Below are 57,671 nucleotides of genomic sequence, written 5' to 3' on the forward strand. Positions count from 1 at the left end.
ATAAAACAATACGATCAATAAAATAACCAATGCTGCAACACCAGTAATAATATATAAATCCGTCCTGGAAACCGCACTAACACTTCCAAATAAGTAATTAAAAAGATCTGTATTAAACCCATCTGCTAAAGAGATAAATACAACGCTAAAACCGATCCCAGCCGACATGATTATCGGAATGGCCAATTCCGCATAAAATTTATAAAAAGCTCGCAGCTTTTCAATCACAAGTGAGCCTAAAACAGAAAAACCCATTCCGACATAAATTGGATTCAATGAAGAAAAGAAGGATATTTTTGAAGATAAAAAAAGACCGCCCGCAATTCCAGCCAAGGTCACATGACTCAGTGCATCTGCAATTAGTGATAATCGTCTGACCACCACAAAAACACCTAAAAGAGGTGCGATAAAACCGATTAAAATACCTGAAAGAAATGCATTTTGCAAAAACTCAAATTGTAAAATACTGCTAAACATCTTCATTTCCTCCATCTACTCATGATCATGCGTTATTAACTGAACTGGATGCCCGTACAATGAGGTCAATTCCGTTTCTTTCAGGCGTTCAAATTCGTCTTTATTTCCATGGAAATAAAGTTGTTTGTTCAAGCAAGCAACATGCGTAACTTTATCTGTAATAGCTCCAATATCATGGGTAACAAGTATTAATGTGATTTCCAATTCTTTATTCAAATGATGCAAAAGCTGATAAAAATGATTGACTGTCTGACTATCTACACCTACAGTTGGTTCATCTAAAATCAATAATTTAGGTTCACTGACAAGTGCGCGAGCAATAAATACCCTTTGCTGCTGTCCTCCTGAAAGCTCACCGATATTTTGGTGAACTGCCTTTTCCATTCCAACTGCCCGGATCGCTTCCATTACCTTTTCCCGATCAGCTTTTTTCATTTTTTTAAACAAACCGAGTTTGGGAGTCAAGCCGCTCGCTACTACTTCAAAAACAGTAGCTGGGAACGAAGAGTTAAAGCTGTTTGCCTTTTGAGAAACGTAGCCAATTTTATGCCAATCGTTAAATTGATGAATATCTTCACCAAATAAATGAATCGTCCCTTTCTGAGGCTTTAAAAGCCCAAGCAGACATTTCAATAATGTCGATTTTCCGGAGCCGTTCGGCCCAACTAAACCTAAAAATGCTCCTTTTTCAATGGAAATATTGATATTTTCGAGCACATATTTTCTCTCATATTGAAAAAAAAGGTTCTTTACTTCTACTATTTTTTCCCCCATGCTTCTCACCTATTTAATTAGGAATCATTACGATTTATTTTTATCATTAAAGTATACAGGAGAAGAGCACATTTGTAAAGAAAAATGTGTTCTCCCTCTACTTCAATGTGTTGATTAATGGATGGCAGATTTAAATTTTCCGCCTTTCGTTTCTTGTGTATTCATAATGGTAATAAACGCGTTCGGGTCAATCTCATGTACAATCGATTTTAATTTTGCCACTTCAAGCCTTGTAACAACTGCATAAATGACGTCTTTTTCCGTATCCGTGTATCCGCCTTTTCCCTTTAATTTTGTCGTTCCGCGTCCTAAGCGTGACAATATAGCATCAGACACTTCATCGTAATGATCAGATATAATGATGGCGGCCTTTGTTTCATCAAGACCTTGAACAACCGCATCAATTGTTTTAAAGGCAATATAATATGTAAAGATGGAATACATGGCTTGTTCTATCCCGAAGACAAACGCTGCGCTTCCAAAAATGAAAATATTCAAAAACATCACGATTTCGCCAACGGAAAAGGGAATTTTTTTCGTTAAAAGAATTCCTAAAATTTCTGTCCCGTCCAGAGATCCTCCGTGTCGGATGACAAGTCCCACTCCTGCACCGAGCAAAAAACCACCAAATACAGTGGCTAGCAAAGGCTCTGTAGTAAAGGCTTCAAAATCATGGGCCAGCCTTTCCGCAATGGCCAAACAAATGATGCCAAATATGGACGAAAACATAAATGTCTTCCCAATCTGCTTATAACCGGAATACATAAAAGGAAGGTTTAACACAATAACTAATGTAGCGAAATTGATGATTTTAATATGATTCGAAAATATGTGGTCTAAAATAAGCGAAATGCCGATGATACCGCCATCAATCATATGATTTGGGACTAAAAACAGCTCGATGCTTACGGCTGCCAGAACAGCTCCGATCACAATCATTAACAATCGATAAATGATGTGTCTTAAGCTTTCTTTTTTATGATGTTTTTTACTCATCTCGTCCTCCTAGTTTTTTTTTTAATCATATTGTATTATAAAAATTTTGCTGAGACGATATTTATGTCATTTTCTCCACCCATTTTTTTTAAAAAAAGGCAACTATCTCCCCCTCTGTTCATACGAATAAGAGGGGAGGCGAGATCTTTGATTTTATTTGAAAAAATTATTCAACAAAAAATTAACAGTTTAAAACCTGAAGAACTTGTGTCATATGCAAAGCAATATGATATATCCATTTCGATTAACGAAGCAAAACAGCTGCTTCAACTCGTACAGGGAAAAAAAATCAACGTGTTTCATGAAGAAGAAAGAATTGCTTTGTTAAAACAAATTGCCAAAATCACTTCGCCGGAAACAGCCAAAAAAGCAAATCAATTATTTTTGCAATTCTTCAATGGCAATTGGAAATAAAAAAGGCAAGTTCCCTAAAAAAGGGAGCTTGTTCTTTTTTATTGATTCGCTATTTTTTCCAAAACATTTTCATCAAACGTCTTATTCTTCAGCATGTCAATTTCAAATTTATAAGGCGGCTTTTTATTTTTTTTGTCGTCACCGACATACGGAGTTTCTAAAATTTTTGGCAAGTCTTTTAATTGCGGATGGTGGACGATATAATTGATTGCTTTAAATCCTATGTGGCCGAATCCGATATTTTCATGACGGTCTTTTTGGGCCCCGCGCGGATTTTTGCTGTCGTTTATATGAACAACTTTTAAACGGTCGATGCCGATGATTTTATCAAATTGATTTAAAACCCCATCAAAATCATTGACAATATCATAACCGGCATCATGAGTATGGCAAGTGTCGAAACAAACGGACAAATGTTCATTGTAGGTAACACCATCAATGATCATCGCAAGCTCCTCAAACGTTCTTCCGCATTCTGAACCTTTGCCGGCCATCGTTTCAAGGGCGATTTGCACTTTTTGCCCCCTCTCCAGCACTTCATTTAAACCTTCAATAATTTTTTTGATTCCGGCTTCTGCACCGGCTCCAACGTGAGCTCCCGGATGGAGCACGATTTGTTTTGCACCGATTGCTTCCGTGCGTTCAATTTCCGATTTTAAAAAATCAACGCCAAGCTGGAAGGTCGCTAAATTTGTTGTATTGCCAATGTTAATAATATATGGTGCGTGAACGACAATTTCTTCGATGCCATGCTCTTTCATATGCGCCAAACCTGCTTCGATATTTAAATCTTCAATTTTTTTTCTTCTCGTGTTTTGCGGGGCTCCTGTATAAATCATAAACGTATTAGCGCCGTATGAAACTGCCTCTTCACTTGCCGCAAGCAACATTTTCTTGCCGCTCATCGATACATGCGAGCCAATTTTTAACATGTTTTTCCTCTCCTTACAACCTTTTATTTATTTTTTCTTGCTTGCTTTTTCTTTAGCTTTTCAATTTGTTCTTTCATCTTTTTTTTGTATCCTGGTTTTACCGATTTTGGCTTTTTGATGATTCCGATAATCGCGTTTGTTTCCATTGGTTGTTTTTTTCTTTTTTGTCTGCGATTTCGGTCATCGAGCGCTTTCCATATTCCGTTTTCAATATCTCGATTTTCAAAGATTATCCCCATTTTTTCAAGCTTTTGCAGCATTTGTTCGTTATCGTCTTCATAGATTGTATAGGCAAATCCTGAAAAGCCAGCCCGAGCCGTTCTTCCGGTTCGGTGAATATAAAAATCTAAATCAGTCGGCAGCTCGGCATTGATTACATGGGAAACACCTTCAATATCAATTCCTCTTGCAGCTAAATCAGTTGCTACTACAACTTGATAGGCAAGATCCTTTATTTGACGCATTTCTTTTTTCCGTTCACGCGGGGTAAGACCGCCGTGGATTTGCCCAACCTTTAATCCCTTTTCGGCAAGACCGTATGCCACATCTTGGGCATTCGCTTTTGTATTCACAAAAATTAACGCTAAATAAGGGTTTAAGGAAACTACCATATTGTATAAAAGATCTATTTTGTTTCGATGCCTCAGCGGAACAAGGACATGCGTGATGTTTTTGGCATGTACTTGTTTTGGAGATACATGAACATACTCAGGATTTTCCATATATTTTTTTAAAAAAGGCTTTAATTTTTCAGGAATGGTGGCAGAAAACACAAGCATTTGCAGTTCTTTTTTCATTCGACTAGCTATTTGGTCGACCTCATAAATAAAGCCTAAATCTAGCATTAAATCGGCTTCATCCACAACTATGCTTTTGGTCGAATATAAATCTAGCGCCCCTTCCTTGACAAGATCAAGAATTCTGCCAGGTGTTCCGATCACAAGATGGGGCTGAGTTTTTAGCTTTTCGATCGCCCGCATTTTATCTGTACCGCCAATAAAAAGTTTTGCATGTAATTCTTTTTCCGGCGGGGCGAATTTTATGATTTTTAACGCTTCCTCGTAAATTTGGGTCGCGAGCTCTCTCGTCGGTGCTAAAACAACAACTTGGACACGCTTTTCCTCTCCACAAATACTGTTGATTAACGGTAGCAAATAAGCATGTGTTTTGCCTGTACCTGTTTGTGATTGGCCGATGGCACTTGCTCCTCTTAATATGATTGGGATCATTTGTGCTTGAATTTCAGTCGGTTCTTTAAAACCTAACGACTGAACGGCATCTATAATAAAATCTTGAAATGGAAAATCTTTAAAATCAGCTGCCATTGCAAAACAACTCCTTCATAATCAATCAACCCATTTTTTGATTATAAACAATATAATGGAAAAACTCCAATTTTAATAAAACATTTTCCTAAAACGCCGCATAGTTTAATGTAGGTAAAACAGGAAAAGAAAGGGGAAAAGTTTATGCATCCTTATCGAGCTTTTCCTCCCTTCCGGCAGCAGCCATTGATCCGCCCTTTTTTTGGCGGAGGCTACCATCCTTTTTGGGGGCAGCCACCTGTTCAGCAATGGCCGATTCCGCCTAGGGGAGGATTACAATCGCTTTTTTCGCGTTTTCTTCCATCGAGCACAATGCATGCAGGAAGTATACCGTCAAGCGGTGCTGTTCAAAGTTTAACAAACCCTGCCAATCTTTCAAACATGTTGACGAATGTCCAAAAAGTTCTCGGTGTCGCTCAGCAAGTCACACCGATGGTTCAGCAATACGGTCCTCTGATCCGTAATCTCCCGGCAATGTTCAAAATTTATAGAGAATTAAAAAATGCTGATACAGACAGTAGCGAAGAAGATGATATAAAAGAAAATTCATCTTCTAAAAGATTGAAGGAACAGACAGCCGATGACAGCCCTTCAGATGAAAATACGTCGGGCGAATCAAAACCTAAGCTTTATATTTAATTGTGTTTTGTTTTCTTCCTCCATGTTAGGTATAATGATGTTAGATAGTCAAGCCGCTTGACGGCTTTTTTATTTTCCTTTACTAAATATCAGGAGGAAAAAACATGGAGGTTATTAAAATTTCCCCTCGAGGATACTGCTATGGTGTTGTTGATGCAATGGTGATAGCCAAAAATGCAGCAATGGATAAATCACTGCCTAGACCGATCTATATTTTAGGAATGATCGTTCATAATAAACATGTAACAGATGCCTTTGAAAAAGAAGGGATTATTACGTTAGACGGAAAAAATCGACTTGAGATTTTGAAAAAAGTCGATAAAGGAACCGTTATTTTCACTGCTCACGGCGTTTCGCCAGAAGTGCGCAAAATAGCGAAGGAAAAAGGGCTTGTCACGATCGATGCTACATGCCCTGACGTCACAAAAACTCATGAACTTATTAAACAAAAAAAAGAAGAAGGGTATGACGTCATTTATATTGGAAAAAAAGGGCATCCGGAACCGGAAGGAGCAGTTGGTGTAGCGCCGGATATCGTTCATTTAGTCGAGACTGTCAACGATGTTGAAGAGCTCGATATTTCCAACGACAAAATCATTGTTACGAACCAAACAACAATGAGCCAATGGGACGTAGCTGATATAATGGAAAAAGTGAAGGAAAAATATCCGCATGTCGAGTTTCATAAAGAAATTTGCCTCGCAACACAAGTTCGCCAGGAAGCTGTGGCCGAACAAGCAAAAGAAGCTGATTTAACCATTGTCGTCGGCGATCCGCGCAGCAACAATTCAAACCGGCTTGCGCAAGTATCTGAAGAGATTGCGGGCACGAAAGCTTATCGTGTGGCGAATGTAAGTGAAATCAAACTGGAATGGCTTAAAGGCGTTAAAAAAGTTGCCGTTACAGCCGGTGCATCAACCCCAACGCCGATTGTCAAAGAGGTCATTCGATTTTTGGAGAATTATGATCCAGAAAATCCAGAAACATGGGATTTAACTTCAAATGTCCCTCTTGAAAAAATATTGCCAAAGGTAAAAGTCAAAAAATCATCGACAAAACCTTTTTAATGATTAAAGGGGATCGGTCCGCTAAAAAGGACTGATCCCCCATTTAATTATAGAAACTTGAACGGATCTGTATGGACGCGGGAAGGAATAATTTCTACTTCCAGATTTTCTTCCGCACACAGCTTTGTTAGTTTTTCCGCCACTCCCTCTTTCATCACCTTTTCAATGTTGTGACCTGGATCAACTACATGTAAGCCGAGCATCATAGCATCGTGAGCTGTGTGGTAATATACATCACCAGTTACATAAACATCTGCGCCTCTCATTTTTGCCTGATAAATGTATTTATTCCCGTCTCCGCCTAAAACGGCTACTTTTTTTATAGTTGCCTGTAAATCCCCTACTACTCTTACTTTTTCCACTTCAAAAGCTTTCTTAACATGCTCTGCAAATTCCTTCAATGTCATTTCTTTTTCAAGCTCTCCAATTTTCCCTAATCCAAGCTGTTTCCCTTCGTTTTCTAATGGATAGATGTCATAAGCAACTTCTTCATAAGGATGCGCCTTCAACATCGCTTGAATGACTTTCTTTTGGATTGACTGCGGGAAGATCGTTTCAATTTTGACTTCTTCAACCATTTCAAGCTTTCCAGTATCTCCGATAAAGGGATTTGCATTTTCCAAAGGTAAAAATGTTCCTGTTCCTGCCGAGGAAAAAGTGCAATAACTGTAGTTGCCGATAAATCCAGCACCCGCTTTGCCAAGCGCCTCCCGAACGTCCTTCTCATAGTCTTTTGGTACAAATACAGCAAGCTTTTTTAATGGGTCTTGATAAGTTGGGACAAGTATTTTTTGATTCACCAATTGTAAGCGGTCGGCCAAAAGATCATTCACTCCGCCTGGAGCCACATCCAAATTTGTATGGGCCGCATAAACGGCAATTTCATGCTTGATGCATTTTTCTATAATACGCCCTGCCGGATCATCTGTTCTAATATGCTTTAAAGGATGAAAAATGGGAGGATGATGAGCGATAATTAAATCAACCTTTTGATTGATTGCTTCATCAACGACTTCCTCCAAAACATCCAGAGCGACCATAATTTTTCGGACAGGCTTGTTTAATGTGCCGATTTGCAGCCCGATCTTGTCTCCTTCCAATGCATAATGCTTTGGAGAAAACCGTTCAAATAATTGAATAATATGTTGGCCGTTAGCGATTTTCTTCATTTATTTTATGACCTCCTCAATGATCTCGATCACCTTTTTTATTTCTTCTTTTTTTTGCATAAGCTGTTCATTTCCGTTGGATTGCTCCAGCTGCCGTAGAATGTCCTTCCGATGAGAAAGCTCGTGTTTCCATTTTTTAAAAAAAACGTTGTTCTTTTCTTTTAACAAAAATGGACCCATTAACAAAGCTGCTTCAAATGGCAAATCTTCGTACGGTTTCATTGCATTTCCACGCTTAGCGGACAGCACCTCATATATTTTTCCGCTCTCTTCTAGAATTGTTTCTCCTTCGAGCTCCCAACCATTGTCAATCAGCCATTTTCGAACTTCAATTGCATGAATATTCGGCTGAAGTACAAGCCGTTCAACCTTCCCGAGCTTCTCTTTTCCTTCCTCCAAAATCGTTTTAATAAGCGAGCCGCCCATGCCAGCGATCGTGATGCATGTTGCCTCATCCTTTTGTAATACGGACAATCCGTCCCCTTTCCGAACGGAAATTACATGCTGGAGCCCGTTTTTTTCCACTTGTTTTTTTGCCGCTTGAAAAGGGCCTTCATTGATTTCACCGGCAATCGCTTTCACTGTTTTTTTGGCAAGCACTAAATAACATGGCAAATATGCATGATCTGATCCAATATCTGCTGTCACCTGATTATTCGGAACAAATTCTGCCACAGCCGACAGTCTTTTTGAAAGTTGGACACTGTTCAATTTATTTCACCCTTTATTCCAATTTGGTAAACATGAAAATACGAAAAAAGTCCCCCAAAAGGAAGACTTTTCAACCAATATGTTTTTTATTATTTAATTTTAGAAACCCATTCGGCCATTTCATCAAGCTTTTCTTCAGGTACTAGCCCGCCAGGCATCGCACCGCGGCCGTTTTTAATTGTTTCTTTAATTTCATCAACAGACAATTTGTCGCCAACACCTTTTAATGAAGGACCTGCTCCGCCTTCAAAGTTTTGACCGTGGCAGCTTGCACAGCTTTGCTTGAATATATCCTCCGGCTTTGCATTAGCGACGTCTTCCGTTTTTTGTCCGCCCCCCTCTTTTTCTTCAGCCATCTCTTTCATATTATCCAGTCCGATGAAAGAAAATGCAACCATTAGTCCAATTCCAAACACAATGATTAATGCAAATGGAATAAGCGGATTACGATTCATTTTGTAACCTCCCTTATGTATAACCGTACATTTGCTTTTTTCGCTCAACATGGACGAGCTGAAACTAACCTAAACAATCTCTATTGTACTTGAATTTTCTTTGAAGGAAAAGTCTTTCTATATAAGTTCCTTGTGATGTTCACGAATTAGACAAAAAAACAATTTAAAAAGATCTTATGTTTTTTCAACAAATGTCATTTGCAAAATGAAAGAAGATTCAGTAAAATATAGTACAAATAGTTATTGTTGTTAGCGTTTACATATATTGAAGGGAAGGCAGACGAATAAGTCTGCCCAAGGAAAGAAAAAGACATTTTTATTTTTATTCCAAAAAGTCTTTCAGCCGCTTGCTTCGGCTTGGATGGCGCAATTTTCGCAGAGCCTTCGCTTCAATTTGCCGAATGCGTTCTCGAGTGACACCGAAAACTTTTCCTACTTCTTCCAGAGTCCGAGTTCTTCCATCGTCCAGTCCAAAACGAAGGCGCAGAACGTTTTCTTCCCTGTCTGTAAGGGTATCGAGAACATCTTCAAGCTGCTCCTTTAATAATTCATATGCAGCATGCTCTGATGGAGAAGTAGCCTCTTGGTCTTCAATAAAATCACCTAAGTGCGAATCGTCTTCTTCGCCAATCGGCGTTTCTAATGATACAGGTTCTTGGGCAATTTTTAAGATTTCTCTAACTTTTTCAGGAGTCAAATCCATATCTTCAGCGATCTCTTCTGGTGTCGGTTCACGACCCAAATCTTGAAGCAATTGACGTTGGACTCGAATTAACTTATTGATTGTCTCAACCATATGGACAGGGATGCGGATCGTTCTCGCCTGATCTGCAATTGCCCGTGTAATTGCCTGGCGAATCCACCATGTTGCATATGTGCTGAATTTGTATCCTTTTCGATAATCAAATTTTTCAACAGCTTTCATCAGCCCCATGTTGCCTTCCTGTATGAGATCGAGGAAGAGCATTCCGCGGCCGACGTAGCGTTTTGCAATGCTGACGACTAGGCGCAGGTTGGCTTCTGCAAGCCTTCTTTTCGCTTCTTCGTCCCCTTGTTCAATACGCTTGGCAAGTTCGATTTCTTCATCAGCCGATAAGAGATCAACCCGGCCGATTTCTTTTAAATACATTCGAACCGGATCATTTATTTTCACACCCGGCGGTACACTAAGATCATTTAGATCAAATTCTTCTTCATCTTCTTTGTCTAAATCCGGCAAATTGGAATCAACATCTTCGTTTTCGCTAATTAATTCGATTCCTTGCTCATTAACGTATTCATAAAACTCATCCATTTGATCTGAATCAATATCGAAATTTGCCATTTTCTCAGCAATTTCTTCATATGTTAATACTCCGCGTTTCTTTCCTAATTGAATAAGCTGATTTTTCACTTCCTCAACAGTTCCATCAGCTTCTAAATCTTTTGAATGGGCTTGTTTTTCAGCCATTGGATCCCCTCCTTCCAGAGTTATACAAGCTTTCACATTAATCCTTTTTTCAGCTGAATTACTTCCATTGCAATTTCGGCAGCTTTTACATAATCTTTTCGTTTTTCAGCCTCTTTCTTCTCAGCTTCCTTTTCCTTTAGGATGAGCATTTTTTGATGGTTCAAGATATGTTTTACATAGTCTTGAAGCTCTTGCTCAGTCAATTGTTCGCCAATTGTCATCATGGCAATTTCCGATACAATTCGGCTTAATGAAGGATCTTTGAGCTTTGTCAAAAAGTGGCTTATGTCTGGATCGTTCCCTTCCTCATAATAAGCGTATAAATAGGATGAAATAGCCCGATGCTCCTCCACGTTAAAATTTCCACCAATCGCATGAAGAACCTTTTCTGCCACTTCCCTGCTTTTCAACATATGAGCAATTAGAAGGCGTTCTGCCTTTTGATAAGCAGGCATCAGTGCATTCCGTTGTAATGCATCAGTCTTGAGGCTCGTCTTTTCAGGTCTTCTTCTTTTCCGCTTATTTATATTCCGAAGCTCTGCCATTAACGTTTCTTTTGATACGGAAAATTCTTCAGAAAGCTGCGTGATATACAGCTCTTGTTCGATCCCGCTCGGAAGGCCGCTTAATTCGTTAAGCACTTCTTGAATGTATCTCGCTCGATCCCCTTCATCCTGGAGATTTTTCCCCTTTCGAAAATATTCCATCTTAAATGCCATTAATGAGAGACTTGCCCCTATTACATCGTTTTTGAATTTTTCCTTTCCGTATGTCCGAATGTAGTCATCAGGGTCTAACCCTTCAGGCATTTTAGCAATCCTTACATTACATCCTGCTTCAACAAGCAATTTAGAAGCTCTGAAGGCAGCTTCAATTCCAGCGGAATCGGAATCGTAGCAAATGACAACTGTTCCTCCGCTTCTGGCTAAGAGCTTGACCTGTTCTTCCGTCAGCGCTGTTCCCATTGTTGCTACACTATGCTCGATTCCTGCGTGAACGGACGATATAACATCCGCAAACCCTTCAAACAACACCGCTTCCTGTTTTCGTCTAATGAAAGGTCTTGCTTGGTGGAAATTATAAAGAATCCGTCCTTTGTTAAATATTTTTGTCTCAGGGCTGTTTAAATATTTTGGCTGTTTGTTTCCTAGCGACCTTCCGGAAAAAGCGACTGTACGGCCTTGTGCATCTTTAACCGGAAACATGATCCGATTGCGAAACCGATCAAAAAAAGAACCGTTAGATTCGCTTCGGATAATTAACCCTGTTTTTTCCAACAACGGAAGTTCAAAACCTTTTTTCAGCAAATATTTTAAAGAAAAGTCCCAAGAATCTAAAGCGTAGCCAATCTCAAATTGATCGATTAATTCTTTCGTAAAACCCCGATGAAGCAAATAATTTAACGCGTTTTGCCCTTCTTTTGTATTTAGTAATAAATGATGATACATTTTTTTCAGCAGTTCATGCACTTTTATCATTTTCTCTGCTTCGCTGTTGTTTGGGTATGTCGACTCTTGAGAAAGTGCCGAGCCCCCTGGAATGTCCAAACCAGCTTTTTTTGCTGTCATTTGTACAGCTTCTGTAAAGCTGCATCCTTCAATTTGCATGAGAAAGGTAAAAACATTTCCACCAGAACCGCAGCCAAAGCAGTGGAAAATTTGTTTTTCAGGTGAAACAGAAAATGAAGGTGTATTTTCGCCGTGAAAAGGACATAGTCCAAAAAAGTTTCGACCCTGCTTCTTTAATTGAACATATTCACTCACAACATCTACTATATCAACAGCATGTTGCACTTTTTCTATAAATTCCTCGGGAAGCATTTTCCCCATATGAACAACTCCGTGCCTTAAAATTTATTCAATATGAATTTTAAAATTTCCTGCATAATTCGACAATATTTTTTCAAGTGCTGTGATAAAATGATGACGATCTTTATCTTGGAATTTTTTTGGCCCTTTGATATAATTGCCGTTTCTTCTTTCCCTTGCCGAAATATACCGGAGATGGAGAACAGAGTCGATTGTATCTTCTGTAAACAGCATTCCTCTTGGAGAGAGAACATGTGTGCATTTCTTAAGCAGCATACCGGCTAGTCCGATATCTTGTGTAATGATGATGTCATGTTTTTTTGAGTTGTTAAAAATGTATAAGTCGACAGATTCCTTTTCTTGATCGACAAATACCCAGCTATTCCCGTCATCCTTTTTACCTACATGAGCATATGATGCAATGAAACAAACCGGGACTTTATATTTTTTTGCGACTGATGCAATTTCTTCTTTGACGGGGCATGCATCAGCATCGACAAAAATAGTGATATTTTTTCCATCATATTTCTCTATTCTTCATCACCTCAAAGAATCCTGCCAGCAATTTAAACTTTTTACAAAAAGTGATTTGTCGAATTTTCTTTCTCCAACCCCCTTGACATCTTCCTGTAAATAGTTTATTCGTATTTTTTTTAGTCTAAACCTAAAAAGCGTAATTTTATCACAATTTTTTATTATAATACAATACACTGCATTATTCCATCATTTTATCTTTCACCATGAAAAAAACCTACTATATTCTTAAGATCGGAATAAGCAGGTTTTATCACATGTTATTTTTTTAAGAATAAATTTTGGATATGATTGGCTGTTTCTTCAACTGCTTTGTTCGATACATCTATAACTGGACAGCCGATTTTTTGAACAATTTTTTCAAAATAAGCTAATTCTTCTTTAATTCTGTCTATATTGGCATATATAGCCTGATCATTAAGCCCGAGCTGCTTTAATCTTTCCTTTCGGATATAATTCAGCTTTTCCGGACTGATTTTTAGACCGACGCATTTCTCTTTGGAAACTTTAAAAAGTTCTTCAGGGGGTTCTACTTCTGGAACAATAGGAACATTAGCTACTTTTAATCGTTTTAGCGCCAAATATTGCGACAAAGGCGTTTTGGAAGTCCGCGATACACCGATCAAAACAATATCGGCTTTCAAAATTCCTCTCGGATCGCGGCCGTCATCATATTTAACAGCAAACTCAATTGCTTCTACTTTTTTGAAATAGTCTTCATCAAGCTTCCGAACTCTTCCGGGCTCATACTTCGCTTTTATTCCATATGACGTTTCCATTTTATCAATTAAAGGACCAATGATATCGTGGTAGATCACACCTTCTTTTTCCGCTTCTTGAATAAGAAGATTCCTAAGTTCGGGGACAACGATTGTGAAGCAAATGATCGCATTATCCATTTTCGCCAATGCGACAACTTCTTTGATTGTATTTGCATCCTCCACATAAGGCACCCTTTTCACATTCGTTTCATATTGAGAGCCGTTAAATTGACTGATAGCTGCTTTTACAACGAGATCTGCCGTTTCCCCGACTGAGTCTGAAACAATATAGATCGTACGATTATTCATTCGGATCCCCCATTCTTACATAATATCGTCATCAACTAATCTTACCAATATTTTTGTAATGTTTGTTTTCGTAATTCTTCCTATCACTTCAAAACCGCCGTCCACTTCTTTTACAACGGGCAGTGCATCGATTTGCTTTTCAATTAAAATCCTTGCTACATCAATAATAAGATCTTCCTTTTTGCATACGGTTATATTTGGCATTCTAGTCATAATAATATTGACGGGGATTTGGGTTAATTCCTGTTTGCCGATGCTTGCCCGGAGGAGATCTTTTCTCGACAGCACTCCCACTAGCAACGATTGATTATCTACCACAAATAATGTCCCGACATCTTCCAAAAACATTGTACAAATTGCATCATAAACAGAAACATTATCGTTGACAACGACTGGGATCGACTGAAAATCTTTTACTTGGAGCTTTTTTAATTTCTCTGCAAGCAAATTGGCGCCTGATTTCCCTGTATAAAAATAGCCGACTCGCGGCCTTGCGTCAAGGTATCCAGCCATTGTTAAAATTGCTAAATCAGGTCTTAGCGTAGCTCTTGTCAAGTTTAAACGATCTGCAATATGCTCACCTGTAATTGGCCCATGCTCCTTAACGATTTGCAATATTTGTTCTTGCCGTTTATTAAGCTCTATTGTCCTCACCACCTTGAAAAAGAGGCTGCATTATAAAAATATTATATATGATTTCAATATTTTGAAAAGGTTTTCTATTGTACATTACGGCGAATCGAGTAGGAGGGAGCGATTAACTCCCGTCCTCTCACACCACCGTACGTACGGTTCCGTATACGGCGGTTCAATTAAGATAATTGACGCAAGTCTTTATAACTTCCGTGAATAGCTGTTCTCTTTATGCCAGTGGTCACTCCACCCTCCAAGAGATCTCCCACGGGATTCACCGCTTCCTCCCTCAAGTGAGGTACTACGTTTTCTGTGTTCATCATGACTCACTGAATGCCAAGGGCTATTCTCTCTTAATTGTTCGGTCCTTCTTAGTTGTTCTAGACCAACTAATACTATGACCTCTGCTGACTTCTGACTGTTCAGCTATCTATCACTAGATAGGTTACCAAGGTTACTTGGCGTGCCAGCCAGACCTCCCCGGGTAAGAGTGTAATCTTTCCTTCCATCCATCTGCTTCATTTACTCTGTATCACCTTCGGCAGAAAGGGCTTTGTTTTGTCTTGCAAACTCACCCAGTGATACCTAGCCTCATATGAAGTTCGTGTTCCTCAGACCGGAAGTTTGCCGCTCGCTTCCTTCAGATTCCGCGTCACCACGGACACCCTTGCGTTAAGCTAACTGCTACTTCTGCCTTCGCAGCTCGGGACTTTCACCCTATAGATTACACCCATGCCGGGCGCACAAGGAAAGACGATTATCCTCGGGATAATCGTCCATTTGCATTTATTTTACGATAATTTCATTCACTTTGGCAAAAGATGTGATTATTTTTGTTAATTGTACCATTTGGGACAGCCTGTTTTGTTTAACCGACTCATCCTCTGCCATTACCATAATATTATCAAAATAACGATCAATCACCGGCTTTAAAGCTTTCATTTCCAAAAATGCTTCTTTAAAATTACCCTCTTTTTGCAATTTTACAAAATTTTCTTCAAGCCGTAAATACGCTTGATACAATGTTTTTTCTTCTTCCTTCTCGAACAGCTCTTCTTTAATATTGCCCTCTTGGCCCTTAGACGAGATGTTGACAACACGAGACAGCGATTCAATTACTTCTTTAAAGTCACCCTTTTGGCTTTCTTCTGACAGAACGGCAGCCCGCTCAAAATATGCATTAACTTCATGGTAATTGGATTGTAATACCGATTCAATTATATCATGGCGGACATTTTCTTCATGAAGCGCAAATTTGACTCTCATTTGGAAGAACGACAGCAATTCTTTTCTCAAATTGTCTTTATTTTCTAAACCATATACATTTATAGCAAGGTCGAACAATTCCTCCAATTCAAGACGCCATTGTTTGGCTCGAAGAATTTGAACAATGCCGCTTGCCTGTCTTCTTAATGCATACGGATCTTGTGAGCCAGTTGGAATCAAACCGATCGAAAAAAATCCTGCAATTGTATCCAGCTTGTCCGCAAGCCCTACAATGGCTCCGCTCAACGTTTCAGGCGTCTTGTCGGAAGCATGCCGCGGCATATAATGCTCATTTATTCCTTTTGCAACCTCTTCCTGTTCACCCTTTAAAAGAGCGTATTTTTCTCCCATAATTCCTTGAAGCTCAGGAAATTCATAAACCATTTGCGTAACAATGTCAAATTTGCAAATGGAAGCAGTCCGTTTAATATAAGCTTTCTCCTCATTGGAGCATTCAAGCTTTTCGCTAAGCTTTTCTGATAATTTTACAATTCGGCGAACCTTGTCACCGATGGAGCCCAGTTCTTCATGAAAAACAATTTTTTCAAGCTTCTCCAGTGCGGTATCGATGGCAAGCTTTTTGTCTTCTTCGTAGAAGAAATTTGCATCGGAAAGTCTTGCCCGAAGGACCTTTTCATTCCCCTTGGCAATCGTTTCAATGTTTTGATCATTCCCGTTTTTTACGGTAACAAAAAACGGAAGCAGCTTTCCATCTTTATTTTTGACAGGAAAATATCGCTGATGCTCCTTCATCGTCGTCACTAACACTTCTTCAGGCAATGTTAAAAACTGGTCTTCGAATGAACCGTACAGGGCGGTCGGATATTCCACCAAGTTTGTAACTTCCTCGAGCAAATCTTCATCAACAGGGATGATCCAGTTTTCCTTTCTTTCCAGTTCCTCCAGCTGTTGAATGATCATTTGTTTTCGTTTTTCATAATCGGCGACAACAAACTGGTTCAACAAAGTATTTTCATAATCGCGTGGAGTGGAAATTTCCGCTTTCGTCCCTAAAAAGCGATGGCCATACGTAACATTTCCTGTCGGAACATCGGTAATGGAAAACGGAATGATGTCTTGTCCAAATAAGACAACTAACCATTGGATCGGACGGATATAGCGAAGATTCCAATTTCCCCAACGCATATTTTTCGGAAAATGGATGGTTTGAATAATCTCTTCTAACCCTGGGAGCAGTTCTTTCGTTTCTTTCCCTTTTTGAAATGTTTGAACAAAAGCGTACTCAACACCGTTTACTTCTTTAAAGGATATGTCGTTTGTGGAAGCTCCTTGGCTCCGTGCAAAGCCTAACGCTGCTTTTGTCCAATTTCCATTCTCATCAACCGCAATCTTTTTTGCCGGTCCTTTTGCTTCGCCAAGCAAATCTTCCTGTTTTTCATTTACATCCTCTACAAGGACGGCAAGACGTCTAGGAGTTGAATATTTTTTTATTTTGGCGTAAGAAATGCGATGTTCATCCAGCCAAGCTCCTACTTTGTCAGCCAGCTGATCAATCGAAGACAGGATGACGCCGGCAGGCATTTCTTCAAGCCCGATTTCGATAAGTAAATCCCGTTTATTCATGATTTTCGGCCCCCTTGTTTTTCAGCATTGGAAAACCGAGTTTTTCCCGTTCTTCATAAAACGTTTTGGCAACTTTTCTTGCCAGCTTTCTCACTCTGCCAATATATCCGGTTCGTTCTGTAACAGAAATAGCTCCTTTTGCGTCAAGCAAATTAAATGTGTGCGAGCATTTTAAAACGTAGTCGTACGCTGGATGAACGAGACCTAATTCCATCTGTCTGTGCGCTTCTTTTTCATACGTATTAAACAGTTCAAATAGCATGTTTGTATCGGATGTTTCGAACGTATACTTGGAATGCTCATATTCAGGCTGATAAAAAATGTCCCGATATGTAAATCCGTTTGTCCATTCAAGGTCAAATACATTTTCTTTTTCTTGAATATAAGACGCCAAACGCTCAATTCCATAAGTTATTTCAACAGAAATCGGTTTGCATTCCAGTCCTCCGACCTGCTGAAAATACGTGAATTGAGTAATTTCCATTCCGTCAAGCCAAACTTCCCAGCCAAGCCCTGCGCAGCCGAGAGAAGGATTTTCCCAGTTATCTTCCACAAAGCGGATGTCATGTTCAAGCGGATCAATTCCAAGAGCCTTTAATGAATCTAAATAAATTTCTTGTATGTTTTTCGGAGACGGCTTCATAATGACTTGGAATTGATGGTGTTGATAAAGGCGGTTCGGATTTTCCCCATACCTTCCGTCAGCAGGTCTTCTTGACGGCTCCACGTAAGCAACATTCCACGGTTCTGGCCCGATGGAGCGAAGAAATGTGTATGGGCTCATGGTTCCGGCACCTTTTTCTACATCATATGCCTGCATCAAAATACATCCATGATCGGCCCAATGCTTTTGCAGCGTCAAAATCATTTCTTGAATGTTCATTCATCATGCACCTCCACAATTAAGTTATGTTCGAACAAAATAAAAACCGTCCCTAATGCAACAAAGTTGCATAGGGACGGGATGACCCGCGGTTCCACCCTATTTGCTGAAAAACGTTTCAGCCTCTCGTAAACCGTTATTGCTCTGGAACGCCGTTCCCTGCATCCTCATACCTTAGCTCGCACCATCCTAAGGTCGCTTTCTATGAAGATTGCAGGTACTCTTTTCCTTCATCGCATTTTATTATTCAATTTGACACGTATCATTTCCGCTCATTACATGACATTAAATCGCTTTTTCTAACAGCATGAGGGGGATAAATCCTTCATTTGAAAGGTTTCACATCCATGTATATGGTTTACAACATTTCTTTTAAACTGTCAAGCTGATTTAAAAATTTTTTCGATTTCAGCGATAAACCTGCATATTCCTGATAATATTGATCAAGAACAAATCTCAGTTCTTTTTTTGTCTCAGCGGAGACGGATATTTGACCAATGCGGTTTAAGTCAATAGAATAAAACAGCCGCAACAGCTTCACTGTCTTCTGAGAAATATTGAGCCTGTAAGGATCTTTTTCAAAACAGCGGCTGCAAATCAATCCGTTTTCTTTTAATGAAAAATGAAACGGTCCGTTTGTTTCGCCGCTTACTGCACATTTGTTTAATTCGGGATATAAACCGAGAACGTTGAGCATCTTTATTTCAAATATATTGGTCAAAATTTCCGCATCCTTTTCTTCATTCAGCAGATGAAGTGTTTGAAATAAGAGCTCAAACAAAAAAGGGTTTCTGTCTTTTTCATCTGTTCCTTTATCAAGGAGCTCTACAATATATGAAGCATATGCAGTCAAAAAAATATTTTCCTTAATCTCTCTAAAAGCGGAAATGATTTCTCCTTGGCTTAAATTGCCCAATCCAGAAGATTGATGATACAAAAAATTTCCATACGTAAAAAGTTGGGTAACAGCTGCGAGGCGGCTGTTCGGTTTATTTGCGCCCCGTGCCATTACACCAACTTTCCCAAACTCCCTTGTATATATTGTAACAACTTTATTGGTCTCACCATATTCCGTTGTACGAATGACAATTCCTTCCGTCTTTACAAGCATTTCTCCACCATCCTATTGGATACAGCACTACTAAACAGGGAGATCAACCTCAGTCCGCTCTTCTTCCTTCATTTGACAATCTTTCGTGCGCTCCTTTTCAAGCTCTTTAAAAAGGAGATATGTGTCAATATTACCTGTAAACGTGAATACTTTCCAGGTAAAATCTAACATATTGTCCCCACCTTTCTGTCGTTGTTCCTAAGCTATATCCAATTCATTGTTATCATAGCCTTTTTGACTCATTTTCATGTTTTGAAAATATTTCTAACTTCCTTCAAGTCAATTAATATTCGTCTTCCCTAAATCCAAAATCTCGCAATTGCGACAGGCGATTTCTCCAATCTTTTTGCACTTTGACCCACAGCTCTAAAAAGACTTTTGATCCGAGCAAGTTTTCAATGTCAACCCTTGCCCTTTTCCCAATTTCTTTCAACATTCTTCCTTGCTTCCCAATGATAATACCTTTTTGAGAGTTGCGTTCCACAACAATTGTTGCAGCTATATATACTGCATGGTTTTCTCTTTTTTCAATAGAATCAACAACAACTGCGACAGAATGCGGGATCTCTTCTCTTGTCAAATGCAATACTTTTTCGCGAACTAGTTCAGAAATGATAAAACGTTCCGGGTGATCTGTCACCTGATCACTAGGATAATATTGCGGACCTTCCGGCAAATACGCTTCAATTTGCCCTAGCAACGTTTCAATGTTGTTTCCTTGCAGGGCAGAAATTGGAACAATTTCCTGAAACTCGAACTTTTCCCTGTATTGGTCAATAAGCGGCAATAAATCATCAGGATGAACCCGATCGATTTTATTGACAACTAAAAATACAGGAGTATCGGTTTCCTTCAATCGTTCCATGATATATTCATCACCGCGGCCTAATCCTTCTTCAGCATTAATCATAAACAGAATTAGATCCACTTCTTTGAGCGTATTTTGAGCGACTTTCATCATAAAATCGCCCAATTTATGCTTTGGTTTATGAATACCGGGAGTGTCGATAAAAATAATTTGTGAGTTTTCCGTCGTATAAACCCCTTGTATTTTGTTTCTCGTTGTTTGAGGTTTATCGCTCATAATCGCAATTTTTTGACCGATTACACGGTTAATAAAAGTCGATTTGCCGACATTCGGACGGCCGATGATTGATACAAATCCTGATTTAAATTTTGTCTTATTCATGTAAATCCTCCGATGTAAATGCTTCTGGTAATAGTTGTTCAACTGTTAGCTCGTTATAGTCTCCGTTAAGATTCGCCAAAATCACCTTCATATTTTTAGGACAGAGCTCTGCTATGACTTGCCTGCAAGCGCCGCATGGCGATACAGGGCGCTTTGTATCCGCAACTATGGCAATAGCTGCGAATTCATTTTCACCTTCTGAAACCGCTTTATATATAGCAGTGCGCTCGGCACAATTGCACATGGAATAAGCTGCGTTTTCAATATTGCATCCTTTGTATACTTTTCCATCCTTTGTCAGAAGTGCTGCACCTACTTTAAATCGAGAGTAAGGTGCATAAGCAAATTCTCTTGCTCTTTTTGCTTCTTCAATCAGTTGATGGGAGTCCATAGCTTCCTTCCTTTCGTTTACGTTGCAGCTTATACTCATTATTTTACATCATTTTTCATTTAATTTCACGTTTATTTTTTCAGAAAATTCTACATTTTTCACGAAAAAACTTCAATTATTTTGGGGGCAAAAATGATGAATCCGATGACAACCGAAACGGCTGCATAAACCAATACTGCTCCTGCAGCTGCATCTTTTGCAGTTTTAAGCAGAGGATGAAATTCTTTCGACACAGCATCAGCGATTCGTTCAATGGCAGTATTGACCAGCTCTAAAGCTAACATTCCGCCAATTAATAGGAGAATGACAATCCATTCAATTAAGCTAATGTTGAAAAATAATCCGGCTGCGATCACGATGATCGCAGCTGTCACATGAATTCTAAAGTTCCGCTCGGATTGGAAGGCTGCAGCTATTCCTTGTACGGCAAAACAAAAGCTTTTCAACAAAGTCTTCATGTTTATCCTGTTCTTTTCAATCCAAATTTCTCTAAAATTTCCTTTTGCCTTGAAAACATTTTTTCTTCTTCTTCTTTTGTCATATGATCATAACCTAATAAATGCAAAAAGCCGTGAACAGATAAAAATCCGAGCTCTCTCATAAATGAGTGGCCGTATTCTTCTGCTTGCTCTTTCGCTTTTTCTATTGAGATAATGATATCCCCTAAATGAGGGGGGAGATCAGCACCTTGGATCTCCACTTCATCTTCTCCTGTTTCTTCAAGCGCAAATGAAATCACATCAGTCGGCTGATCTTTTCCCCGGTAATCCCGATTGATCTCTTGAATGTCTTTATTAGTAACAAAGGTTACAGATACTTCCGAATCTTTGGGAACACGTTCTTCTAAAGCAGCAAATTGCAGCAAATTTTCGATCGTTTCTATTTCCTCAGAAGAGAGTGTTTCCGTCTGGTCGAAAATGTCAATGGATAATGTCATGTTTTCTTCACCTTCTTTTCATGAAATTCCGGATATTCAATTCTTGAATGAAAAATCCCCTTCAATGTTTCACACAATATTTTTGCCACCGTTTCAAGCTCTTTAAACGTTATATCACATTCATCGAATTGCCCGTCTTGAAGTTTATCTTTTATGATGGAACGAACAAGCTTTTCAATTTTTTCGGGCATCGGATTTTTCATTGAACGAACAGCTGCTTCTACACTGTCAGCGATACAAATAACGGCAATCTCCCGCGTTTGCGGCTTCGGACCCGGATATCTAAACTCACTTTCCAAAATAGGCTGATCACTATTTTCTTGGGCTTTATGGTAGAAAAATTTTAAAAGCGATGTTCCATGATGCTGCAGAGCAATATCGATAAATTCTTTCGGCATTTTATGCTTCCTTAACATTTCTGCTCCCTCTTCAGCATGAGCAATAATAATGTTTTTGCTTAGCTGAGGGGACAATTTATCATGCGGATTTTCCATGTTCATTTGGTTTTCAATAAAATAGCGCGGCCGTTTCGTCTTGCCGATATCGTGATAGTAGCTTCCAACCCTTGCCAACAATCCATTCGCACCGATCGCTTCGCAAGCAGCCTCGGCTAGATTGGCCACCATTACACTGTGATGATAAGTACCAGGCGCCTCCGTTAATATTTTCCTTAATAAAGGATGATTCGGATTCGACAGTTCAATCAGCTTCATCGTCGATAAAATGCCAAAACCTGATTCAAAAAAAGGCATTAAACCGATTGTCAAGACGGAAGAGATAACACCTGATACAATCGCCATAAGAAAATAAGAACCGATCTCTAGATTCGAATAAATTCCATTTTGAATGAATAAAATAGCGGTGATCACAACAATATTAACAGCCGAAACGAAAAGACCAGCTTGTAAAATTTTCGAACGGACGTTATGTTCCCCTAGAAACAGAATGGCTGAGATGCACCCGCATAAGTAGTAAAGACCAATTGTAAAATTAAATGTGCCAGTGACTCCATCATTAAAAATCAAGCTTCCGCAAAAAGCATATATAATGCTTGTCACGAACGCAAGGCGGTCATTAATCAAAAGCTTTGTCAACATGACTCCCATCAGCACCGGGACAATAAAGCCGATATGAGAATAGTCCATTTTTTGAAATAAGCTGATAATCTTCATGACCGTTAACGTTATCGCTAGGATGATGGTAAAGAGAAGCAATGACTGGTTTTTACTCGTAAAGAACGAGTTCTTTTCTTTTTCAAAAAAATATGCAAGATAGATCATCACTAATAAGACTAAAATGAAAAGACCAATGATCGGCTGAAATGTGTACTTATTATCTAAAAGGCCCAACAATTCCAGCTTTCTATATACTTCCCTGTCAATTAATTGGCCCTCTTCGACTATAATTTGACCTTGCTTAATTTGAACCTCCTGCACTTTTTCTTTTGCTTCTTCCCGCTTTTCATCTGTTGATTTTGGGTCAAATACATAATTGGAAATAATTGCGCTGCGTCCAATCTCTTCAGCTGCTGAGCGTATCTTATCCGGCAAATTCACGTTTTGAAGCCGTTCTTTCACTTTGTTTCTCGCTTCTTCTAATTTTTCAGCCGGAATCGGCTCGCTCATCGTTTCATTGACAGCCGTAACAACCGCATCTTTCGCCAGCGTAAGCTGTCCTTCATTTGCACTTAACAACGATGTATATACGCTTTCAGGATATTTATCATACATATCTCCTAAACTGCTTTTAAGCCTGTCAAGCTTCTCTTTGCTGCTCATTTCGGCATTAGATGAAGCCTCCATGATGGCATCAAATAAAGATTCGACCAAATCCACACTGTTGTCCGCATATTCTTTTTTTAGCACATATTGATCTTCCACGCTTTCAGCAGCTTCTTCTCTTCTCTTTTCCGTCATTTCCTTATCGACAACGGTAACAGGTGCGTAAATCGTTTGGTCGGATACTGAAAATAATTTGGCATCAAACGTGTCCGGTTCTACATTGCTGTATAAAACGGTAAACAAAATTACTCCAATAACGGGATATAAGAAAAGATGAAGGGATTGCATTTTTTTCAAAAAATGGAATATCGGCTGTTTCCTGTCTTTGCGATCCATTTTTCTTTTCATTTGTCACAGCACCTCCGATCAATTCTATGCAAAAATGACCCGGTCATGATGAGCGGGTCTTACTGATCATCTTTTTCATAAGCCTCAATAATTTTTGAAACGAGCGGGTGCCGCACGACATCAGTTTCCTTTAAATATACGAATGAAATGCCCCGAATGCCTGATAATTTTTCATTCGCTTCAAGCAGTCCTGATTTTACTCCTTTTGGCAAATCCACTTGTGTCAGGTCGCCTGTAATGACCATTTTGGATCCAAAGCCTAAACGGGTTAGAAACATTTTCATTTGCTGAGTTGTTGTATTTTGCGCTTCATCTAAAATAACGAACGCATCCTCAAGTGTTCTTCCGCGCATATACGCCAATGGAGCAATTTCAATAACTCCTCTTTCTAACAAGCGCTCCGTATGGTCCACGCCTAAAATATCGTGTAGAGCATCATACAAAGGTCTTAAATAAGGATCTACCTTTTCTTTTAAATCGCCGGGCAAAAAACCTAAATTTTCACCAGCTTCAACGGCCGGCCGCGTTAATATGATTTTATTTACAAGCCCATTTTTCAAGCAATGGACGGCCATGACAACAGCGAGAAACGTTTTTCCTGTTCCTGCTGGACCGATTCCAAATACTAAATCATGCGTTTTAATTGCTTGAAAATACTTTCGTTGACCTAGCGTTTTTACACGAATGATTTTTCCTTTTGCATTTTTCGCAACTTCTTCATCGTATAGGGATTCAAATTCATCGATCTTCCCACTTTTCGCCATTTTTGTTGCATAAAGCACGTCTTGTTCGTTAATCGAAATTCCTTTTCGAATAACCGAAAGAAGGGATTTCAAGATGTCTTCAACCAGTTCAGCTTTTTCTTTATCTCCTGAAACATATACCGCTTCACCGCGCGAAATGATCGATACGTTTAACTCTTCTTCAATTCTTTTTAAATGAACATCATGAATCCCAAATAAATTAATGGCTTCATTCGGATTTTCTAAACTCTGGCTGATTGTGACTAAATCTTCTGTCATTCTCTAATCTCCCTGAACCCGTTTTATTTTTACAATGTTTTCAATAACTTGGAAGTGTATTTTCAATCTTACTTTACCATTCTCGACGTCTTCGTGCAAAACTTTTTCGCCAACAATTTTGACATCTTTTCCAAGTTTTCGAAATAAGTCATTTTTCCCGGCAGCAATCGCTTGCCGTTTCGCTTCATCCACAGAATATTTTCTGTGAAAGGTTTCCGTCTCACGAATCGTTTCTTTCTTATAGTTAACTGGAAGATCCCATTTTAAAAATTTTAATGGACGCTCGTCTCGCTCCACCGCATATTGCGGATATTCCGATTCATCATTGCGAAACATCCCCCAAATAGGAAGGGAAAAAGAACGAAAGGAGAGAAAATGCTTCGTGACTGACTTTCCTGAAAATAACTGGAAAGTTGTTTGAAGCGGCACCTCCACTGTTGAAATATACCAAGTTTCGCCTAATATTTCTCCGTCTGCTGCCACTTTTCGTATTTTATCACCTTCTCCAACTACACCGGAAACTAATATTTGTCCTTTTCTAACAAAATCATGAACGTCTACTAAAGGTTGTCCTTTTTCAACATACATTTTTGCTATAACAGCTTCCTTCGCGGCCACTAAATGCCTCGGCCCCTCCACTTTGCTTTTTTGCTCTTTTTTCTTTTCGGCTACTTCCAGAGAATATGTCGTTCCTTTTAATTTGACACCGATCCATGTTATATCATCTATTTGGCTCATCAAACGATTTTGAACTGTTTGATTGCTCGATGTCAAAAACTGAAACGTCCCTCTTTTAATTCCTATTTTGTCCAATTCTTTTTGTATTAAATGCTCTGTTTTCGGACTAGCCCCTTTTATTTCAATATGCCAAATCATGTTGGATAAAAGAAATGTAATGGCAATGAACAGAACAATTCCAATAACAAACCCAAAATTTCTCCATGATTTTTTTAATAAAAATGGAAATCCTATCCTTTGGTGAAAGGTGCACTTACATTCATGTTTACGAACTACTTTTCGTAAAGCCTGTACATCTTTAAGGCGTATAAAAAAAGAAATTGCACCGTTTTCCAGCCGCTTTACATTTATTGTGACAATGCCAAGCCGCGTGCAATCGTTCAACATTCTTTCTGAGCCGGTTCCTTCCGCTATTACCTGAACGAAGCCTGTAAAATATAACAACCAATTGTTCCGCATCCCGATCCCCCTACTGATCAATATATAATACTTGTTCAATTTTCCCTTCTACAAGGAGCTCTTCTGGCAATATCGCTTTCATCACAAAATCGCTTCCTTTAATGAGCATCTGGCCTTGCTGCAGCAGAACTCGAATCTCTTTATCTGTAAAAGAAAGCAGTCCTTTATGATTTTCTATATATATATGCAATGTACCGATCATCGTAACACGGGGAAGATCCATCATGACGTCAGCTGGTATTTGCAATCCTTCTGTCAATATGCTTTTTATTCGCTGATGCCATTTTTTGCCCATAAAAGAACCCCCTTCATCCTCATATTTATGAGAGACAAAAGGGGATTAACACCATTAATTCATTTATTTTATGAAATTCGACCGATGGGGCTTTTTGGATCGGGGTTCATCTAAAATGACGCTCCAAATGACTCCTTTTGCAGCTGAATGCATGTGTAAAGCTGATGGTTTCTGTTTTTTATTTTTATTATGAAAAGATTTCATATTCGATTTGTCTTTTTCAGCTTTTTTTAGTTGGCTGGATAGGCCTGTGTGTACATTTTGAATTTGATTCCATTCATTTGGAGGGCTTGTCGAAACATTTTTTATCCTTTGTTTCGTTTGTTTTGCAACTTGTTTCCTTTTTTTCTGCTGCTCTTGATCTTTTTTATTTCTGCCAAACAAAGAAGAAATAATCCCGATTAAAATAAAAATGAACAGTGGATTTTCAAATATTTCCATATGACACCTCCTTTGATGGGCAGAAAGATCATTCTTCTTCATCACCAGCAGAGTTTTTTGTCATTTTTCCGATAGAATCACGCATATTTGTATCAGCGGTAATGTTTTTGATGTTCATATAATCCATAACTCCAATATTTCCTGATTTTAAAGCTTCCGCCATTGCAAGCGGAACTTGCGCTTCCGCCTCAACAACTTTTGCCCGCATTTCTTCAACTTTAGCGCGCATTTCCTGCTCTCTTGCCACCGCCATCGCCCTGCGTTCCTCCGCTTTAGCTTGCGCGATGTTTTTGTCCGCTTCCGCTTGATCTGTCTGCAGGATCGCACCGATGTTTTTGCCGATATCAACGTCCGCGATGTCGATGGATAAAATTTCAAAGGCTGTTCCTGAATCGAGTCCTTTGTTTAAAACTGTTTGCGAAATCATATCAGGGTTTTCCAGCACTTTTTTATGATCATCAGAAGAACCAATGGTGCTGACAATTCCTTCACCTACACGTGCGATAATCGTTTCTTCCCCGGCACCACCAACAAGCCGGTCAATATTGGCTCGCACCGTGATGCGGGCTTTTGCTTTCACTTCAATTCCGTCCATGGCAACCCCTGCAATAAACGGGGTTTCGATTACTTTCGGATTTACGCTCATTTGAACGGCTTCAAGCACGTCTCTTCCCGCTAAATCAATCGCAGCACAACGTTCAAAGCTCAATTCAATATTAGCTCTTTCAGCTGCAATTAATGCGTTGACAACTCGATCGACATTTCCTCCTGCCAAATAATGGCTTTCCAATTGATTCGTTGTGACATCAAGGCCGGCTTTATGCGCTTTAATTAACGGATTGATCACTCGACTTGGAATGACTCTGCGCAGCCTCATTCCAATAAGAGTCAAAATACTGATGCGAACGCCAGCTGCCAGAGCTGAAATCCAGAGCATAATCGGCACAAAAGAGAACAAGATGCCAAGCAAAATAAGACCTAATACGATAAGACCTAGTAAAAGAAAAAATGTTACGTCCATGTGATATACCTACCTCCTATTCATTTTCATTAATAGCTCTTACAACAATTCGTGAGCCTTCTACTTTAACAATTTTCACTTTTTTTCCTTTCTCAATATACGTTCCTTCTGTCACAACATCCAATCTTTCCTCTCCATCGGTCATTACTGTTCCTGCCGGTCGTAAAGCAGTCACAGTTACACCCGTTTTCCCAATTAAATCTGTACGATTTTGATTGGATACATAACCTTTCTCCGTGCTGATTGAATCATTTAAAATAATTTTTTTAAACCATTTCATACGCTTACCAATCACCTTTGACATGATGAATATTGTGAATATCGAAATGGAACCGGCAATAAAAAGAGAAACCGCCATATGTCCTATATGATCAGCTGCTAAAAATAAACTTAAAAGGACTGAAAGAAAACCGATTGCTCCAATAATTCCTCCTGGAACAAACAACTCTGCAATTATAAGCAGTACCCCAAGCACGAACAAAACAACCGTTTCCAATCCCGCAAGCCCTGCAATAAAATGACCGAAGAAAAACAAAAACAGTGCCAATAGTCCAATAAAACCAGGAATGCCAAACCCAGGAGTGTACAATTCTAACACAAACCCTAAACCGCTAATCGTTAATAATATCGGAATGGTATACATGTTTGTTACAAAACGGGCTATTTTTTCAGCAAACGTCTCCTCAGTCTCCTGGACTTTTGCACCTTCCATTCCGATCGATTTCAAAAGCTTTGCCCGGCTTTTGGCGATGCCTTCACCATACCCGACTTCCATCGCTTGTTTTGCTGTTAATGTTAGTAATTCTCCTTTTTCTGCACCATATTCGGGCATATCCAAGCTGCTGTCTACCATCGCCTCAGCGAACATAGGGTCTCTGCCATGAACCTCAGCAGCATTTCTCATCTCTGCTTTCCAAAACGATTGCACTTTTACTTCTGCAGCATTGCCATTGGAGTCAATGACAGCCGCTGACCCAATGGTACCGCCAGGATGGTAATATATTTGATCAGCCCTTAATGCTATATAAGCCCCTGCGGAAATCGCATGTTTATTTACATAAGCGATTGTTTTGATATCTGTATCCATAATCATTTTGCCTATTTCTATCGCTGCCTCTAAAGCACCGCCAGGAGTGTTCAATTCAAAAACAATGACATCCGCCTTTTCTTTTTCCGCCTCCTGAATGGATCGTTTAATAAAATGCACCAATCCTTTTTCAATTGTATTTTCAATCGGAATAAAATAAACTGTTTTCCCTTCAGCTGATTTGGCATCAAAAGACGCACAAATAATCGACAAGATGAGCAGCAGAGCGCAAATAGCGAAAAACTTATTGTTTGATTTCAGGCCTCTCCCCCCTTATTTTTTGCCTAATATTATTACGGACAATTGTGCAGAAAGTTTCAAAAATCAACAATTCTGCAAACAAACATGAAACGAAAAAATATTTTCATTATTTTTCATATTATGTTACTATTAAAAAAAATATATAACCATCTACTAGGGGTGTCCAATTAGCTGGACTGAGAGAAGAACGCGCCTGAAGTTCTTCAACCCTTTGAACCTGATCTGGATGATGCCAGCGTAGGGAAGTAGGTAGCGGGAGTATTTTATTGCCTTCTTTTTCTATATTGAATTGATCGGGTTCGTGCTAAAGCGAACCCGTTTTTATTTTTCACGTCCCATCTCCCCTCCTATTTTTCTATGCACATCTTCAGATAAAAAAATGGAGGAGGAGAAAAATGAAACATTATTTCGAAAACATGCAGTTTCCAGCAAGCAAAAAAATTTATGTGACTGGGTCGAGACCCGATATTCGGGTTCCGATGAGGGAAATTCAATTAACTCCCACGAAAACGGAAGCGGGAACGTTTGAAAATGAACCTGTAAAGGTTTATGACACGAGCGGTCCCTATACAGATCCTGATTTTCAGGCAGATATTCATAAAGGTTTGCCGGCTGTGCGCAAACAGTGGATTTTAGACCGTCATGATGTTGTAGAATATGACGGGCGCCAGGTAAAGCCTGAAGATAATGGATTTCGCAATTGGGAAGATCACAATATTGCCACACCTTTTCATCGAAAGCCTTTCAAAGCAAAAAAAGGTGCTGTCGTTACACAAATGCACTATGCAAAAAAGGGGATCATCACCCCAGAGATGGAGTTTGTGGCGATTCGTGAAAACATGGATCCTGAATTCGTTCGTCAAGAAGTCGCTGCCGGCAGGGCCATTATTCCGTCCAACATTAATCACCCGGAAAGTGAACCGATGATCATCGGCCGGAACTTTCATGTAAAAATTAATGCCAACATTGGCAATTCAGCTGTAACATCGTCAATCGAAGAAGAAGTTGAGAAGATGCTTTGGGCCATCCGCTGGGGCGCTGACACAATTATGGACCTGTCAACAGGAAAAAATATTCATGCAACAAGAGAATTTATCATCCGCAACTCGCCCGTGCCGGTTGGAACCGTCCCGATTTACCAAGCGCTCGAAAAAGTAAATGGCGTTGCTGAAGAGTTAACATGGGAAATTTACCGTGATACATTAATTGAGCAAGCAGAACAAGGGGTCGATTATTTTACTATACATGCCGGCGTGCTGCTTCGCTATATCCCTTTGACCGTCAAACGGACGACCGGAATCGTATCCCGCGGCGGTTCGATCATGGCGCAGTGGTGTATGGCGCATCATCAAGAAAACTTTTTATACACTCATTTTGAAGAGATTTGCGAAATTTTAAAAACATATGATATTGCCGTTTCATTAGGTGACGGCTTGCGTCCCGGATCTATTCGAGATGCCAATGATGAAGCGCAATTTGCCGAATTGAAAACGCTCGGTGAATTGACGGAAATCGCCTGGAAACATGATGTCCAAGTCATGATCGAAGGCCCTGGGCACATTCCGATGCATAAAATTAAAGAAAATGTTGATTTAGAAAATGAAATTTGCAAAGGGGCTCCTTTTTATACCCTCGGTCCATTAACGACCGATATTGCTCCCGGCTATGATCATATTACGTCAGCCATTGGAGCAGCCATGATCGGCTGGTACGGAACGGCCATGCTATGTTATGTAACTCCGAAAGAGCATTTAGGCCTTCCCAATAAAGAGGATGTGCGCCAAGGTGTTGTTGCTTATAAAATTGCAGCCCATGCCGCAGATTTGGCAAAAGGGCATCCAGGCGCCCAAATAAGGGATGATGCTTTATCAAAAGCCCGTTTTGAATTTCGCTGGAACGACCAATTTAATCTTTCTCTCGATCCTGAACGGGCACGCGAATATCATGACGAAACTTTGCCGGCAGAAGGAGCGAAAATTGCCCATTTTTGTTCTATGTGCGGTCCAAAATTTTGCTCGATGAAAATTTCCCACAATTTAAGAAAAATGGCCGGTTCAAGTGATTCTGATTTCGTTCAGGAAGGTTTGAGGCAAAAAGCAAAAGAATTTATAGAGGGCGGGTCATCCCTTTATCGATAAATAATTTTCAAACTAATGCTCCTAGAAGCTTTAATGGCTTCCAGGAGCTATTCATTCATTAAACGTTTGATCAATCCCGCTGGTTCAATCGGAGCTAAACTTTTATGATATTCATCCACTTTCGATAAAAATTTTGATAGCTGCTTAGATTGCAGCGCTCGAATAATGGAGGCCGAAATATTTGTTTCCTCTTGCCAATTTCGAAAATCAAACACCATCCCGAATTTCGTTAATTTCTCCAAATTTATTTCTTCCTGTCCTGGAAGAGTGTGGTATACAAATATAGGAATTTTTTTGTATAAACATTCGCTGATTGTCACACCCCCGGGCTTTGTCATGATAAAATCGACGCGATTGTACAGATCGTTCATTTGTTCTCTTGAAGAGATGTAAGGTAAAGGAGTAATTCGTGGATGGTTTTGTTTTATTAATCGATCATAAAGCTTTCTGTTTTTTCCGCATAACACCATATAATGGATATCATCATCGCGGCTGATTTTTTCCGTTATCTTCTCTATTGAACCGACGCCTGAACTTCCTCCCGAAATTAATCCTCGATAAAAGCGCATGCTATGTACATGTTCATCTTTCCTTTTTGTAAAAGTTGGGTGAATAGGAATCCCTGTAACAAAAATCTGTTCTTTTTTTATACCTTTTTCGAGCAAATAATCTTTCATATATGAGTGACCGACAAAATGATAGTCAATTTCTCTTTTTCCCCAAAGGTGATGAATAAAAAAATCTGTGTATACATTGATAACAGGGATGTTGATTTGAGAAGAGGCTTTCAGCCTGGCAAGCAAGTAGGAAGGAAGAGCATGGGTACAAACAATCATTTTCGGATTCAATTCATCAATGATCTTTTTTAAATGCCGGAGAAAAAGTGCCTCATAATGGAAAAACCTTTTGGCGCTCTTTTGTTCCGCGAGCACTGACCTGTGGTACATATGGCTGTATGATTTAGGAAAACGGCCAATCCATTGCAAATAAAAGGAAGATATCAGCCTTTCTATTTTTCCAAATTTCGATGACAAAAGGTCCATTTTTTCGCAATGAATGTCAGGATCAAGCCGTAACAACCCTTCCATTAGGGCATCAGCTGTTTGATGATGGCCTGAAGGTATGGTCAAAAAAGGAAGATATAAAATTTTTTTCATATCGCTCACCATTGTTATTGATGGAGTTCTTTAAAAGTTTTTTCTTAATTTCTCATGGCTATTCGAAAAAAATTTTTTATAAATAAAAACAATTCGTATGCTAAAAAATAAACTGTAAGAAAAAAAGTGAAAGGTGTTGCAAATGGGAAGGTTGAGATATTGTTTTTTTAAGTTTTGGTGCCTATTGGATCCCATTTATTACCTTTGTTCGCGGCTTGAGTATGTGAGGGACAAGGAGAATAATCGTGACATTTTCCGGGTTCGATTGACAAAATATAAAGGAAGGGAAATAATTCTTTCAGACGGTACAAAAATTAAAAAAAATGATCTTCTGTTAAAAATACATCTTCATAACGTCTATTTAATGAAGGAACTGAATCATTTTAAGAGCGAAATTCAAAAAGGAAGATACATTTACTCTAAAACAGAAAAAGGGCTGCCAAATATCGTTCAATACTTGCGGAATCATTCACAATTTCACAATGTGAAAGGGATTATTGGAATAACTATTTTAAATAAAGGCTCTGAACGGCTGGGCTTTGAAACGTTTGCCATTCAAAATCCATTTTATAAATGGTATAAGCTTTTGACATTTACCCCTATGTATTTCATCATTCAATATCGTTTCGATAGCTTGAAGCGGCCGCCGAAATATTTAATGATGTCAAAAGAAAAACTGCTCAAACTATATGGATAGAACGGTTTTCCCTTCATCAAAAAAGAGCGTATGAACAGCTCATGCGCCGCTTATACGCTCCGTCATGTTGATCCCATTGAGGTTTCAATGAAAATATTTGGGTTAACTCCGAAATAAATCCTTTCCCTTTCAGAGCAAATAGTGCTGTCGTTTTTCCCTGTTCTCACAGCTAGATAGACGTGTGCTCTTTTCGATAGGTTTTCCTTTATTGCCGCCGTATTTTCCCGATAATCTTCATTGAGATCAGCGATCTTTCCGAATGTTTTCCTTCATTGTTGCCCTCTGCTCAATTTTTTGCGGACATTTGCATAGCAGCTATATTCTTTCGCCGACAAGCTTGCTATCAACAACTGAACCACTATTGATGAATTGCAAGGCAGCTACATTCATTAATCGACTGCCGCAGTCCATAGGATGAATCCGCTGCAAAAACTTAAAAGCTTGCCGCACATAGAAAGCGGCAAGCTTTTTACTCGAATTATGAAAGCAAACCCTGAACCAATTTATTGACAAGCGAGCCATCTGCTTTTCCTTTTACTTTTGGCATAACGGCTCCCATTACTTTTCCCATATCGGATTTGGACGTTGCGTTCACTTCCGAAATTGTTGTTTTAATAATTTGTATTAATTCCTCTTCAGATAATTGCTCAGGCATATATTCAGTTATTACTGCAATTTCAGCTTTCACTTTTTCAACTAAATCTGAACGACCTGCATTTTCAAATTCTTGGAGGGAGTCTTTACGTTGCTTTAATTCTCGAGAAAGTACCGTTAATTCCTCTTCTTCAGTCAACTCACTTTTTCCGAGTTTAATCGCTTCATTTTGCAAGGATGCTTTTACCATGCGAATGACTGAAAGGCGATCTTTCTCTTTATTTTTCATCGCTTGCTTCATATCTTGATTTAAACGCTCAAGAAGACCCATAATTAATATACACCCTCTTTTAATATTTACGCTTTCTTGCAGCTTCAGATTTTTTCTTGCGTCTTACGCTAGGCTTCTCATAAAATTCGCGCTTTCTATATTCCTGCAAAGTACCAGTTTTTGATACTTGGCGTCTGAAGCGGCGAAGAGCATCCTCAAGCGATTCGTTTTTACGTACGATCGTTTTAGACATCCTTTTTCCCTCCCTCCGAACAAAGCCAGTTCATGTTCCTTATCAAAAAGAACATTTACTAAGTTAGTATAATATAATCGATTTATTTGGTCAATGTTCAAAACATCTTTCCTATTCCTTATGACTTTTTTTTATCGGACAGGTTTACAAGACTGTTTTATATCAGCTTTTGTATGGAAGAATTTCCAAATTCATCATGTATATAAGGAAATGATTCAAGATCGTTTGAAAGCCGCTAAACAGCTGTCTGAAAAAATATAACTAGTTCGATTGAAAAAAATTACTCGTTCATAAGGTCTTATTGTGACACCTTGTCCATAGACTGTTGATGAGGTGGTTTTCATGGGAATGCAATTGCTGTTATTATGTTTTTCTTGTTTCCTTTTATTTTTTTGCGGAATGGCAATGATGAAATACGGATTTCAGCAAATGTCCCATAGGCAGCTGGAGAAATGGCTGTACAACTGCACGAATGCCCCAATCAAATCCTTTCTAACCGGCATGATTGCAACAGCTCTTGTTCATAGCAGTTCTCTAGTGATGGTGATTACAGTTAGTTTTGTTTCCGCTGGTTTGTTAAAGTTTAAAGATGCAATTGGAATTATTTTAGGTTCCAATGTCGGGACGACCTTTACGACCGAATTTCTAGCCGTTGAAATAGATGACTATTTAGGGATGATGTTTGCAATTTCTCTTCTTCTCATGCTTTTTAAAAACAGAATTTTATTTTCATTAGGCTGTTCATGCTTCGGCATATCGTGTATTTTTTTAGCTTTGAACGGGTTTGAAAAAGCTGCTTTTCTTTTGTCTGACCTGCAGGTTATGTCTGATCTACTTGCCAAATCGAGTGACCATTTGCTTTTTTCTGTCGGAATAAGCGCGGTCTTCACCGGAATTATTCAATCATCAACTGCATTAATCGGAATTGTCATGAGCTTTATGAACGAACAGCTGCTGCCATTAGAAACAGGATTAGCTTTTGTTCTCGGCGCAAATATCGGCACCTGCATTACAGCTTTATTGGCCTCGATCGGCTCTAAACAAGAAGCGAAATATACTGCTTTTGCCCATCTTTGGCTGAATGTGTTTGGAGTGATCCTGTTCGTTCCGCTTATTCCTTTTTTCGCAAATAATTTAAAATTGTTAACAAATGAACCAGATTTCCAAATCGCTCACTTTAGTCTGATTTTTAACTTGATAACTTCTTTAATCATTCTCCCGTTTGCGAATCAATATGCAAATTTTGTATTATGGTGGACAAAAACTATTTCAGCATGGATAAAAAAATAATCCCGCAACAAACTGCGGGAAAACTTTTTTAAACTAAATGTAAAAAATCCAGCAATTCTGTGATTATAATAGATTAACGTTCACTTCCTTTTATAATCGCCACTCCAGAACTAGTACCAATTCTTGTCGCACCGGCTTCTATCATCATGATCGCAGTTTTATAATCGCGGATTCCGCCAGATGCTTTCACGCCGAATTTCGGACCTACTACTGCACGCATAAGCTTCACATCGTCAACTGTTGCACCACCGGTAGAAAATCCTGTCGATGTTTTGACAAAATCTGCTCCGGCTTTTACAGCTAGCTCACACGCTTTTCTTTTCTCATCAACATTTAATAGACATGTTTCAATAATCACCTTTATCAAAGCTTTTCCGTTTGCCGCTTCAACGACAGCACGAATATCTTCTTCAACTGCATGATAACGCTGATCCTTTAATGCGCTGATGTTTATCACCATATCTAATTCCGCTGCACCTTTTTGAACCAACTCTGTCGTTTCATATGCCTTTACTTCAGTAGTTGTTGCTCCAAGCGGAAAACCAATCACTGAGCAAACTTTCACATCTGATTTTTGCAGCAAATTAGCTGCTGTTTCCACCCATACGGGGTTAACACAGACAGATGCAAATCCGTACTCCTTCGCCTCAAAACAAAGCTTTTCAATATCTGCCTGCGTGACATCCGGCTTTAAAACAGTATGGTCAATATACTTCGCAATATCCCTTTTCATGAGAAGGCTCCCTTCATAAAAAGTGGTACAGCTTACATCAAAGTCTGTTTTACGCAAGAAAAAGCTAGATTAAGAAGACTTCTGTAAATAGTCTTCATCGACTATACGGACTACTTGCCCTTCATTATATGGATAGCCAGCCTTAGTTAATTTCACCTTCACAATTTTCCCAACCATCTCTTTCGTCGCCGGAAAAACAACTTTTAAATAATTGTCCGTATATCCTTCATATTTGCCGCTGTCTGGAGCTTCTTTATAAGGTTCTTCTGGAATAACCTCCAGTACTTGTCCCTCAAATTTTGAGGCATATTCTTTTGCTAGTTGATCGCTTAATGCGATCAGCCGGTGTACGCGTTCGTTTTTTATGTCTTCGTCAACTTGATTTTCCATTCGGGCAGCTGGTGTTCCTGTCCGCTTCGAATAAGGGAAAACATGAAGCTCAGAATAACGGTGTTCTTTAACAAAGTTGTATGTTTCCATAAATTCTTCTTCCGTTTCACCCGGGAAACCTACAATCACATCAGAAGTTACCGCAAGCCCAGGCAAAGCTTCCCGCAGCCGTTTCAGACGCTCAGCATAAAATTCCGTCGTATATTTACGGCGCATCCGCTTTAAGACGCTGTTTGATCCTGATTGAAGCGGTATATGCAAATGGCGGACAATTTTATCGGACGTTTTCAGCACTTCAATTACTTCATCAGTTATTTGGCTCGCTTCAATTGAAGAAATTCTAAGCCGCTTTAATCCTTTCACTTCAGCATCAATATCGCGAAGAAGCTGCGCAAAATTATAATCTTTTAAATCTTCCCCATATCCTCCTGTATGGATGCCGGTTAAAACAATTTCTTTATATCCAGCATCCACCAGCTTTTGAGCCTGTTTAATCACTTCTTTTGGATCCCGGCTCCGCATGAGACCGCGTGCCCAAGGAATAATACAAAACGTGCAAAAATTATTGCAGCCTTCTTGTATTTTTAAAGACGCCCGCGTCCGGTCTGTAAAGGAAGGTACGTCCATCTCCTCGAATACCCGAGCTTTCATAATGTTTGTCACACCGTTGATCGGCTGGCGCTCCTTCTTAAACTGCTCAATATAATCGAGCATTTTTTTTCGATCTTGTGTACCGACAACGATATCAACCCCAGGAATGGCCATGACTTCTGCGGGTGCCGTTTGCGCATAACAACCTGTAACGCAAATAACACTGTCAGGGTTTTTGCGGATCGCTCTCCGTATTACTTGGCGGCTTTTTTTATCACCTGTATTCGTCACCGTACAAGTGTTAATGACATATACATCCGCAATCGCTTCAAAATCCCGGCGCTCATATCCCGCTTCTTTAAATAGCTGCCAAATAGCTTCTGTTTCATAATGATTTACCTTACATCCTAATGTATGAAAAGCAACAGTCGGCATGTTTTTCACCTCGACAGTTCAAAATGATAGGATACTGCAGATAATAAATAAAGAGGAGCCGTTTCCGCCCGCAATATTCTCGGACCTAGCCCGCATAAAAGAAAGCCGTTATCGGATAACTGCTTAATCTCCTCGGCTGTAAAACCTCCTTCTGGTCCAAAAACAGCGAATAATGATCCTCCCCGCTGCAAAGAATTTAAAGCACGAAATAAATTGCTCGTTTCACCTTTTTTTGCATGCTCTTCATAAGCGACAATTTTTACATCGGCTGATGCAGCATAAGAAATGACATCCTTTAATGAAGCTGGCTTCGTCACCTCAGGAATTATGGTCCGATGTGACTGTTCCGCAGCTTCTTTCGCAATTTTATTCCACCGCTCTAATTTTTTATTTATTTTACCTTCATTTAATTTTACAATTGAACGAGCAGCATTAAAAGGGATAAACTTGGAAGCACCAAGCTCCGTCCCTTTTTGAATGACGAGCTCCAATTTATCCCCTTTAGGCAGCCCATTCGCTAATATCACTTTTACCGGAAGCTCTGAATTGTTCTCGATCCACTCTAAAATGGAACAGCATACTTTATCGGCAGATATTTGAACAATTTGGCAAAGGGCTGAATATCCATCCTTTGTTACACATATAATTTGATCATTCTGTTTCATCCGCATCACCCGGGAAATGTGGTGGACATCTTCCCCGGTGATGTCAATAATATCAGTTAATTCATTTTTTGCATAATGAATAAAATAACGCTGCATCTTCAATCCCTCTATTTTTTTGCGATAAAGGCGACCCAATCTTCCATCGTCATCGTCTCTTCAATCGTAAAACCAGCTTCGATTAAAGCTTGCTCCACTTCGTGTTTTTTGTTTTGAATAATTCCGGAAGTAATAAAATAACCGCCGTTTTCTAAACGCTCATGCGCATCACGAACAAATCGCAATATGACTTCAGCTAATATGTTTGCAACAATTACGTTCGCTTTAACATCGATATCGTCCAACAAATTGTTTTGCTTGACTTGAACAAGATGCTGCACTTTATTCAATTTAACATTTAATCGCGCGCTGTCCACTGCAACTGGATCCAAATCAAGTGCGATGACTTTATCGGCCCCCAGCAAAGCACTCGCGATGCTCAATACGCCTGACCCTGTACCGACATCAATTACAATATTTCCCTTTTGCACCTTTTTTTCAAGTGCTTGTATGCAGAGAACTGTTGTTGGATGGGTTCCAGTTCCAAACGCCATACCAGGATCCAATTCAATGATCAGTTCATCGGTGTGAGCAGGTTCATACAGCTCCCATGTGGGGACAATCGTAAATTTTTTTGAAACCTTCACAGGACGGTAATATTTCTTCCAAGCGGTAGCCCATTCTTCCTCATTAACTTCACTAATTGTAATATGGTTCCGCCCCAAATCAATATCATACAACAGCAGGTTATTTATCCGTTCTTTTATCCCTTCCACCGTCTCGCCTAAAAAGCTATTCACAGGAAGGTACGCTTTAATGATGACACCTTCATCAGGATAGTCTTCAGGATCAAGCTGATATATTTCTCCATATTGATCTTCTCTTTCTTTTATAAGATCATACGGATCTTCAATTACTACTCCACCAGCACCCGCTTCATGTAAAATATTAGAGATAGGTTCAACCGCTTCTTCCGTTGTATGGATGCTAATCTCTGACCACTTCATTTTAGTAACCCCAATCCTTTAATCTCCTTTAAACGCCCGCTTCACTTTATCAAAAAAACTTTCTTCCTGTACATCAGGTTGATTCCCGCTGATAGCCGCAAATTCCCGCAGCAATTCTTTTTGTTTTTCCGTAAGGTTAGTTGGTGTAACGACGCGAACAGTTACATATTGATCTCCTATGCCATGGCCGTGAACATTTTTGATCCCTTTTCCAGACAGTCTGAATTTTCGGCCTGTCTGCGTGCCTGCAGGTATTTTTAATTTCACTTTACCGTATAAAGTAGGAACTTCAATCTCATCTCCAAGCGCAGCTTGTGCGAATGTCAGTGGCATTTCACAATAGATGTCATCACCATCGCGGACGAAAAATTCGTGTTCCTGTACGTGGAAAACAATATATAAATCACCTGATGGACCGCCGTTAATTCCCGGCTCTCCTTTCCCTTGTATGCGGAGCTGCTGACCGTCATCTACACCAGCTGGAATTTTTACTTGGATTTTTCTGCGTTTCTTCACTTTTCCGCTGCCGCCACAAGTTGTACAGCGATGTCTGATAAATTTACCTGTTCCGTTACATTGATAACAAACGCGCCGATTCACAAAAACACCAAAAGCTGTTCGCTGCTCTGAGCTGATTTGACCCGAGCCTCCGCAATGCGGACAAGTTTCCGGAGTAGTACCAGGTTTCGCTCCTGAACCGTGGCAAGTATCACATGTTTCTTCGCTAGGAATTTCAATTGTCGTTTCCTTTCCGAACGCAGCTTCTTCAAATGAAATCGTCATCGTATATTGAATATCTGCACCTGCTCGAGGAGCATTCGGATCTCTTCTTCTTCCTCCGCCAAAGATCGAACTGAATAAGTCATCAAATCCAAATCCCCCGAAATCCGCTTCAAATTCTTCACCGTTAAAGCCGCCGAAGCCTTGAGTAGCACCTGCATGACCGTAGCGGTCATATTGGGCTCTTTTTGTGTCGTCGCTTAACACTTCATACGCTTCTTTTACTTCTTTGAATTTTTCGGGCGCGTCTGGGTCTTTGTTAATATCCGGATGATATTTTTTGGACAGCTTGCGATAGGCTTTTTTAATCTCCTCTTTTGTTGCGTTCTTACTAACTCCAAGCACCTCATAGTAATCACGCTTCGCCATATATTCACACTCCCGATTTCTCACATAGAGTAAATTTTAACATTGACAAACGGAAGAAAGCAACTGTTAACCGCCTTTACTGAAAAAAGTCAAAGTCAAGACATGCCTGACTTTGACTTATCCATTTTCAGATTAAAACATTTTATTTGTCATCTACTTCTTTATATTCAGCGTCAATCACATCATCGTCATTTTTATTTTTGTTTTCAGAATTATTTTGTTGATTATTTGTCTGTGCTTGTTTAGCCGCTTCCTCATAAAGTTTTACAGAAAGGTTTTGAACGATTTCTTGAAGTTCTTCTTTTTTCGCTTTTATTTGATCGAAATCATTTTTATCAATCGCTTCTTTTAATGCGTCTTTTATTTCGTTTGCTTTTTTCACTTCTGCTTCATCAACTTTTCCTTGCAGCTCTTTTAATGTTTTCTCTGTCGTAAAGACAAGCTGGTCAGCTTCATTTCTCAATTCTGCCTGTTCTTTTCGTTTTTTGTCAGCTTCAGCGTTTTCTTCCGCTTCCTTAATCATGCGCTCAATTTCTTCTTCGGATAATCCCGTGGATGATTTAATTGTAATTTTTTGTTCTTTTCCAGTTCCTAAATCCTTAGCACTTACGTTTACAATTCCGTTTTTGTCGATATCAAACGTTACCTCGATTTGCGGCACTCCTCGCGGCGCAGGCGGGATATCTGTTAATTGGAAGCGTCCTAATGTTTTATTGTCAGCAGCCATCGGACGTTCCCCTTGCAGAACGTGAATATCGACCGCAGTTTGGTTGTCAGCAGCAGTTGAAAAGATTTGCGACTTGCTCGTTGGGATCGTAGTGTTCCGTTCAATCAGTTTTGTAAACACTCCGCCCATCGTTTCAATTCCAAGCGATAATGGAGTAACGTCTAGGAGCACAACGTCCTTCACATCACCTGTGATGACACCGCCTTGAATTGCAGCACCTAACGCAACGACTTCGTCCGGGTTAACGCCTTTATGAGGCTCTTTGCCAATTTCCTTTTTAATCGCTTCTTGAACAGCAGGAATCCGAGTGGAGCCTCCGACTAAAATTACTTTATCGATATCGTTTTTCGTTAAACCAGCGTCGCTCAATGCTTGGCGAACAGGACCCATAGTTTTTTCTACAAGATGCGCAGACAATTCTTCAAATTTTGCCCGCGTTAATGTCACTTCCAGATGAAGCGGTCCTTGTTCACCTGCAGTAATAAACGGCAAAGAAATTTGTGTTGATGTTACGCCTGATAAGTCTTTTTTCGCCTTTTCCGCAGCATCCTTCAATCTTTGCAGAGCCATTTTGTCTTTGGAAAGATCAATGCCATTTTCTTTTTTAAATTGATCTACTAAATAGTCAATAATGACTTGGTCAAAGTCATCACCGCCGAGATGGTTGTCGCCCGCTGTTGCTCTTACTTCAAAAACACCGTCCCCAAGTTCAAGAATGGACACATCAAATGTACCGCCGCCCAAGTCATAAACTAAAATGGTTTGATCTTCATCCATTTTGTCAAGACCGTAAGCTAAAGCAGCTGCAGTCGGCTCATTGATAATCCGTTCAACTTCAAGACCGGCTATTCTTCCTGCATCTTTTGTTGCTTGGCGCTGAGCATCGTTAAAATAGGCAGGAACAGTAATGACAGCTTTTTCTACTTTTTCCCCTAAATAATCTTCTGCATACGATTTTAAATGCTGCAAAATAATGGCAGAAATTTCCTGTGGTGTATATTTTTTTCCGTCAATCTCCACTTTGTAGTCAGTTCCCATGTGGCGTTTAATAGAAATAATTGTATTTGGATTCGTGATCGCTTGGCGTTTTGCAATTTCACCTACTTGACGCTCGCCGTTTTTAAATGCAACAACCGACGGTGTCGTCCGGTTTCCTTCTGGGTTTGGAATCACTTTCGGTTCGCCGCCCTCTAGAACCGCTACACAAGAGTTCGTTGTTCCTAAGTCAATACCGATGATTTTACCCATATATCACAACCTCCTGCTAATTATCATATGTAATTACTCATTAACCTTTACCATAGATGGTCGAATAACCCGGTCTTTCAGTTTGTAGCCTTTTTGCAGCTCTTCCACAACAACATTGGATTCGAAATTTTCGTCTTTCACTTGCATTACCGCTTGATGAAGGTGCGGATCAAACGGTTTCCCAACCGCTTCGATCACTTCAACTCCTTCATTTTCAAGTGCTTGAAGGATCTGACGGTAAACCATTTCCATGCCCTGCAAAACGGATTTTGTTTTTTCATCCTCTGCCTCAATTTTCAACGCCCGTTCAAAATTATCAATAGCAGGCAAAAGATCTGATATTAAACTTTGCGCACGATATTTTTGCTGTGCTTCCATATCAAGCCTGCTGCGCCGGCGAAAATTTTCAAAATCGGCCTGAGCTCTAAGCATGCGATTTTCCATTTCCTCCAGCTTTGCCTCAAGCTCAGCGATCTTTTCATTCGCTTTCACCAATTCCTCTTCAGCATTTGAAGAAGATTGTTCCTCACCTTTTTCCTCTTGGCTGCCCTCTTGGCGCAATTCTTCTTGATCAGGCATTTCTTCTTTCTCGTTTTCGGCTTTCTCGTTATTGTATTCAACTTCTTCTTGGATTGTTTGTTCTTTTTCAGTCTGATCGTTTGCCATCATTTCACCTCCCTTAAAGTGCAAAGGAAAAGGGATGGAGAATTCCCCCATCCTATCCTTGATATAGCTTTGTTAAAACTTGTGATAAATCTTTCGAGAAAAATTTTAAAAGGCTGATGACCCTTGAATAATCCATTCGTTTCGGGCCAAGCACCGCGACTGTGCCGATTTGCTTCTCGCCAATTGAATAGGTGGCAGTAATTAAGCTGCAGTTTTCCATAGCAGATATTTTATTTTCCGTGCCAATTTTCACCGTAATGCCTGACGGGTTTGTCTTTAGCAAATCATACAGTTCATCTTCTTGTTCTATGAAATCTAAAAATGTTTGAATTTGAGAGACATCGCGGAACTCCGGCTGGCTCAAAATATTCGTTTTTCCTCCGAAATATATTTTTTCGTGACCTACATTCAGCGTGCCAGTAATCAATTTTAATAAAATATCATAATTTCTAATATGCTTCCGTAAAATGTTTGCAATTTCCTTGTATATTTTATCCTTTAATTCGCTTAGAGGCACGCCGGCAAGCTTTTCATTTAAAATATTTACGATTTTTTCCAGTTCACTCATGTCTATTTTTTCTGGAAAAGTAATCATTTTATTCTCAACATGGCCTGTGTTCGTTACAAATATGGCAACCGCCTTATCTTCGTTAATTGGAACGATTTGCAAACGTTTGAGTCGGTTCTCCGAAACTTTCGGACCTAAAACAATCGCTGTATAGCTTGTAAGCTCAGATAAAATTTGAGCTGATTTTTGAACAAGCGTTTCTAATTCATATATTTTCTCGGCGAAAATGGATCTTATCGCCATAATTTCTTTTTTCGTTAATTTTTTTGGTGACAATAAATGATCGACATAGTATCTATACCCTTTTTCGGACGGCACTCTGCCTGATGACGTATGGGTCTTTTCAATCAATCCTAATTCTTCCAAGTCCGCCATTTCATTTCGGATTGTAGCCGAGCTGAACGTAATCGATTCCTTTTTCGATAAAGAACGGGAGCCAACCGGCTGAGCATATTGAATAAAATCATCAATTATAATTTGCAAAATTAATAATTGACGATCTGTCAGCAAGGAACATCACCTCTGTTAGCACTCATATTACTCGAGTGCTAATTCTATGATAAAGTTATCAAATGAAAGAAGAATTGTCAATTAACTAACTGCGAGAAATGCTTGAAATACTTCATTGCCTAAAAGCATTCCTTTTCTTGTTAAAAAAAGATGTGATGCACTTTCAGATAAAAGACCTTTTCTTAATTGTTCTTCAATTTGCGGGCCAAATACTTCCCCAACATCTAATCCGTATTTATCTCGGAACCGTTTTTTGGAAACCCCTCTGATCGTCCGCAATCCAAGAAACATTTCTTCCTCCATCATTTCTTCTTTTGTTAGCATATTCTCCGAAACAAAAGCCGTTCCATTATTTTTATAAATCATTTCAATATATTTCTTCAGCGGTCGAGCGTTTTCCCGCCGGATCCCGTCCAAATAGCTGTGTGCTCCAGCTCCAAATCCATAGTAATGGTTATTATGCCAATACGTTAAATTATGTTTGCTTTCAAAGCCTTTGCGTGCGAAATTGCTTAATTCATACTGATGGTATCCGTGCCGTTCCATTTCATTCATAACGGTCTCATACATAAACGCCTCTTCCTCTTGAGAAGGAAGCAAAAGCTTTCCTTTTCGCATTAAATTATAAAACACCGTTTTCGGTTCTACGATTAGCGAATAAGCAGACATATGCTGGACCTCTAATGAAAATGCAACGGAAAGAGTTTCTTTCCATTCTTCTATCATTTGGCCGGGAAGACCGTACATAAGATCTATGCTAATATTTTCAAAGCCTAGCGATCTTGCCCGTTCAACTGCTTGAAATACTGTTTCTTTATTATGAGTCCTTCCAATTTTTTTCAGCAATGAATCTTGAAAGGCTTGCACTCCGATGGATAGGCGATTGACTCCGGCGTTTTTCAATACAGACAGCTTCTCCATCGTTAATTGATCTGGATTGCATTCAACTGTAAATTCAACTACGGATTGCATCGGCAAAGTTTGATGTATGCTCTCCATTAAATAATCGAGCTGTTTGGCTGACAGGGAAGTAGGCGTACCGCCGCCGATAAATATCGTTTTTAATTCTTCATTTAATACTTGATCCTCCATTGCCTTTTTCATTTCCAAACACAGTGCTTGCAAATAGTCATCAACAGGCTGGTTTTGTAAAAAAAATTTATTGAAATCACAGTAGTGGCATATTTGTTCGCAAAACGGGATATGAATATACGCGGCTTCAGCCATTTTTCATTCTCCTGCCTTTCCAAAGCGCTAATGCCGCAGCAATGGCTGCGGCACTCGTCAACATCATTTTTGGTTTTCATCCATTTTCAGCACAGCCATGAAGGCTTCTTGCGGCACTTCGACAGAGCCGACTTGTTTCATTCGTTTTTTTCCTTCTTTTTGTTTTTCAAGAAGCTTCCGTTTACGCGACACATCTCCACCGTAACATTTTGACAACACATTTTTACGTAAAGCTTTAATCGTTGAACGTGCGATGACCTTGTTTCCAATTGCAGCCTGAACAGGAACTTCAAATTGCTGCCTTGGAATAAGCTCTTTTAATTTTTCAACGATAGCTTTGCCGCGTTCATAGGCGCTGTCACGATGAACAATGAAGGATAAAGCATCGATTTTCTCCCCGTTTAAAAGAATATCCATTTTCACAAGTTTTGAAGGTTTGTAGCCAATGAGTTCGTAGTCAAACGATGCATACCCTTTTGTGCTTGATTTCAACTGATCAAAAAAATCATAAACGATTTCCGAAAGGGGGATTTCATAAACAATATTGACTCTCGTTTCATCCAAATATTGCATATCTATGAATTGGCCGCGTTTTCCTTGGCAAAGCTCCATCACCGCACCAACATAGTCGTTTGGAGCCATAATCCCGGCTTTCACATAAGGCTCTTCTATTCGGTCAATTTTTTGCGGATCCGGCATGTTCGAAGGGTTATCAACTTGAACCATGCTGCCGTCTGTTAAATAAACATGATAAATAACGCTAGGCGCCGTCGTAATTAAATCAATATGAAATTCCCTTTCAATTCTCTCTTGGATGATTTCCATATGCAGCAGACCTAAAAAGCCGCAGCGAAATCCAAAGCCCAGCGCTTGCGATGTTTCAGGTTCAAATTGCAATGCGGAGTCATTCAGCTGCAATTTTTCAAGAGCATCACGTAAATCGTTGTATTTTGCCGTATCTATTGGATACATCCCGCAAAAGACCATCGGATTTAATTTTCGGTACCCCGGCAGAGGCTCGGCAGCCGGATTGACAGCGCTAGTGATCGTATCACCAACTCGTGTGTCACTGACATTTTTAATGGAAGCCGTTAAATAACCGACGTCGCCAACCGTGAGCTCCTGTACAGGATGCGCTTTTGGCTTGAAAACACCGACTTCCGTTACTTCAAATTCTTTCCCCGTCGCCATCATTTTTATACGGTCTCCGACTTTTACCGTACCATCAAAAATGCGTATATAAGCAACAACTCCACGGTATGCATCATACAGAGAATCAAATATAAGCGCTTTGAGCGGTGCGTCTGGGTCACCTTGCGGAGCTGGGACTTTTTGAACAATTTGTTCTAAAATTTCTTCGATGCCGATTCCTGCTTTTGCTGATGCCAACACAGCCTCAGAAGAATCAAGCCCAATCACGTCTTCAATTTCTTGTCGCACTCGTTCAGGCTCAGCGCTCGGCAAGTCAATCTTATTAATAACAGGCAAAATTTCTAAGTCGTTGTCAATCGCTAAATAGACGTTCGCCAGCGTTTGCGCTTCGATCCCTTGCGCCGCATCCACAACTAAAATGGCGCCTTCACAGGCAGCCAAGCTTCTCGAAACCTCATACGTAAAATCAACATGTCCAGGGGTATCAATTAAATGAAAAATATATTCATTCCCGTCTTTCGCTTTATATGATAACTGAACCGCATTCAGTTTAATTGTTATACCTCTTTCGCGTTCAAGATCCATCGAATCGAGCAGCTGCTCTTTCATTTCCCTTTGGGTAACAGCAGCTGTTTTTTCCAGAATCCGGTCAGCTAGTGTTGATTTCCCGTGATCTATATGAGCAATGATGGAAAAATTGCGAATTCTCTTCTGGCGTTCTAATTTTTCTTCCCTTTTCATATTTTTGTCACCACTCCTACTAGCCAACTACACTAGCTTTGATTATATCAGTAGAAAATTGGAGATTCAATGAAAATTTATTCTGTGATTGAATACGCAAAACAGGGATCAGAATGACTGTCTGAACCCTGTTTTGAAATAGACTAGACCTGCGGATTGCTTCAAGTCTTTCTTTTAAATTTGTTTAGGTGTATGCTTCAATCAGCTCCAATATTCCTTCAATGATCGCTGACGTTCCTTTTTGCACTAGATTCGCAAGCGATTTTCCAATTTGAGAGAAGAAATTGAATGCCTCTATTTTTTCAAGTTGCTCCTGCTTTTTTTGTAAATCGTGGCTTGTCACTTGATTTCCCAAAATCGTGGCTTCCAGTTTTCCGTCGTCCTTTTGCTTTAGTTGAACGGCTTCGACTGTCTCTTCCGTCTCATAGCCTCTCATTTGTTGAATGCCATGGCTCGCTTGCTGTATGCCAATTATTACTCCTAAAAACATAATGAAGGTTAGAAGCAGACTTTTGGCCATAAACTTCGCCATCAAACATTCCTCCTTTCAAGCCGTCACTCGTTTTGAACGCTCCCGCTCACCTTTTCTGCCTGCCAATAATATTCGCTAAATATGTTTGCAACAGCTTCGACAGTTCTGCTGAGTTCTTCCATGTTATTATCAACTCCCCCGAACTCAATCAGCAGCGAATTCTCTGATAAGTCTTGATTGTAAACGCCGTTAACTCCTTCGCCTTTTTTGGAAAACACACCACGGCTTAAGCCCGGATATTTCTTTTCAAACAATTTGTGCAAATTTTGTGCAATTTTTTTATTTTTATCAGCATTTGGATTATTCCCGCCAATCACAAATGCAATTTTGGCATAACTCTTTCCATTAATCGTAATGGTTGTTTTATCCCTTTTTTGTGAATCACGGTGGATGTCGAAAATGTATTGAAGATCTCGATTCGTTGCCAATGCTTCTTGAACAACAGGTCTTGATGCATCATATGATTTGTAATATTTCCATTTTTTCTCATTTAATACAGTTTGAAAATTCGTTTTGTCCACAACCGCTCCTATTCCTCTTTCTTCAAGCTCCTGTCCAAACTTTTCTCCGACTAATGTGACATTCGCCTTTGAATGAAAAGGAGATTTTGCCCCATTTAATAAAGGATAATAAGATTCGGTCGTGTGAGTATGATAAATAAATACGACTTTTTTTCCATTTGTTGTTAAGTTAGGAGACTGTTTTGGCTTTTCCTCGCCTTCCACATCTTCAAGCTTGTCAATCGAAGCTTCCCTTTCCTCTAAAAGCACTTCTGTCGGGGGAGCGGATTCAATCGGCATGTTCGTATAATTCGTCCCTTCTCCAGCCACAATGATGTCGCCATCGAACAAAGTAAACCCTGGAAGCTCCCTTCCGAGCAAGCTGCGCGGATCATCAGGATTTATGCTTGTCGTTAATTGAAAAAGGACGGAAGAAACTGAAAAATCCGGTTTACTTTCTTCTAATCCTTGAGAAAAATAATGGTTTTCAAAGTTTAATAAATGAAGAAACATTCTGCCGTTTATATTTCCCGTGATTTCATGAATAGAACTAGAGGCGGGACGATATTCAATCTTAATCGACGTCAAAAGCCCTGTAATGAAAAACATAAAAATGATTAAAAAAAATCCCGCTAAGATGATTTTTTTTAAGCTTGTCCTATCAACTGTTACGACCATTCTGCGATGCTTCATGAAAATCCTCCTCCAAGGCTTGTCTACAAAATATGTATGACAGCACTTGGAGGAATAGAACTTTTACTTTGTTTTTAATGTGTGTAAGCCCCGGTATTTTCTTCATTCACCGCGGAATGGAGCGCCATGTTTAAACCGCTCGCAAGCACATTCGCCATATCTTCAATAAACATATCTACTTCTTTCGGTGTTACCATTAAATTATGTCCAAGTGGACTCAGCACTTCATGAATCAGCATTCTCTTTTCATTTTCTTCCAGGGTACCGATTATCCCTAAAAACTGCTTTCTCTCTTTTTCCTCAGGCAAATCTTCATCCGTCAGCTTCTTTTTTTCAGCAAAGCTAAACCAAGACGGAGCCAACGCATTTTTTGGGCGATTTCCTTCCCGCATTTCTCTGCCGAGATGCTTTAATATAAAATCAATCGTATCACTAGTTATCGTTACAGCATCAACTACTGTCGGAATTCCGATTGATATAACCGGAACGCCTATCGTGTCCACACTCAATTCTTTTCTTTTGTTTCCTACGCCGGATCCAGGATGGATGCCGGAATCGGCAATTTGTATTGTGCTGTTTACACGCTCTATTGATCTTGCAGCTAATGCATCAACGGCAATAATGAAGTCAGGTTTTGATTGTTTTACAACTCCCGTTATAATATCAGATGTTTCAATTCCCGTTAGCCCCATCACTCCTGGTGCAAGGGCGCTGACAGGTCGATAGCCTTCTTTGACGTTTTCTGGTTCAAGCTGAAACAAATGTCTTGTGACCAATAAATTTTCACATGTTAAAGGGCCTAAAGCATCTGGAGTGACATTCCAATTGCCAAGACCGACCACTAAGCAGCTTGCATCTTTAGAAATTTGCAGCTGTTCCAAAAAAGAACTGAAATGCTTTGCAAACATTTTGATTACTTTTTCCTGCAGTTCGGTATCTTTATTGCGGATTCCCTGCACTTCCAGCGTTAAATATTTGCCTTTCTTTTTGCCGATTGTCTCAGCACCTTTATCCGTAATGTCCATATGGACAATTTTCATACCGTCTTCCTCTTCTTCTTGAACGATGACCCCTTCCATTTCTTTCTTTTTTTCAAGGGCCAAATCTCTCGCTTCAAGCGCCAAATCCGTTCTGATTGAATATTTGCTTAAATCAAGCGCATTGTTCATCATTGTCACCCCAAGTTCATTTTTATCTATTTTTTCCAAAGTCATTTCATTTCATCCCATTTCTTAGCTTCAAAGGGGGATTTCATTTACATTAGTATTGCAAAAGAAAAAACCGTTTGATAGAATAACTTTTGTTCTATATCCAAAAAAGAATGCGGCAGCTTTGATTTTATATAGTCAGTAGGAGGTGAAACAATGGCTAACATTAAATCCGCTATTAAACGAATGAAAACAAATGAAACACGCCGTGCCCGCAATACATCAATGAAATCGGCTATGCGTACAGCAATTAAAAAGTTTGAAGCGTACGTTGTAAATAAAGATGTTGAACAAGCAAAAGAAGCGTTTAAAGTAGCTGCGAAAAAAATTGATAAAGCTGCTTCCAAAGGAATCATTCATAAAAATGCAGCCGCTCGTTTCAAATCACGCTTAGCTAAAAAATTAAACAGCTTATCAGCATAAAAATAAAAGCAATCATCAAGCTTTTATCCCGCTTGTTGATTGCTTTTTTTCTTGCTGAAACAGCTTCAGCAGCAAAAACTCTAACGCTAATTGTCTATCTTTTTTTCCTGTTTTTATTTCAAAATCTGTCTCCGCAAGAGCTTTTATGATGCTCTGCAATTCACTGGCAGAAAACTGCTTCTCCTGTTTTAAAGCCAGCTTAATGCGAAACGGATGAACCTTTAAGGATGACGCCATCCGATCCTGTCCGTAACCGGATTTCGAAAGCTGCTTCACTTGATATAATAGACGGAATTGTTGTGTAAGGAGGCTTAAAATTTTAATCGGTTCTTCGTTTATTTTTAACAAATCATAAAAAATTTTAAAGGCTTCTTCTGTTTTCTTTTTGACGACGGCATCAATTAAATCAAAAACATTTTGTTCAAGCGAGCGTGCAACGAGCTGCTTGACCATTTCTGCAGTCAACTTATTTCCGCTTCCAACATATGCACATAATTTTTCCATCTCTTTATCTATGATCATTAAGTTGCCAGATGTTTTTTCCATAAGCTCATCGATCGCTTCTTTTTCCATCGCCACATTTTCTGCTTCCGCTTTTTCCTTTATCCATTTGACTGTTTCCTCTTCTGAAAAGGAATTCATTTCAACTACTGTTGCCGCTTTCTTTATTTGTTTTGTCAGCTTTTTTCTTTCATCAATTTTTTCATGTGGAAGCAAAAAGACAAAAACAGTAAACGGGGCAGGATTTTCTACATATTGTTCAAGTTTTTTAAGATTATGCTCCACTTTTTCTTTTTTCTTTTCGCTCGTCAAAAAATAAGGATTTTTCACAACAACCATCCTGCGTTCACCTAAAAACGGCATCGTTTCCCCATCTTCAACAGCCGTTTCTATATTTGTTTCTTCCATATCATAGACGGAATAATTAAATTCCCGTTCGTCTTCACTAATTGCCTCGGTTAACAATTTGCGAATTGTTTCATTTAATAAAAATGATTCTTTTCCATAAAATAAATAAAGAGACTGAAATTGTTTCTTTTTAAATGAATTCCATAAATCGACAATCATCTTAAGATTCCCCTAAAAAATGAAGTGTGCTTCATTCATCATATATGGAAAAAAATTTTTTCGCAACACTTCAACATAATGGAGAATTGGCAGCGAAGCCAATCCTCCGATTTATATGAACGTTTTTTGTAAGCCCCGGGACACTTACAAAAAAACGATTACCCATTCATATATTCTCCCTTTCGAAAAAGAATATAGTTGTTAATCGTTAACATGAATCATTTTTAAGAATGTAGATTTTTTTGCTGAAATCGCTTATACTACTTATGACGATGAGGAGGGGTATAGATGAACGAATTTGAACAAAATGTAAGCAAACGTAATGATGCTGTTGATTCTGCCGTCGGTTTTATTGTTTCTTTTGGCTTTTTTGCCACATTGTTTATCATTGCAACAGCGATTAAATTGATCGGCTCGTAAAGAGAGAGGCTGCAAACGGCAGTCTCTTTCTTTTTGCTCCTTGTACAATCCGGACCCAGCCGTCCAATCATCTCTCCATTTTCAAGCTGTCAAAACTGCCCTATTTTGTTAATGTATCGTATGGCGGGTAGAATAAAAAGGTTCCTTGAGACTTTCGATATTTGTATTGGACAGCACCCATTTGATCTGTACGAAAAATGGATACGTTTTGTTTTTTTAATCGATTCAATACTTCTTGATGAGGATGTCCGAAACGATTGTTTCTTCCTGCTGAAATGACCCCGATCTTCGGATCAATTGTTTGTAAAAATATATCGCTAGTCGAAGTTCTGCTTCCATGATGCCCGATTTTGACCACATCCGCAGTCATTTTTGGATATTGTTTAATCATGTGCCGCTCTCCGCTTTCTTCAAGATCACCGGTAAACAGCCAGCGCAACCCGCCTATTTTTGCCATTAGGACGAGAGAATCATTATTTTTAGAATCCGATTTTGTGAAAGGAGAGAGAACGTGGAAAGCTGTTCTGCCTGTGATCCGATCTCCTGCTTCTAATTCAAATATTTCAATTCCTCGATTTTTCGCTTCTTTTACTATTTGCTTTTCAAGCTCTTCTCTGGAAAAATATTTTGGAATAACCAATTTGTTTACTCGAAATTGTTTGATTAAGGTTAATGACTCGCCGATATGGTCATAGTCTCCATGAGTTAAAAACAAAATTTCAATTTCCTCTACCCCTTTCGACTGAAAATAAGGGATCAGGACGTCCAATGCGATGGAAAACGGTTTTTTTCGCATCTGCCAGCTTTCTTTTTCAAATACAGCCATTCCTCCTGTATCAATTAAATAACTGTTACCTAAGCCGGGCTCTCTAATAAAAATGCTGTCTCCTTGTCCGACATCAAGAACTGTTACTTCTCCCGGCATGGTCATTTTCCCTGCTATCAAAAGCAATGCAGTGAGCAAACCGCTGCATAATATCGGTTTTCCCCATTTTGCCATCGGCTTATGTTCCATTTGAAAGAAAAGGCTGATAAAAATGATATATTGCAACAGAAATAAAAAAACAGACGGTTTGCCAGTTGTTATCGTGAAAAAAGGCAAATCACCGAAAAATAATGCTGTTTTGGACGACAAAGTAAAAGAAGTGTGAAGAAGGGAAACAAATATTGAACCGATGGAAGAAGAAATTACGGTTAAAATGAGAGTGATCATGGTAAGCGGCAGCAAAAAGAACGTGTATAGCGGCACAAACATAATATTCATGATAAAGCTCAATAGAGAAAATTGATAAAAATAGTAGCATATAATCGGCAGTGAAGCAGTTTGGGCAACAAATGAAACTGCTGCCAACAATTGCAATGAATTCCTGCATTTTTGAAAGATTTGTCTTGATAAAATTAGCGAAAATGTGACTGCGTAAGAAAGCTGAAATCCAAGATGAAAAACTTCATACGGGTCAAGAAATGTCATGAGAAGAAAGCTGAATGAGATTGAATCAGAAAGGGGCATATTTTGTTTAAAAAGTGTTCCTCCCATGATCAGCGCTGCCATAAGAGAGGCGCGGACGACAGGCGGAGCTCCTCCTGTTAACAATGCATAAAAGGGGAGGAAGCAAATCAAAATCATAATGGTTTGTTCTTTTGAAATGCCCAGCCGCAAAAGGAAGAAGTAAAGTGAGGCGATTAATATGCTTACGTGAAGACCTGAAATCGAAAGAATATGAACAATCCCTAGCTTTCGATAAGCGGCAAGATCTTCTTCTGGAATATTGTTCTGATAGCCTACCGTCAAAGCAAGGACGAAGCCGGCTGTTTTTTCTGGAAATTTATGATGAATCCATTCAATCATTTTTTGCCGGTAATTTTCCAAATGATCTTTCCATGACGGCTTATATGTACAATGCCCGATTTTGTCGAGCTTATACAGCCAGTGGATTTGCTGAAAATACAAATAGCGCTTATAATTAAACGCATTTTCATTTGTGTTATTTTTCGGTTTTTCAAGCTTTCCTGAAAAATTGCATATATCACCTGGCCGTATATTATTTGTACTTTTCATCTCTTGTTTTGTTTTCAATGTATAACGGGCCGTCAGCTTTTCTCCCTGATTCGTCTCGACCGCAAATGTCATCAGATCCCCGTCGATTTCAGGAGAGGAGATTACCTTTCCTTTTGCTGATAACATGCCTTCGTGATAATTTGTTTTATTTTGTTGATCATACCAATGAAAATATGGAAGCATGAACAAAAACGAGCAAGCAACGATGAAAGCTAATTTCCTTTTATGTTGAAGCCATAAGAAAAAAAGAAGTGCAGCAAAAATGAAAAAAGGAAGAAGGGAAGGAAAAGAGGTAGCGGAAACAATCGCCAACAATGCGGAAATCGCGACATATGCCCACTGGCCTCTCAAAAAAATAACCTCCTTTTCGATTAGATCAGCCGAAAAGTTGACGGGCTTGTTCATTCCATTTTTTCAAGTCCGTTTCTGATACGCCGAGATGTTTTAAAGCATTTAAAAGCTGCTCAACATATTCGCGCTTTTCTTCATTTTTTAAATCCAAAGTCGTTTCATCGAATGCGACTTTTTCTATATGAACACCTGCTTGTTCAAATAATTCCATTGCATATGGATGATTTTTGTAATCTTTTGCATAATATACACTTTGAATACCCGCTTGAATAATCGCTTTTGTGCAAGCTAAGCATGGAAAATGCGTGACGTAAATTTCCGCTCCTGCTGTTGCCACTCCAAATTTGGCGCATTGCAATATCGCATTCATCTCCGCATGGATCGTTCGAACACAATGGTTATCAATCACATAGCAGCCTTCATCAATACAGTGGACTCCTCCTGCGATCGAGCCGTTATATCCCCCCGCAATAATCCGTTTATCGCGGACAATCGTAGCACCGACAGCAAGTCTTGTACATGTGCTTCTCAGCGCAAGCAAATGGCTTTGCGCCATGAAATAATGATTCCAAGAAATTCGATCCACTTTTACCCCTCCGAATTTTGTAAACATTCTTTTTCAGTTTATCGACAAGTCTTCATGTTCGTCAACGCTAATCTCATTTTTGATCTTTTCAAACGTTTTTTCTCCTATACCGGTAACCTCCAGTAAATCCTCTTCTTTTTGAAACGGCCCGTTTTCTTCACGGTGTGCGATAATTGCTTCCGCTTTTGCAGGGCCGATTCCCGTTAATTTTTGCAGCTCTTCCTTTGTCGCCGTATTAATATTGATTTTTTCTTTCTCTTGCGGTCTTTGTGAAGCATCAGCATTTGCGCCGCTTTCATCGATAAGAGCATTTTCGTCAATTTTTTCGCCTAGCTTTGGCACATAAACAACCATACCGTCTGTTAGCTTTCTGGCAAGATTCACACGATTTCTGTCTGCCTGGTCATTCATTCCTCCAGCTTTTTCGATTGCTTCAAACACCCTGCTGGATGACGGCAATTCATAAACACCAGGCTTACGAACTGCCCCCTTTACATCAATATAAATCATCGTCGTCTGTTCGTTACGGTGCTCATTCTCTTCTTCGTCATCATCTTCTCTGCTTTTTTGCATCGGCGTTCGTTCATCCGTTTCCAGCAATGGTTCATCGGAAACTTCGATCTCGTTTGAATCACGCCAGTTGTTGATGATAAAAAACAAAATGGCAGCGAAAATGATTAACAAAAAAACCCCATACTTTTTTATAAAAAGGAAATGGTTCATGCACATGAATTCCCCTTTCTAAATATTCATTCATAAAATAAGGCAGCAGAACATATCGTGTAGGAGAACAATGTTAAAAAAAGGAGGGGTGAAAAGTGAAAATAGGGTTTATAGGAACCGGCAATATGGGGCGTATTCTCATTGAAGCTTTTTGCGAGGCAAAAGTATCAACACCCTCATCGTTGTTTATAACGAATAGAACGATTCAAAAGGCATATGCCATCAAACGGAAATATCCTGAAATACATGTTTGTACATCAAGTATAGAGGTCGTTCATCAAAGCGATTTCATATTTCTATGCGTTAAGCCTTTAGATATACACCCCCTTTTAAAGGAACTGAAAACTGGTTTACAAGGACATCAATGTTTAATTTCCATTACGAGCCCGATTTCAGTCGAGCAAATCGAATCGGCTGTTCCATGCCAAGTAGCCCGAGTCATACCAAGCATAACAAACAGGGCTAAAGCGGGAGCTGCTTTGCTGACATTTGGAAATAGATGCAGCGAACATACAAGAAATATCATTCTTTCCATGTTTGAAAAAATATCAAAGCCAATCTTAATAGAAAATAACATTACCCGTGTTGCATCTGATATCGTCAGCTGCGGACCGGCTTTTTTCAGCTTTTTGCTACAAAAATTTATTGAAGCTGCTGCGGCGGAAACAGACATTTCAAAAGAGGATGCGGTTCAATTAGCAAACGAGATGATGATCGGCATAGGCAAGCTGCTTGAAAGCGGGTATTACACGCTTCCGACATTGCAGGAAAAAGTGCACGTAAAAGGGGGAGTTACCGGAGAGGGGATTAAAGTGCTTGAAAATGAACTAGGCGACATGTTTCATCATTTATTTCAAAGCACCCATGCAAAATTTGATGAAGATTTACAAAAAGTGAGGCATCAATTTGACAATGAATAATATTCTGCAGGGCTCATGAAAATTCCTGCTAAAATGAAAAAAACCATCGAAAAAAAATTACATTCGATGGTTTCAACTTTTTTTCGCAATATAAAATATTCGTTCCGCCTGCTCGATGTCCGGGCTTTGAAAAATTCCATCCGTTATGTCAACGATCGTAAAGCCGCACTTTTCCAACATATGTCGGTACTCAGAAATTGAAAAAGTTCTTTGATAATGGTCTTCATCCAACCGTACATAATCCGTTCCATTGTTCACAAAGAAGGTTAATTCATGAATGACACTGTTTGGATATTCACCGTCAAAGCATTTCCAAATATAGCTGACATCCTCATCATTATCAGCGAATACAGCATGTTTAAATATTTTCTCCATTTTATGAACAGAATGGGCATCAAACAGAAATAAGCCGTTTCGGTTCAAGTGGTCGTATACGGCTTGAAACGTTTTGACCACATCCTCTTCCTTCAGCAAGTAGTTGATGGAATCGCAATTTAATAACACCGCATCAAAAGGCTTGTAGCCTTTAAGCTCCCTCATATCTTGTTCAATAAAGAGCGCATCAAACCCTTTTTTCATCATCTTTTCCTGGGCAACGGCGAGCATTTCTCCGGAGAGATCGACACCTGTTAGCTCATACCCAAGCTCAGCCATCCTATACGATATTTCTCCTGT

57 protein-coding genes, 1 pseudogene, 1 riboswitch and 1 other annotated feature (2 of these 60 cut by a window edge) are annotated in these 57,671 nt (G+C 39.4%); of the genes and pseudogenes, 9 read left to right on the forward strand and 49 right to left on the reverse strand.

Features of this window, described 5'->3' with window-relative positions:
• The 3 genes from NSU19_RS13290 to NSU19_RS13300 all read right to left on the reverse strand — a co-directional run.
• Positions 1-477, reverse strand: the 5' portion of a protein-coding gene (locus NSU19_RS13290; RefSeq protein ID WP_063388065.1) for a metal ABC transporter permease. It extends 363 nt beyond the left edge of the window; only the first 477 of its 840 coding nucleotides appear in the window; its start codon is at positions 475-477; its stop codon lies beyond the left edge, outside the window.
• Between the two features lie 15 nt (positions 478-492).
• The gene (locus tag NSU19_RS13295; RefSeq protein WP_066247563.1) at positions 493-1,251 is read right to left on the reverse strand and encodes a metal ABC transporter ATP-binding protein; all 759 of its coding nucleotides are present in this window, start codon (positions 1,249-1,251) and stop codon (positions 493-495) included.
• A 114-nt stretch (positions 1,252-1,365) separates the two neighbouring features.
• Positions 1,366-2,247, reverse strand: a complete 882-nt coding sequence (locus tag NSU19_RS13300; RefSeq protein ID WP_063388063.1) for a YitT family protein — start codon at positions 2,245-2,247, stop codon at positions 1,366-1,368.
• 147 nt (positions 2,248-2,394) lie between these two features.
• On the opposite strand from NSU19_RS13300, the gene NSU19_RS13305 reads away from it, so the two are divergent.
• On the forward strand, positions 2,395-2,661 hold the full coding sequence (locus tag NSU19_RS13305) for a DUF2624 domain-containing protein (RefSeq protein WP_063388062.1): 267 nt from the start codon (positions 2,395-2,397) through the stop codon (positions 2,659-2,661).
• 38 nt (positions 2,662-2,699) lie between these two features.
• On the opposite strand, the gene NSU19_RS13310 is transcribed toward NSU19_RS13305, so the two are convergent.
• Together NSU19_RS13310 and NSU19_RS13315 are read right to left on the reverse strand one after the other, a co-directional pair.
• Positions 2,700-3,593: a deoxyribonuclease IV gene (locus NSU19_RS13310; RefSeq protein ID WP_066247561.1), complete on the reverse strand. Its 894-nt coding sequence runs from the start codon at positions 3,591-3,593 to the stop codon at positions 2,700-2,702.
• Positions 3,594-3,616: 23 nt separating this feature from the next.
• Positions 3,617-4,918, reverse strand: a complete 1,302-nt coding sequence (locus tag NSU19_RS13315) for a DEAD/DEAH box helicase (protein WP_144596775.1) — start codon at positions 4,916-4,918, stop codon at positions 3,617-3,619.
• Between the two features lie 267 nt (positions 4,919-5,185).
• Between NSU19_RS13315 and vrrA the strand changes: the two are divergent.
• Positions 5,186-5,557, forward strand: a pseudogene (vrrA, locus tag NSU19_RS13320) (VrrA/YqfQ family protein); the annotation flags it as partial.
• 104 nt (positions 5,558-5,661) lie between these two features.
• On the forward strand, positions 5,662-6,624 hold the full coding sequence (locus NSU19_RS13325) for a 4-hydroxy-3-methylbut-2-enyl diphosphate reductase (RefSeq protein ID WP_339196850.1): 963 nt from the start codon (positions 5,662-5,664) through the stop codon (positions 6,622-6,624).
• A 47-nt stretch (positions 6,625-6,671) separates the two neighbouring features.
• On the opposite strand, the gene NSU19_RS13330 is transcribed toward NSU19_RS13325, so the two are convergent.
• From NSU19_RS13330 to NSU19_RS13440, 23 genes are all read right to left on the reverse strand, one after another.
• Positions 6,672-7,793 carry a Nif3-like dinuclear metal center hexameric protein gene (locus NSU19_RS13330; protein ID WP_094246227.1) on the reverse strand — a complete coding sequence of 374 codons (1,122 nt, stop codon included), beginning with the start codon at positions 7,791-7,793 and terminating at the stop codon, positions 6,672-6,674.
• Positions 7,794-8,504: a tRNA (adenine(22)-N(1))-methyltransferase TrmK gene (locus tag NSU19_RS13335; protein WP_327873393.1), complete on the reverse strand. Its 711-nt coding sequence runs from the start codon at positions 8,502-8,504 to the stop codon at positions 7,794-7,796. It lies immediately after the preceding gene.
• 89 nt (positions 8,505-8,593) lie between these two features.
• Positions 8,594-8,959: a cytochrome c550 gene (gene cccA / locus NSU19_RS13340; RefSeq protein WP_063388055.1), complete on the reverse strand. Its 366-nt coding sequence runs from the start codon at positions 8,957-8,959 to the stop codon at positions 8,594-8,596.
• A 322-nt stretch (positions 8,960-9,281) separates the two neighbouring features.
• A complete protein-coding gene (gene rpoD / locus NSU19_RS13345; RefSeq protein WP_063388054.1) occupies positions 9,282-10,409 on the reverse strand; it encodes an RNA polymerase sigma factor RpoD in 1,128 nt (375 codons plus the stop codon).
• Between the two features lie 32 nt (positions 10,410-10,441).
• Positions 10,442-12,238 (reverse strand): DNA primase, encoded by a 1,797-nt coding sequence (gene dnaG, locus NSU19_RS13350; protein WP_094246229.1) that lies wholly within the window; start codon positions 12,236-12,238, stop codon positions 10,442-10,444.
• A 24-nt stretch (positions 12,239-12,262) separates the two neighbouring features.
• Complete coding sequence (locus NSU19_RS13355; protein WP_063388052.1) at positions 12,263-12,751, reverse strand: YaiI/YqxD family protein; 489 nt, start codon at positions 12,749-12,751, stop codon at positions 12,263-12,265.
• 260 nt (positions 12,752-13,011) lie between these two features.
• Positions 13,012-13,821 carry a pyruvate, water dikinase regulatory protein gene (locus tag NSU19_RS13360; RefSeq protein WP_063388051.1) on the reverse strand — a complete coding sequence of 270 codons (810 nt, stop codon included), beginning with the start codon at positions 13,819-13,821 and terminating at the stop codon, positions 13,012-13,014.
• A gap of 15 nt (positions 13,822-13,836) precedes the next feature.
• Complete coding sequence (locus NSU19_RS13365; RefSeq protein WP_094246231.1) at positions 13,837-14,475, reverse strand: helix-turn-helix transcriptional regulator; 639 nt, start codon at positions 14,473-14,475, stop codon at positions 13,837-13,839.
• A 765-nt stretch (positions 14,476-15,240) separates the two neighbouring features.
• Positions 15,241-17,304, reverse strand: coding sequence for a glycine--tRNA ligase subunit beta (glyS, locus tag NSU19_RS13370; RefSeq protein WP_144596771.1), 2,064 nt, complete (start codon positions 17,302-17,304; stop codon positions 15,241-15,243).
• On the reverse strand, positions 17,297-18,187 hold the full coding sequence (gene glyQ / locus NSU19_RS13375; protein ID WP_063388048.1) for a glycine--tRNA ligase subunit alpha: 891 nt from the start codon (positions 18,185-18,187) through the stop codon (positions 17,297-17,299). The genes glyS and glyQ overlap by 8 nt, the downstream gene beginning before the upstream one ends.
• A gap of 69 nt (positions 18,188-18,256) precedes the next feature.
• Positions 18,257-18,430: a binding site (T-box leader), on the reverse strand.
• A 115-nt stretch (positions 18,431-18,545) separates the two neighbouring features.
• Positions 18,546-19,298, reverse strand: a complete 753-nt coding sequence (gene recO, locus NSU19_RS13380) for a DNA repair protein RecO (protein ID WP_066247548.1) — start codon at positions 19,296-19,298, stop codon at positions 18,546-18,548.
• A 30-nt stretch (positions 19,299-19,328) separates the two neighbouring features.
• On the reverse strand, positions 19,329-19,469 hold the full coding sequence (locus tag NSU19_RS13385) for a YqzL family protein (RefSeq protein WP_065095532.1): 141 nt from the start codon (positions 19,467-19,469) through the stop codon (positions 19,329-19,331).
• Between the two features lie 112 nt (positions 19,470-19,581).
• Positions 19,582-20,487, reverse strand: coding sequence for a GTPase Era (gene era / locus NSU19_RS13390; protein WP_063388046.1), 906 nt, complete (start codon positions 20,485-20,487; stop codon positions 19,582-19,584).
• Complete coding sequence (locus NSU19_RS13395; RefSeq protein ID WP_063388045.1) at positions 20,480-20,878, reverse strand: cytidine deaminase; 399 nt, start codon at positions 20,876-20,878, stop codon at positions 20,480-20,482. Before NSU19_RS13395 ends, era begins: the two co-directional genes overlap by 8 nt.
• A 98-nt stretch (positions 20,879-20,976) precedes the next feature.
• Entirely contained in the window at positions 20,977-21,336 is a 360-nt protein-coding gene (locus tag NSU19_RS13400) for a diacylglycerol kinase family protein (RefSeq protein WP_066247547.1), read from the reverse strand.
• Positions 21,337-21,338: 2 nt separating this feature from the next.
• On the reverse strand, positions 21,339-21,815 hold the full coding sequence (gene ybeY, locus NSU19_RS13405) for an rRNA maturation RNase YbeY (protein ID WP_066247546.1): 477 nt from the start codon (positions 21,813-21,815) through the stop codon (positions 21,339-21,341).
• Complete coding sequence (locus tag NSU19_RS13410; protein ID WP_339196856.1) at positions 21,812-23,944, reverse strand: HD family phosphohydrolase; 2,133 nt, start codon at positions 23,942-23,944, stop codon at positions 21,812-21,814. Before NSU19_RS13410 ends, ybeY begins: the two co-directional genes overlap by 4 nt.
• 59 nt (positions 23,945-24,003) lie before the next feature.
• On the reverse strand, positions 24,004-24,966 hold the full coding sequence (locus tag NSU19_RS13415; protein ID WP_339196858.1) for a PhoH family protein: 963 nt from the start codon (positions 24,964-24,966) through the stop codon (positions 24,004-24,006).
• Between the two features lie 3 nt (positions 24,967-24,969).
• Complete coding sequence (gene yqfD, locus NSU19_RS13420) at positions 24,970-26,163, reverse strand: sporulation protein YqfD (RefSeq protein ID WP_063388040.1); 1,194 nt, start codon at positions 26,161-26,163, stop codon at positions 24,970-24,972.
• A gap of 10 nt (positions 26,164-26,173) precedes the next feature.
• Entirely contained in the window at positions 26,174-26,458 is a 285-nt protein-coding gene (gene yqfC / locus NSU19_RS13425; protein ID WP_063388039.1) for a sporulation protein YqfC, read from the reverse strand.
• A 63-nt stretch (positions 26,459-26,521) separates the two neighbouring features.
• Positions 26,522-26,899, reverse strand: coding sequence for a hypothetical protein (locus NSU19_RS13430; protein ID WP_339196860.1), 378 nt, complete (start codon positions 26,897-26,899; stop codon positions 26,522-26,524).
• A 28-nt stretch (positions 26,900-26,927) separates the two neighbouring features.
• Positions 26,928-27,920, reverse strand: coding sequence for a flotillin-like protein FloA (gene floA / locus NSU19_RS13435; protein ID WP_339193102.1), 993 nt, complete (start codon positions 27,918-27,920; stop codon positions 26,928-26,930).
• A 16-nt stretch (positions 27,921-27,936) separates the two neighbouring features.
• Entirely contained in the window at positions 27,937-29,220 is a 1,284-nt protein-coding gene (locus NSU19_RS13440; RefSeq protein ID WP_339196862.1) for an NfeD family protein, read from the reverse strand.
• A 193-nt stretch (positions 29,221-29,413) separates the two neighbouring features.
• Positions 29,414-29,529, forward strand: a riboswitch (TPP riboswitch).
• A gap of 134 nt (positions 29,530-29,663) precedes the next feature.
• On the opposite strand from NSU19_RS13440, the gene thiC reads away from it, so the two are divergent.
• The gene (thiC, locus tag NSU19_RS13445; RefSeq protein WP_063388035.1) at positions 29,664-31,406 is read left to right on the forward strand and encodes a phosphomethylpyrimidine synthase ThiC; all 1,743 of its coding nucleotides are present in this window, start codon (positions 29,664-29,666) and stop codon (positions 31,404-31,406) included.
• 47 nt (positions 31,407-31,453) lie between these two features.
• Here the strand turns inward: thiC and NSU19_RS13450 are convergent, their stop codons facing one another.
• Positions 31,454-32,563: a galactosyldiacylglycerol synthase gene (locus tag NSU19_RS13450; protein ID WP_339196864.1), complete on the reverse strand. Its 1,110-nt coding sequence runs from the start codon at positions 32,561-32,563 to the stop codon at positions 31,454-31,456.
• Between the two features lie 142 nt (positions 32,564-32,705).
• Between NSU19_RS13450 and NSU19_RS13455 the strand changes: the two genes are divergently transcribed.
• Positions 32,706-33,260: a hypothetical protein gene (locus NSU19_RS13455; protein WP_339196866.1), complete on the forward strand. Its 555-nt coding sequence runs from the start codon at positions 32,706-32,708 to the stop codon at positions 33,258-33,260.
• A gap of 478 nt (positions 33,261-33,738) precedes the next feature.
• Here NSU19_RS13455 and NSU19_RS13460 read toward each other — a convergent pair whose 3' ends face one another.
• Together NSU19_RS13460 and rpsU are read right to left on the reverse strand one after the other, a co-directional pair.
• Complete coding sequence (locus tag NSU19_RS13460) at positions 33,739-34,185, reverse strand: GatB/YqeY domain-containing protein (RefSeq protein WP_339196868.1); 447 nt, start codon at positions 34,183-34,185, stop codon at positions 33,739-33,741.
• 19 nt (positions 34,186-34,204) lie between these two features.
• Positions 34,205-34,378: a 30S ribosomal protein S21 gene (rpsU, locus tag NSU19_RS13465; RefSeq protein WP_063388032.1), complete on the reverse strand. Its 174-nt coding sequence runs from the start codon at positions 34,376-34,378 to the stop codon at positions 34,205-34,207.
• A 342-nt stretch (positions 34,379-34,720) separates the two neighbouring features.
• Here rpsU and NSU19_RS13470 point away from each other — a divergent pair, with 342 nt between their 5' ends.
• Positions 34,721-35,668: a Na/Pi symporter gene (locus NSU19_RS13470; protein ID WP_130157933.1), complete on the forward strand. Its 948-nt coding sequence runs from the start codon at positions 34,721-34,723 to the stop codon at positions 35,666-35,668.
• 73 nt (positions 35,669-35,741) lie between these two features.
• Here NSU19_RS13470 and deoC read toward each other — a convergent pair whose 3' ends face one another.
• From deoC to gpr, 13 genes are all read right to left on the reverse strand, one after another.
• Positions 35,742-36,401: a deoxyribose-phosphate aldolase gene (gene deoC / locus NSU19_RS13475; protein ID WP_063388030.1), complete on the reverse strand. Its 660-nt coding sequence runs from the start codon at positions 36,399-36,401 to the stop codon at positions 35,742-35,744.
• 69 nt (positions 36,402-36,470) lie between these two features.
• Positions 36,471-37,817 carry a tRNA (N(6)-L-threonylcarbamoyladenosine(37)-C(2))-methylthiotransferase MtaB gene (mtaB, locus tag NSU19_RS13480; protein ID WP_063388029.1) on the reverse strand — a complete coding sequence of 449 codons (1,347 nt, stop codon included), beginning with the start codon at positions 37,815-37,817 and terminating at the stop codon, positions 36,471-36,473.
• Between the two features lie 5 nt (positions 37,818-37,822).
• Positions 37,823-38,578 (reverse strand): 16S rRNA (uracil(1498)-N(3))-methyltransferase, encoded by a 756-nt coding sequence (locus NSU19_RS13485; RefSeq protein WP_339196873.1) that lies wholly within the window; start codon positions 38,576-38,578, stop codon positions 37,823-37,825.
• 11 nt (positions 38,579-38,589) lie between these two features.
• Positions 38,590-39,525: a 50S ribosomal protein L11 methyltransferase gene (gene prmA / locus NSU19_RS13490; RefSeq protein WP_063388027.1), complete on the reverse strand. Its 936-nt coding sequence runs from the start codon at positions 39,523-39,525 to the stop codon at positions 38,590-38,592.
• Between the two features lie 18 nt (positions 39,526-39,543).
• A complete protein-coding gene (gene dnaJ / locus NSU19_RS13495; protein ID WP_063388026.1) occupies positions 39,544-40,674 on the reverse strand; it encodes a molecular chaperone DnaJ in 1,131 nt (376 codons plus the stop codon).
• 142 nt (positions 40,675-40,816) lie between these two features.
• A complete protein-coding gene (dnaK, locus tag NSU19_RS13500; protein ID WP_063388025.1) occupies positions 40,817-42,649 on the reverse strand; it encodes a molecular chaperone DnaK in 1,833 nt (610 codons plus the stop codon).
• Between the two features lie 33 nt (positions 42,650-42,682).
• On the reverse strand, positions 42,683-43,315 hold the full coding sequence (gene grpE, locus NSU19_RS13505; RefSeq protein WP_261308784.1) for a nucleotide exchange factor GrpE: 633 nt from the start codon (positions 43,313-43,315) through the stop codon (positions 42,683-42,685).
• Positions 43,316-43,367: 52 nt separating this feature from the next.
• Positions 43,368-44,393: a heat-inducible transcriptional repressor HrcA gene (gene hrcA, locus NSU19_RS13510; protein ID WP_063388023.1), complete on the reverse strand. Its 1,026-nt coding sequence runs from the start codon at positions 44,391-44,393 to the stop codon at positions 43,368-43,370.
• Positions 44,394-44,474: 81 nt separating this feature from the next.
• Complete coding sequence (gene hemW / locus NSU19_RS13515; RefSeq protein WP_339196875.1) at positions 44,475-45,620, reverse strand: radical SAM family heme chaperone HemW; 1,146 nt, start codon at positions 45,618-45,620, stop codon at positions 44,475-44,477.
• A gap of 63 nt (positions 45,621-45,683) precedes the next feature.
• Positions 45,684-47,513: a translation elongation factor 4 gene (gene lepA / locus NSU19_RS13520; protein ID WP_311066342.1), complete on the reverse strand. Its 1,830-nt coding sequence runs from the start codon at positions 47,511-47,513 to the stop codon at positions 45,684-45,686.
• 184 nt (positions 47,514-47,697) lie between these two features.
• A complete protein-coding gene (locus NSU19_RS13525) occupies positions 47,698-48,045 on the reverse strand; it encodes a DUF3679 domain-containing protein (RefSeq protein ID WP_063388020.1) in 348 nt (115 codons plus the stop codon).
• 23 nt (positions 48,046-48,068) lie between these two features.
• Positions 48,069-49,238, reverse strand: coding sequence for a stage II sporulation protein P (locus tag NSU19_RS13530; RefSeq protein ID WP_311066343.1), 1,170 nt, complete (start codon positions 49,236-49,238; stop codon positions 48,069-48,071).
• A gap of 74 nt (positions 49,239-49,312) precedes the next feature.
• Entirely contained in the window at positions 49,313-50,407 is a 1,095-nt protein-coding gene (gene gpr / locus NSU19_RS13535) for a GPR endopeptidase (RefSeq protein WP_063388171.1), read from the reverse strand.
• A 195-nt stretch (positions 50,408-50,602) separates the two neighbouring features.
• Here gpr and rpsT point away from each other — a divergent pair, with 195 nt between their 5' ends.
• On the forward strand, positions 50,603-50,869 hold the full coding sequence (rpsT, locus tag NSU19_RS13540; protein WP_063388018.1) for a 30S ribosomal protein S20: 267 nt from the start codon (positions 50,603-50,605) through the stop codon (positions 50,867-50,869).
• Positions 50,870-50,884: 15 nt separating this feature from the next.
• On the opposite strand, the gene holA is transcribed toward rpsT, so the two are convergent.
• Positions 50,885-51,937 (reverse strand): DNA polymerase III subunit delta, encoded by a 1,053-nt coding sequence (gene holA / locus NSU19_RS13545; RefSeq protein WP_063388017.1) that lies wholly within the window; start codon positions 51,935-51,937, stop codon positions 50,885-50,887.
• Positions 51,938-52,225: 288 nt separating this feature from the next.
• Between holA and NSU19_RS13550 the strand changes: the two genes are divergently transcribed.
• On the forward strand, positions 52,226-52,357 hold the full coding sequence (locus NSU19_RS13550; RefSeq protein WP_065095531.1) for a YqzM family protein: 132 nt from the start codon (positions 52,226-52,228) through the stop codon (positions 52,355-52,357).
• Positions 52,358-52,457: 100 nt separating this feature from the next.
• Here the strand turns inward: NSU19_RS13550 and NSU19_RS13555 are convergent, their stop codons facing one another.
• Genes NSU19_RS13555 through NSU19_RS13565 form a run of 3 tightly spaced genes read right to left on the reverse strand, consistent with a single transcriptional unit; the run spans position 52,458 to position 56,076 of the window.
• Complete coding sequence (locus tag NSU19_RS13555) at positions 52,458-54,767, reverse strand: DNA internalization-related competence protein ComEC/Rec2 (RefSeq protein WP_339196879.1); 2,310 nt, start codon at positions 54,765-54,767, stop codon at positions 52,458-52,460.
• Between the two features lie 25 nt (positions 54,768-54,792).
• A complete protein-coding gene (locus tag NSU19_RS13560; protein WP_063388016.1) occupies positions 54,793-55,353 on the reverse strand; it encodes a ComE operon protein 2 in 561 nt (186 codons plus the stop codon).
• A gap of 33 nt (positions 55,354-55,386) precedes the next feature.
• Complete coding sequence (locus tag NSU19_RS13565; protein ID WP_339196882.1) at positions 55,387-56,076, reverse strand: helix-hairpin-helix domain-containing protein; 690 nt, start codon at positions 56,074-56,076, stop codon at positions 55,387-55,389.
• A gap of 95 nt (positions 56,077-56,171) precedes the next feature.
• On the opposite strand from NSU19_RS13565, the gene comER reads away from it, so the two are divergent.
• Positions 56,172-56,996, forward strand: coding sequence for a late competence protein ComER (comER, locus tag NSU19_RS13570; protein WP_066250551.1), 825 nt, complete (start codon positions 56,172-56,174; stop codon positions 56,994-56,996).
• Positions 56,997-57,068: 72 nt separating this feature from the next.
• On the opposite strand, the gene NSU19_RS13575 is transcribed toward comER, so the two are convergent.
• On the reverse strand, positions 57,069-57,671 hold the 3' portion of the coding sequence (locus NSU19_RS13575; RefSeq protein ID WP_339196885.1) for a class I SAM-dependent methyltransferase. It continues 147 nt past the right edge of the window; the window shows 603 of its 750 coding nt (coding positions 148-750); its start codon lies beyond the right edge, outside the window; it ends in the stop codon at positions 57,069-57,071.

Source organism: Aeribacillus sp. FSL k6-2211 (genome assembly GCF_037966125.1).
Lineage (GTDB): Bacteria > Bacillota > Bacilli > Bacillales > Aeribacillaceae > Aeribacillus > Aeribacillus composti.

Excerpts from the sequence above, each read along its gene's own strand:
- NSU19_RS13400 (WP_066247547.1), bottom strand. The coding sequence starts at position 21,336 with ATGAAGACTTTGTTGAAAAGCTTTTGTTTTGCCGTACAAGGAATAGCT.
- NSU19_RS13310 (WP_066247561.1), bottom strand. The coding sequence starts at position 3,593 with ATGTTAAAAATTGGCTCGCATGTATCGATGAGCGGCAAGAAAATGTTG.
- NSU19_RS13450 (WP_339196864.1), bottom strand. The coding sequence starts at position 32,563 with ATGAAAAAAATTTTATATCTTCCTTTTTTGACCATACCTTCAGGCCAT.
- NSU19_RS13295 (WP_066247563.1), bottom strand. The coding sequence starts at position 1,251 with ATGGGGGAAAAAATAGTAGAAGTAAAGAACCTTTTTTTTCAATATGAG.
- NSU19_RS13455 (WP_339196866.1), top strand. The coding sequence starts at position 32,706 with ATGGGAAGGTTGAGATATTGTTTTTTTAAGTTTTGGTGCCTATTGGAT.
- cccA (WP_063388055.1), bottom strand. The coding sequence starts at position 8,959 with ATGAATCGTAATCCGCTTATTCCATTTGCATTAATCATTGTGTTTGGA.
- era (WP_063388046.1), bottom strand. The coding sequence starts at position 20,487 with ATGAATAAGACAAAATTTAAATCAGGATTTGTATCAATCATCGGCCGT.
- NSU19_RS13550 (WP_065095531.1), top strand. The coding sequence starts at position 52,226 with ATGAACGAATTTGAACAAAATGTAAGCAAACGTAATGATGCTGTTGAT.
- yqfD (WP_063388040.1), bottom strand. The coding sequence starts at position 26,163 with ATGCGGAACAATTGGTTGTTATATTTTACAGGCTTCGTTCAGGTAATA.
- NSU19_RS13525 (WP_063388020.1), bottom strand. The coding sequence starts at position 48,045 with ATGGCGAAGTTTATGGCCAAAAGTCTGCTTCTAACCTTCATTATGTTT.
- glyS (WP_144596771.1), bottom strand. The coding sequence starts at position 17,304 with ATGAATAAACGGGATTTACTTATCGAAATCGGGCTTGAAGAAATGCCT.
- yqfC (WP_063388039.1), bottom strand. The coding sequence starts at position 26,458 with ATGGGCAAAAAATGGCATCAGCGAATAAAAAGCATATTGACAGAAGGA.
- prmA (WP_063388027.1), bottom strand. The coding sequence starts at position 39,525 with ATGAAGTGGTCAGAGATTAGCATCCATACAACGGAAGAAGCGGTTGAA.
- gpr (WP_063388171.1), bottom strand. The coding sequence starts at position 50,407 with ATGAACAATGCGCTTGATTTAAGCAAATATTCAATCAGAACGGATTTG.
- NSU19_RS13395 (WP_063388045.1), bottom strand. The coding sequence starts at position 20,878 with ATGGACTCCCATCAACTGATTGAAGAAGCAAAAAGAGCAAGAGAATTT.
- rpoD (WP_063388054.1), bottom strand. The coding sequence starts at position 10,409 with ATGGCTGAAAAACAAGCCCATTCAAAAGATTTAGAAGCTGATGGAACT.
- NSU19_RS13415 (WP_339196858.1), bottom strand. The coding sequence starts at position 24,966 with ATGACAGAAGATTTAGTCACAATCAGCCAGAGTTTAGAAAATCCGAAT.
- NSU19_RS13410 (WP_339196856.1), bottom strand. The coding sequence starts at position 23,944 with ATGAAAAGAAAAATGGATCGCAAAGACAGGAAACAGCCGATATTCCAT.
- grpE (WP_261308784.1), bottom strand. The coding sequence starts at position 43,315 with ATGGCAAACGATCAGACTGAAAAAGAACAAACAATCCAAGAAGAAGTT.
- deoC (WP_063388030.1), bottom strand. The coding sequence starts at position 36,401 with ATGAAAAGGGATATTGCGAAGTATATTGACCATACTGTTTTAAAGCCG.
- rpsU (WP_063388032.1), bottom strand. The coding sequence starts at position 34,378 with ATGTCTAAAACGATCGTACGTAAAAACGAATCGCTTGAGGATGCTCTT.
- dnaJ (WP_063388026.1), bottom strand. The coding sequence starts at position 40,674 with ATGGCGAAGCGTGATTACTATGAGGTGCTTGGAGTTAGTAAGAACGCA.
- dnaK (WP_063388025.1), bottom strand. The coding sequence starts at position 42,649 with ATGGGTAAAATCATCGGTATTGACTTAGGAACAACGAACTCTTGTGTA.
- recO (WP_066247548.1), bottom strand. The coding sequence starts at position 19,298 with ATGCTTGTAAAGACGGAAGGAATTGTCATTCGTACAACGGAATATGGT.
- holA (WP_063388017.1), bottom strand. The coding sequence starts at position 51,937 with ATGATTGTCGATTTATGGAATTCATTTAAAAAGAAACAATTTCAGTCT.
- NSU19_RS13460 (WP_339196868.1), bottom strand. The coding sequence starts at position 34,185 with ATGGGTCTTCTTGAGCGTTTAAATCAAGATATGAAGCAAGCGATGAAA.
- ybeY (WP_066247546.1), bottom strand. The coding sequence starts at position 21,815 with ATGACATTATCCATTGACATTTTCGACCAGACGGAAACACTCTCTTCT.
- floA (WP_339193102.1), bottom strand. The coding sequence starts at position 27,920 with ATGGACGTAACATTTTTTCTTTTACTAGGTCTTATCGTATTAGGTCTT.
- NSU19_RS13385 (WP_065095532.1), bottom strand. The coding sequence starts at position 19,469 with ATGTTAGATTTTACCTGGAAAGTATTCACGTTTACAGGTAATATTGAC.
- NSU19_RS13330 (WP_094246227.1), bottom strand. The coding sequence starts at position 7,793 with ATGAAGAAAATCGCTAACGGCCAACATATTATTCAATTATTTGAACGG.
- lepA (WP_311066342.1), bottom strand. The coding sequence starts at position 47,513 with ATGAAAAGGGAAGAAAAATTAGAACGCCAGAAGAGAATTCGCAATTTT.
- rpsT (WP_063388018.1), top strand. The coding sequence starts at position 50,603 with ATGGCTAACATTAAATCCGCTATTAAACGAATGAAAACAAATGAAACA.
- NSU19_RS13360 (WP_063388051.1), bottom strand. The coding sequence starts at position 13,821 with ATGAATAATCGTACGATCTATATTGTTTCAGACTCAGTCGGGGAAACG.
- thiC (WP_063388035.1), top strand. The coding sequence starts at position 29,664 with ATGAAACATTATTTCGAAAACATGCAGTTTCCAGCAAGCAAAAAAATT.
- NSU19_RS13300 (WP_063388063.1), bottom strand. The coding sequence starts at position 2,247 with ATGAGTAAAAAACATCATAAAAAAGAAAGCTTAAGACACATCATTTAT.
- NSU19_RS13470 (WP_130157933.1), top strand. The coding sequence starts at position 34,721 with ATGGGAATGCAATTGCTGTTATTATGTTTTTCTTGTTTCCTTTTATTT.
- NSU19_RS13565 (WP_339196882.1), bottom strand. The coding sequence starts at position 56,076 with ATGAACCATTTCCTTTTTATAAAAAAGTATGGGGTTTTTTTGTTAATC.
- dnaG (WP_094246229.1), bottom strand. The coding sequence starts at position 12,238 with ATGGGGAAAATGCTTCCCGAGGAATTTATAGAAAAAGTGCAACATGCT.
- NSU19_RS13530 (WP_311066343.1), bottom strand. The coding sequence starts at position 49,238 with ATGAAGCATCGCAGAATGGTCGTAACAGTTGATAGGACAAGCTTAAAA.
- NSU19_RS13485 (WP_339196873.1), bottom strand. The coding sequence starts at position 38,578 with ATGCAGCGTTATTTTATTCATTATGCAAAAAATGAATTAACTGATATT.
- mtaB (WP_063388029.1), bottom strand. The coding sequence starts at position 37,817 with ATGCCGACTGTTGCTTTTCATACATTAGGATGTAAGGTAAATCATTAT.
- glyQ (WP_063388048.1), bottom strand. The coding sequence starts at position 18,187 with ATGAACATTCAAGAAATGATTTTGACGCTGCAAAAGCATTGGGCCGAT.
- hemW (WP_339196875.1), bottom strand. The coding sequence starts at position 45,620 with ATGGCTGAAGCCGCGTATATTCATATCCCGTTTTGCGAACAAATATGC.
- NSU19_RS13430 (WP_339196860.1), bottom strand. The coding sequence starts at position 26,899 with ATGGAAATATTTGAAAATCCACTGTTCATTTTTATTTTAATCGGGATT.
- NSU19_RS13315 (WP_144596775.1), bottom strand. The coding sequence starts at position 4,918 with ATGGCAGCTGATTTTAAAGATTTTCCATTTCAAGATTTTATTATAGAT.
- NSU19_RS13325 (WP_339196850.1), top strand. The coding sequence starts at position 5,662 with ATGGAGGTTATTAAAATTTCCCCTCGAGGATACTGCTATGGTGTTGTT.